At 63.2% G+C, this 56,838-nt stretch carries 52 protein-coding genes (2 of these 52 only partly in view); 25 read left to right on the forward strand and 27 right to left on the reverse strand.

All coding sequences use genetic code 11. From position 1 onward, the window contains the following. Positions 1–797, forward strand: partial view of a LysR family transcriptional regulator gene (locus GCN75_RS08375; RefSeq protein WP_070281784.1) — the 3' portion only. It extends 121 nt beyond the left edge of the window; only the last 797 of its 918 coding nucleotides appear in the window; its start codon lies off the left edge, out of view; it ends in the stop codon at positions 795–797. An 86-nt stretch (positions 798–883) separates the two neighbouring features. Here GCN75_RS08375 and rsmA read toward each other — a convergent pair whose 3' ends face one another. The 4 genes from rsmA to GCN75_RS08395 form a co-directional block, all read right to left on the reverse strand. After that, a complete protein-coding gene (gene rsmA, locus GCN75_RS08380; protein ID WP_152282144.1) occupies positions 884–1,663 on the reverse strand; it encodes a 16S rRNA (adenine(1518)-N(6)/adenine(1519)-N(6))-dimethyltransferase RsmA in 780 nt (259 codons plus the stop codon). Between the two features lie 49 nt (positions 1,664–1,712). Further along, positions 1,713–2,762 (reverse strand): 4-hydroxythreonine-4-phosphate dehydrogenase PdxA, encoded by a 1,050-nt coding sequence (gene pdxA, locus GCN75_RS08385; protein WP_152282145.1) that lies wholly within the window; start codon positions 2,760–2,762, stop codon positions 1,713–1,715. Between the two features lie 19 nt (positions 2,763–2,781). Then, complete coding sequence (locus GCN75_RS08390; RefSeq protein ID WP_152282146.1) at positions 2,782–4,194, reverse strand: peptidylprolyl isomerase; 1,413 nt, start codon at positions 4,192–4,194, stop codon at positions 2,782–2,784. An 88-nt stretch (positions 4,195–4,282) separates the two neighbouring features. Continuing rightward, positions 4,283–6,529 carry an LPS-assembly protein LptD gene (locus tag GCN75_RS08395; protein WP_152282147.1) on the reverse strand — a complete coding sequence of 749 codons (2,247 nt, stop codon included), beginning with the start codon at positions 6,527–6,529 and terminating at the stop codon, positions 4,283–4,285. A gap of 99 nt (positions 6,530–6,628) precedes the next feature. On the opposite strand from GCN75_RS08395, the gene GCN75_RS08400 reads away from it, so the two are divergent. The 5 genes from GCN75_RS08400 to GCN75_RS08420 all read left to right on the forward strand — a co-directional run bounded on the left by GCN75_RS08400 (position 6,629) and on the right by GCN75_RS08420 (position 12,036). After that, a complete protein-coding gene (locus tag GCN75_RS08400) occupies positions 6,629–7,696 on the forward strand; it encodes an aminoglycoside phosphotransferase family protein (RefSeq protein WP_152282148.1) in 1,068 nt (355 codons plus the stop codon). A gap of 74 nt (positions 7,697–7,770) precedes the next feature. After that, positions 7,771–8,493 (forward strand): N-acetylmuramate alpha-1-phosphate uridylyltransferase MurU, encoded by a 723-nt coding sequence (murU, locus tag GCN75_RS08405; protein ID WP_152282149.1) that lies wholly within the window; start codon positions 7,771–7,773, stop codon positions 8,491–8,493. Next, positions 8,493–9,815, forward strand: coding sequence for an aminopeptidase P N-terminal domain-containing protein (locus GCN75_RS08410; RefSeq protein ID WP_193317424.1), 1,323 nt, complete (start codon positions 8,493–8,495; stop codon positions 9,813–9,815). The genes murU and GCN75_RS08410 overlap by 1 nt, the downstream gene beginning before the upstream one ends. Positions 9,816–9,824: 9 nt before the next feature. Further along, on the forward strand, positions 9,825–10,967 hold the full coding sequence (locus GCN75_RS08415; RefSeq protein ID WP_152282151.1) for a UbiH/UbiF/VisC/COQ6 family ubiquinone biosynthesis hydroxylase: 1,143 nt from the start codon (positions 9,825–9,827) through the stop codon (positions 10,965–10,967). A 115-nt stretch (positions 10,968–11,082) separates the two neighbouring features. Beyond that, entirely contained in the window at positions 11,083–12,036 is a 954-nt protein-coding gene (locus GCN75_RS08420; RefSeq protein ID WP_152282152.1) for a GGDEF domain-containing protein, read from the forward strand. 49 nt (positions 12,037–12,085) lie between these two features. Here the strand turns inward: GCN75_RS08420 and GCN75_RS08425 are convergent, their stop codons facing one another. The 3 genes from GCN75_RS08425 to GCN75_RS08435 form a co-directional block, all read right to left on the reverse strand. Next, on the reverse strand, positions 12,086–13,540 hold the full coding sequence (locus GCN75_RS08425) for an NAD(P)(+) transhydrogenase (Re/Si-specific) subunit beta (protein ID WP_152282214.1): 1,455 nt from the start codon (positions 13,538–13,540) through the stop codon (positions 12,086–12,088). An 8-nt stretch (positions 13,541–13,548) separates the two neighbouring features. Next, the gene (locus GCN75_RS08430) at positions 13,549–13,863 is read right to left on the reverse strand and encodes an NAD(P) transhydrogenase subunit alpha (RefSeq protein ID WP_152254822.1); all 315 of its coding nucleotides are present in this window, start codon (positions 13,861–13,863) and stop codon (positions 13,549–13,551) included. Positions 13,864–13,927: 64 nt separating this feature from the next. Then, positions 13,928–15,040 carry a Re/Si-specific NAD(P)(+) transhydrogenase subunit alpha gene (locus tag GCN75_RS08435; RefSeq protein ID WP_152254821.1) on the reverse strand — a complete coding sequence of 371 codons (1,113 nt, stop codon included), beginning with the start codon at positions 15,038–15,040 and terminating at the stop codon, positions 13,928–13,930. A gap of 412 nt (positions 15,041–15,452) precedes the next feature. On the opposite strand from GCN75_RS08435, the gene GCN75_RS08440 reads away from it, so the two are divergent. Beyond that, the gene (locus GCN75_RS08440) at positions 15,453–15,932 is read left to right on the forward strand and encodes an NUDIX hydrolase (protein WP_152282153.1); all 480 of its coding nucleotides are present in this window, start codon (positions 15,453–15,455) and stop codon (positions 15,930–15,932) included. 31 nt (positions 15,933–15,963) lie between these two features. Continuing rightward, on the forward strand, positions 15,964–17,085 hold the full coding sequence (gene mnmA, locus GCN75_RS08445) for a tRNA 2-thiouridine(34) synthase MnmA (RefSeq protein WP_152282154.1): 1,122 nt from the start codon (positions 15,964–15,966) through the stop codon (positions 17,083–17,085). Here mnmA and GCN75_RS08450 read toward each other — a convergent pair. The 3 genes from GCN75_RS08450 to GCN75_RS08460 all read right to left on the reverse strand — a co-directional run bounded on the left by GCN75_RS08450 (position 17,082) and on the right by GCN75_RS08460 (position 19,051). After that, positions 17,082–17,489 (reverse strand): response regulator, encoded by a 408-nt coding sequence (locus tag GCN75_RS08450; RefSeq protein WP_034779039.1) that lies wholly within the window; start codon positions 17,487–17,489, stop codon positions 17,082–17,084. The two genes, mnmA and GCN75_RS08450, sit on opposite strands and share 4 nt — an antisense overlap. 45 nt (positions 17,490–17,534) lie before the next feature. After that, positions 17,535–18,308, reverse strand: a complete 774-nt coding sequence (locus GCN75_RS08455) for a 5'-3' exonuclease (RefSeq protein WP_034745632.1) — start codon at positions 18,306–18,308, stop codon at positions 17,535–17,537. A 71-nt stretch (positions 18,309–18,379) separates the two neighbouring features. Then, a complete protein-coding gene (locus GCN75_RS08460) occupies positions 18,380–19,051 on the reverse strand; it encodes a glutathione S-transferase (RefSeq protein ID WP_152282155.1) in 672 nt (223 codons plus the stop codon). A 165-nt stretch (positions 19,052–19,216) separates the two neighbouring features. Between GCN75_RS08460 and GCN75_RS08465 the strand changes: the two genes are divergently transcribed. The 4 genes from GCN75_RS08465 (at position 19,217) to nagZ (ending at position 24,722) form a co-directional block, all read left to right on the forward strand. Beyond that, positions 19,217–20,269: a YjgN family protein gene (locus GCN75_RS08465; RefSeq protein WP_226941200.1), complete on the forward strand. Its 1,053-nt coding sequence runs from the start codon at positions 19,217–19,219 to the stop codon at positions 20,267–20,269. Between the two features lies 1 nt (position 20,270). Continuing rightward, positions 20,271–21,284 (forward strand): M48 family metallopeptidase, encoded by a 1,014-nt coding sequence (locus tag GCN75_RS08470; protein WP_152282157.1) that lies wholly within the window; start codon positions 20,271–20,273, stop codon positions 21,282–21,284. A 104-nt stretch (positions 21,285–21,388) separates the two neighbouring features. Beyond that, complete coding sequence (locus GCN75_RS08475) at positions 21,389–22,999, forward strand: FMN-binding glutamate synthase family protein (protein ID WP_152282158.1); 1,611 nt, start codon at positions 21,389–21,391, stop codon at positions 22,997–22,999. Between the two features lie 181 nt (positions 23,000–23,180). Beyond that, positions 23,181–24,722, forward strand: coding sequence for a beta-N-acetylhexosaminidase (gene nagZ / locus GCN75_RS08480; protein WP_152282159.1), 1,542 nt, complete (start codon positions 23,181–23,183; stop codon positions 24,720–24,722). Positions 24,723–24,768: 46 nt separating this feature from the next. Here nagZ and GCN75_RS08485 read toward each other — a convergent pair whose 3' ends face one another. Further along, positions 24,769–25,758, reverse strand: a complete 990-nt coding sequence (locus tag GCN75_RS08485) for an oxidoreductase (RefSeq protein ID WP_152282160.1) — start codon at positions 25,756–25,758, stop codon at positions 24,769–24,771. A gap of 129 nt (positions 25,759–25,887) precedes the next feature. On the opposite strand from GCN75_RS08485, the gene GCN75_RS08490 reads away from it, so the two are divergent. Further along, a complete protein-coding gene (locus tag GCN75_RS08490) occupies positions 25,888–26,808 on the forward strand; it encodes an AraC family transcriptional regulator (RefSeq protein ID WP_152282161.1) in 921 nt (306 codons plus the stop codon). A gap of 35 nt (positions 26,809–26,843) precedes the next feature. Here GCN75_RS08490 and GCN75_RS29130 read toward each other — a convergent pair whose 3' ends face one another. The 4 genes from GCN75_RS29130 to GCN75_RS08505 form a co-directional block, all read right to left on the reverse strand. Continuing rightward, on the reverse strand, positions 26,844–27,005 hold the full coding sequence (locus GCN75_RS29130; protein ID WP_193317420.1) for a hypothetical protein: 162 nt from the start codon (positions 27,003–27,005) through the stop codon (positions 26,844–26,846). A 64-nt stretch (positions 27,006–27,069) separates the two neighbouring features. After that, entirely contained in the window at positions 27,070–27,351 is a 282-nt protein-coding gene (locus tag GCN75_RS08495) for a hypothetical protein (RefSeq protein ID WP_070220612.1), read from the reverse strand. A 9-nt stretch (positions 27,352–27,360) separates the two neighbouring features. Next, positions 27,361–29,262 (reverse strand): ferrous iron transporter B, encoded by a 1,902-nt coding sequence (gene feoB, locus GCN75_RS08500; RefSeq protein WP_152282162.1) that lies wholly within the window; start codon positions 29,260–29,262, stop codon positions 27,361–27,363. A 2-nt stretch (positions 29,263–29,264) separates the two neighbouring features. Next, the gene (locus GCN75_RS08505) at positions 29,265–29,549 is read right to left on the reverse strand and encodes a FeoA family protein (protein ID WP_152282163.1); all 285 of its coding nucleotides are present in this window, start codon (positions 29,547–29,549) and stop codon (positions 29,265–29,267) included. Positions 29,550–29,974: 425 nt separating this feature from the next. Here GCN75_RS08505 and GCN75_RS08510 point away from each other — a divergent pair, with 425 nt between their 5' ends. Together GCN75_RS08510 and GCN75_RS08515 are read left to right on the forward strand one after the other, a co-directional pair. Beyond that, positions 29,975–30,190: a (2Fe-2S)-binding protein gene (locus GCN75_RS08510; protein ID WP_152282164.1), complete on the forward strand. Its 216-nt coding sequence runs from the start codon at positions 29,975–29,977 to the stop codon at positions 30,188–30,190. A gap of 17 nt (positions 30,191–30,207) precedes the next feature. Further along, positions 30,208–30,909 carry an energy transducer TonB gene (locus GCN75_RS08515; protein WP_152282165.1) on the forward strand — a complete coding sequence of 234 codons (702 nt, stop codon included), beginning with the start codon at positions 30,208–30,210 and terminating at the stop codon, positions 30,907–30,909. A 222-nt stretch (positions 30,910–31,131) separates the two neighbouring features. Here the strand turns inward: GCN75_RS08515 and GCN75_RS08520 are convergent, their stop codons facing one another. Then, the gene (locus GCN75_RS08520; RefSeq protein ID WP_152282166.1) at positions 31,132–31,812 is read right to left on the reverse strand and encodes a Fe2+-dependent dioxygenase; all 681 of its coding nucleotides are present in this window, start codon (positions 31,810–31,812) and stop codon (positions 31,132–31,134) included. A gap of 422 nt (positions 31,813–32,234) precedes the next feature. Between GCN75_RS08520 and bfr the strand changes: the two genes are divergently transcribed. Next, entirely contained in the window at positions 32,235–32,711 is a 477-nt protein-coding gene (bfr, locus tag GCN75_RS08525) for a bacterioferritin (protein ID WP_092607216.1), read from the forward strand. A 58-nt stretch (positions 32,712–32,769) separates the two neighbouring features. Here bfr and GCN75_RS08530 read toward each other — a convergent pair whose 3' ends face one another. Next, the gene (locus GCN75_RS08530) at positions 32,770–33,384 is read right to left on the reverse strand and encodes a glutathione S-transferase N-terminal domain-containing protein (protein ID WP_152254807.1); all 615 of its coding nucleotides are present in this window, start codon (positions 33,382–33,384) and stop codon (positions 32,770–32,772) included. A gap of 277 nt (positions 33,385–33,661) precedes the next feature. On the opposite strand from GCN75_RS08530, the gene purB reads away from it, so the two are divergent. The 6 genes from purB (at position 33,662) to GCN75_RS08560 (ending at position 39,956) form a co-directional block, all read left to right on the forward strand. Then, complete coding sequence (gene purB / locus GCN75_RS08535; RefSeq protein ID WP_152282167.1) at positions 33,662–35,041, forward strand: adenylosuccinate lyase; 1,380 nt, start codon at positions 33,662–33,664, stop codon at positions 35,039–35,041. A 188-nt stretch (positions 35,042–35,229) separates the two neighbouring features. Further along, the gene (locus GCN75_RS08540) at positions 35,230–35,754 is read left to right on the forward strand and encodes a cytochrome b (RefSeq protein ID WP_070311507.1); all 525 of its coding nucleotides are present in this window, start codon (positions 35,230–35,232) and stop codon (positions 35,752–35,754) included. A 42-nt stretch (positions 35,755–35,796) separates the two neighbouring features. Next, on the forward strand, positions 35,797–36,351 hold the full coding sequence (locus GCN75_RS08545; protein WP_152282168.1) for a YceI family protein: 555 nt from the start codon (positions 35,797–35,799) through the stop codon (positions 36,349–36,351). 132 nt (positions 36,352–36,483) lie between these two features. Beyond that, the gene (locus tag GCN75_RS08550; RefSeq protein ID WP_152282169.1) at positions 36,484–37,059 is read left to right on the forward strand and encodes a YceI family protein; all 576 of its coding nucleotides are present in this window, start codon (positions 36,484–36,486) and stop codon (positions 37,057–37,059) included. Positions 37,060–37,225: 166 nt separating this feature from the next. Beyond that, positions 37,226–37,495 carry a GlsB/YeaQ/YmgE family stress response membrane protein gene (locus GCN75_RS08555; protein WP_071075198.1) on the forward strand — a complete coding sequence of 90 codons (270 nt, stop codon included), beginning with the start codon at positions 37,226–37,228 and terminating at the stop codon, positions 37,493–37,495. Between the two features lie 307 nt (positions 37,496–37,802). Continuing rightward, positions 37,803–39,956, forward strand: coding sequence for a S46 family peptidase (locus GCN75_RS08560; RefSeq protein ID WP_152282170.1), 2,154 nt, complete (start codon positions 37,803–37,805; stop codon positions 39,954–39,956). Between the two features lie 69 nt (positions 39,957–40,025). Here GCN75_RS08560 and GCN75_RS08565 read toward each other — a convergent pair whose 3' ends face one another. Continuing rightward, positions 40,026–40,595, reverse strand: a complete 570-nt coding sequence (locus GCN75_RS08565) for a hypothetical protein (protein WP_152282171.1) — start codon at positions 40,593–40,595, stop codon at positions 40,026–40,028. Positions 40,596–40,744: 149 nt separating this feature from the next. Here GCN75_RS08565 and GCN75_RS08570 point away from each other — a divergent pair, with 149 nt between their 5' ends. Both GCN75_RS08570 and GCN75_RS08575 read left to right on the forward strand, forming a co-directional pair. Next, positions 40,745–42,433: a M14 family zinc carboxypeptidase gene (locus GCN75_RS08570; RefSeq protein ID WP_152282172.1), complete on the forward strand. Its 1,689-nt coding sequence runs from the start codon at positions 40,745–40,747 to the stop codon at positions 42,431–42,433. Positions 42,434–42,523: 90 nt separating this feature from the next. After that, positions 42,524–44,677: an FUSC family protein gene (locus tag GCN75_RS08575; RefSeq protein ID WP_152282173.1), complete on the forward strand. Its 2,154-nt coding sequence runs from the start codon at positions 42,524–42,526 to the stop codon at positions 44,675–44,677. A 128-nt stretch (positions 44,678–44,805) separates the two neighbouring features. On the opposite strand, the gene GCN75_RS08580 is transcribed toward GCN75_RS08575, so the two are convergent. The 6 genes from GCN75_RS08580 to GCN75_RS08605 form a co-directional block, all read right to left on the reverse strand. Further along, positions 44,806–46,755 (reverse strand): S9 family peptidase, encoded by a 1,950-nt coding sequence (locus tag GCN75_RS08580; protein WP_226941201.1) that lies wholly within the window; start codon positions 46,753–46,755, stop codon positions 44,806–44,808. 67 nt (positions 46,756–46,822) lie between these two features. Next, the gene (locus GCN75_RS08585) at positions 46,823–48,295 is read right to left on the reverse strand and encodes an amino acid permease (protein WP_099666227.1); all 1,473 of its coding nucleotides are present in this window, start codon (positions 48,293–48,295) and stop codon (positions 46,823–46,825) included. 419 nt (positions 48,296–48,714) lie between these two features. Further along, the gene (locus GCN75_RS08590) at positions 48,715–50,145 is read right to left on the reverse strand and encodes an amino acid permease (protein ID WP_152282174.1); all 1,431 of its coding nucleotides are present in this window, start codon (positions 50,143–50,145) and stop codon (positions 48,715–48,717) included. A 116-nt stretch (positions 50,146–50,261) separates the two neighbouring features. Further along, entirely contained in the window at positions 50,262–50,720 is a 459-nt protein-coding gene (locus GCN75_RS08595; protein ID WP_070254760.1) for a RidA family protein, read from the reverse strand. 254 nt (positions 50,721–50,974) lie between these two features. Continuing rightward, positions 50,975–52,558, reverse strand: a complete 1,584-nt coding sequence (locus GCN75_RS08600) for an ABC-F family ATP-binding cassette domain-containing protein (protein ID WP_152282175.1) — start codon at positions 52,556–52,558, stop codon at positions 50,975–50,977. Positions 52,559–52,718: 160 nt separating this feature from the next. Then, positions 52,719–53,831, reverse strand: coding sequence for an NADH:flavin oxidoreductase/NADH oxidase (locus tag GCN75_RS08605; RefSeq protein WP_152282176.1), 1,113 nt, complete (start codon positions 53,829–53,831; stop codon positions 52,719–52,721). 174 nt (positions 53,832–54,005) lie between these two features. Here GCN75_RS08605 and GCN75_RS08610 point away from each other — a divergent pair, with 174 nt between their 5' ends. Continuing rightward, positions 54,006–54,569 (forward strand): glycine zipper 2TM domain-containing protein, encoded by a 564-nt coding sequence (locus GCN75_RS08610; protein ID WP_152282177.1) that lies wholly within the window; start codon positions 54,006–54,008, stop codon positions 54,567–54,569. Positions 54,570–54,677: 108 nt separating this feature from the next. On the opposite strand, the gene GCN75_RS08615 is transcribed toward GCN75_RS08610, so the two are convergent. From GCN75_RS08615 to GCN75_RS08625, 3 genes are all read right to left on the reverse strand, one after another. Then, entirely contained in the window at positions 54,678–55,187 is a 510-nt protein-coding gene (locus tag GCN75_RS08615) for a DUF1993 domain-containing protein (RefSeq protein ID WP_152282178.1), read from the reverse strand. A 109-nt stretch (positions 55,188–55,296) separates the two neighbouring features. Continuing rightward, positions 55,297–56,271, reverse strand: a complete 975-nt coding sequence (locus GCN75_RS08620) for a DUF2167 domain-containing protein (protein WP_152282179.1) — start codon at positions 56,269–56,271, stop codon at positions 55,297–55,299. A gap of 147 nt (positions 56,272–56,418) precedes the next feature. Continuing rightward, positions 56,419–56,838, reverse strand: partial view of a succinylglutamate desuccinylase gene (locus GCN75_RS08625; protein ID WP_152282180.1) — the 3' portion only. 606 nt of this gene lie beyond the right edge of the window; only the last 420 of its 1,026 coding nucleotides appear in the window; the start codon falls outside the window, past its right edge — the gene reads right to left on this strand; it ends in the stop codon at positions 56,419–56,421.

Below are 56,838 nucleotides of genomic sequence, written 5' to 3' on the forward strand. Positions count from 1 at the left end.
CGTCGATCAAGCTGCTGGAAAACCAACTGGGAAAAAAGTTGTTTAACCGCACAACCCACCAGCTGGAACTGACGCGCGAAGGCAAGCTGGCGCTCGACTACGCCACGCATTTATTGAATACGGCAAGCAACACCTTTGCCGATATCCAGCGCGCCATCGGCAGCGGACGCCACCGCATCCGCATCGGCGCCATCCCTTCGGCCATGGCCATGACGGCCGTGGTGGTGGCGCGCTACTGCGAGCAGCATGGCGATGAAGTGGAAATCGTCCTGTCGGACATGCCCAACGACGGCTTGCTGCATGCGCTGCATTCGGGCCAGCTGGATTTTTGCGTGGGCATCGAGGTGCCCGGTTCCGTGTCGCTGGAAAGCGTGGGCCTGTTCGAAGATGAACTGGTGCTGGTGACGGCGGGACGCCATGCGCTGGCGCCGCTGAAGGAAGTGCGCTGGGAGCAGCTGGCGGGGCAGGAAATCGTCGTGTTTACCAAGGGCAGCATCTGGGAGTTCGCCTCGAGCGCGCTGCGCCAGCATGGCTTGAGCCCGTCCAGCCTGTACCAGATGATCCACAGCGAGTCGCTGTATGGCGTGGTGCGCGCCGGCATCGCCGTGGGCATCATGCCCAGCCTGTACACGACCTTCCTCAACGACGAAGACCTGCACGTGGCGCCCCTGCGCCAGCCCACGTGCAAGCGCAAGATCGCCTTGATGCGGCGCAATGAAATCAGCCGCAACCACCATGTCGACGACTGCTTTTCAGCGTTGCGGCAGGATTTGCAGCAAGTCGACCAGTGGTTTTGATGGTCACTACCGGGGTCAGACCCCCACTCGCGTCGACGCCTGCTCAGGCGCTGCGGGTAGAGTGGGTCTGCCCCCAGCTCTTGCGATTACTGCGGCGCCTTCAGCAAGTTCGCCAAAGCAACATACTGTTCCAGGCCTACCGTTTCCGGACGCAGGGTCGGGTCGATGCCGGCCGCCTTGATCTGCTCTTCCGTAAACATGCCGGCCAGGCAGTTGCGGATCACCTTGCGGCGCTGCGAGAAGGCCTTCATGACCACCGCTTCCAGGGTGGCCTGGTCGCAGGCCAGGCGCTCGGCCACGGGGATCATGCGCACGATGGCCGATTCCACCTTCGGCGGCGGATCGAACGCCGTCGGCGGCACGATGAACAGCAGCGACATGTCATAGCGCCATTGCAGCATCACGGACAGGCGGCCATACGCCTTGCTGCCCGGTTCAGCCACCATGCGCTCGACGACTTCCTTTTGCAGCATGAAATGCTGGTCCTGCACCAGCGGCGCAAAGTCCGCCAGGTGGAACAGCAGGGGGCTGGATATGTTGTACGGCAAGTTGCCCACGATGCGCAGCTTCTGGCCGGCCGGCACGGGAATCTGCGCGAAATCGAACTTCAGGGCGTCGCCCGAATGGATCGTCAGCTTGGCGGGATTGAAGGCCTTTTCCAGGCGCACGATCAGGTCGCGGTCCAGCTCCACCACATGCATCTGTTTCAAATGGCGCAGCAGCTGCTCCGTCATGGCGCCCAGGCCGGGGCCGATCTCGACCATGGCGTCGTCCGCCTGCGGCGCGATGGCGGCCGTGATGTCGTCGAGGACGAAGCGGTCATGCAGGAAGTTCTGGCCAAAGCGTTTGCGGGCAACGTGTTTCATATTCTGTTTTTCTATTCTAGAGGCGGTGTAGCGGGGTAAAACGGGGGAATCAGGCGCGGGTGCTGGCGCGCAGCATGCCGAGCGCCGTTTGCAGGGCCTGCTCCATGCTGTGGCAATCAGCCAGCCCCAGCCCTTGCGCGGCCAGGTCCAGCGCCGTGCCGTGGTCGACCGAGGTGCGGATCAGCGGCAAGCCCAGGGTGACATTGATGCCGCGCCCGAAGGTCGCGTATTTCAGCACGGGCAAGCCCTGGTCGTGGTACATGGCCAGCACGCAATCGGCATCGGCCAGGTATTTGTGCTGGAACAGGGTGTCGGCCGGATACGGTCCGCGCGCATCGATGCCGCGCGCTTGCGCCGCGGCAATGGCCGGGGCGATGACATCGATTTCCTCGCGTCCAAGATACCCGCCCTCGCCCGCGTGCGGGTTCAGGCCGGTCACCAGGATGCGCGGCGCGGCGATGCCGAATTTCTGTTGCAGGTCCGCCGCGATGATATCGAGCGTGACGGCCAGGCTGTCCATCGTGATGGCGGCAGACACGTCCTTCAATGGCAGATGCGTGGTGGCCAGCGCCACGCGCAGGGTCGGTTCGCCATGGCCGGGTTCGCCGGCCAGCATCATGACCACTTGCGGCGTGCCGGTTTTTTCTGCCAGGTATTCCGTATGCCCGGAAAAAGCCACGCCCGCGTCGTTGATCGTGCTCTTTTGCAAGGGTGCCGTGACCATGGCGCCAAACCAGCCGGCCTGGATACCTTCCACGGCCGCGTCCAGGGTCGCGAGCACGGAGCGCCCGTTTTCCTTGTCCAGCACGCCAGGAATGACATTGTTTACAGTGGGAATATCGATCACGGCCAGGCGGCCCGGTCCGAACTGGGGCAGGCCGCTGTTGCGCACGGCTTGCAGCGACAGCGCCGCCAGGCGGATGTCCGGGTCGATCAGGCTGGCCGTCAGCGCCAGGAAGGCGGCGTCGCCCAGCAGGATGGCGTTGACTTCATGCCGCATGGCCCAGGCGGCGCGGATCGAAATTTCCGGGCCGACACCGGCCGGTTCGCCACAGGTGATGGCGATGGCCGGGCGGCGTGCAACAGGCAAGTTACTCATGCGCAAATAGTCGGCAACATTACTGGTCGTCCGGGCGGAATTCGACATAGGCACGGTCGCGCACTTCGCGCGCCCAATTTTCCGTCGCTTCTTCCTGCTTGCGTTCGCGCAAGGCGTTGCGCGCGGCGCTGCGTTGCTTCTCTTTCGAGACATCGTCGCTCTTGCGTTCCAGCACTTCGATCAGGTGGAAGCCAAAGCTCGACTCGATCGGCTCGCTCACCTCGCCCGGTTTCAGCGCATTCATCGCCGTTTCGAATTCCGGCACGGTGTCGCCCGGATACAGCCAGCCCAGGTCGCCGCCCTTGGCCGCCGAACCGTCGTTCGAGAACAAACGGGCCAGGTCTTCGAACTTGGCGGCCTTGTTATCGAGACGCTCTTTCAATTCCAGCAATTTGCGCTTGGCTTCGGCCGCCGACAGGGTCGGGGTTATTTTCAGCAAGATATGGCGCGCGTGCGTCTGCTGCACGGCAGCCACGGCTTGCGCCTCGGCCGCGCTGCGGCGGTCCACCAGCTTGAGGATGTGGAAACCCGTGTTGCTCTTGATGATAGGCGTGATCTGGCCCGGCTTCAGTTTCAGCAGCTGTTCCGTGAACAGGGGCGGCAAACGGTCGCTATTGCGCCAGCCGATATCGCCGCCGCTCAGCGCATCGCTGGCGTCGGAATAGCTGGCGGCCATCTTGGCGAAATCGGCGCCCGTGCGCAACTGGCGGCTGACTTCTTCGGCGCGCGCGCGGCGTGCGGCGATCTGTTCAGGGCTGGAGTTTTCCGGAATGCGCACGAGAATCTGCGCCAGGTTCAGCTCGACTTGCTCGCTGGCCGCCGCTTTTTCCGCTTCCAGGAAGTTATCCACTTCGGAATCGGAAATCTGGATCTTGGCGTCGACTTCATGCTCGCGCAGGCGCTGCATGATGATTTCATCACGAATTTCTTCGCGGAAGGTCGCAAACGGCGTGCCTTCTTTTTCCATCTGGTTGCGCAAGTCTTGCACCGTCATTTTTTGCTGTTCAGCAATACGGCCGATGGCGCGGTCCAGGGTCAGGTCATCCACGCGCACGCCCATTTCCTTGGCCAGCTGCATTTGCGCGCGCTCGACAATCATGCGCTCCAGCAATTGGCGGCGCAGGTCGGCAGGATCGGGCAAGGGCACGTTCTGCGCCTTCATGCGCTGCTCCACGCTCTTGATACGGGCCGCTACTTCATTGCGCGTAATCACATCGTCATTGACGACGACGGCGATGGAATCGATGGTCTGGCCACTGCTGGACGCCGGTGGCGTGAAGCCCTTGACCGGTGTGGCAGCGGGTGCAGCCGCGGGGGTGGCCGCAGGAGCTGGCGCAGCCTGTTGCGCCCAGACACTACTGGTCGTGGCGCCGGAAATGGCGCACAACAAAACCGTTGCAATTTTGAGTTGGTGCATACTGGCATTACGCATAATGTGTAGAGCGCTCATGAGTTCAGGTGAATAAAAAAACCGGTTTGTGCCAGCGCCGGGAACGCCGGCGGCGGCAACGGTGCCTATCTTAACGGAGTGGCTGGCTCAGTGCCTGATAACCAGGGATGGTTTTTGTAAATGTTTCCAGGCCATTCGCGCCCAGGCCCAGGCCATTCGACAGCCCCGTCAGTTCCAGCTGGAAGAAGATCGGCGTCGAGACCGTATTGGACGTCGTCACGAAACGCTGCGCCCCCATGCGGAAGACCCAGCAGTCGCCCTTGTATTCCAGGCCGACCAGGCTTTCCAGCATGCTGCGATTCTTCAAGGAATAACTGATGCGGCCCACGCCATACAGGCGGTCCGTCAGCGGCCATTGCGTCGATACTTCCGCATTGCGCCAACCAGCATCGCCACGCTGGAAACGGTTGCTGAAATTCAATACTTTCTTGGCACCAGGCTGATACTGCAAGGTGTAGTTGTAGTTCATCAACTGGCGATCGCTGGGATTGTACTGCACCAGGCTGTCGGCGGTCCAAGTCTCGGACACGCGGCCCGTCGCGGCCAGCAGGATATCCGAACGCGACTGGTTGACGGGCGTGGTCGAATTGAGCTGCACGCGCTGGTCGGCAAAGTAGAAACGCTGGCCGAAGGTCAGGCGCATGCGTTCCGTGCCATCTGCCTGCAGGAAACGCGAGACCAGGGCGGCCGTCACCTGGTTGGCGTCGCCGATGCGGTCGCTGCCGACAAACCGGTTTTCCGTGAAGATCTGCGTCAGGTTGAAGGTGCCGTCGGCCGTATCGAATTTCGGGAACTGCGACTGGTCGCGGTACGGCGTGTAGACGTAGAACAGGCGCGGTTCCAGGGTTTGCGTGCCGCCCTTGGCGCCAAACAGGTTCGTGTCGCGTTCAAACACCAGGCCGCTGTCGACCGAGAAGGTGGGCACGGCGCGCGTAAACGAGGTCGTATTGAACAGCAGCGCCTTGGTCCTGGCGTCGTTGTCGAGCTGATACGCGCTGGCATTGAGCATCAGCTTGGGCGTGACGAAGTAGCCGGGACGGACGATGGGGAAACTCACCTGCGGCACGGCCACGAGGCGCGACCCTTGCACCTGGGTCGGATGGGCAAAGCGCGTCGCTTCCGCATCGAAAGTCCAGTCGAAGCCGCCCCAGACGTCATATTTTCCAGCGTGGAAGTTCACCGCCGGCAAGCGGTCATACGGACGCGGCACGGTCACCGTGGGATCGGGATCCTGCAGCACCTGGTAATTCTGCACGCGCGCCGTCAGGCTCCAGTCTTCGGTGCGGTAATCGGTGCGCAATTCGCGCAGCAACTGGCGCTCGGTGGCGGAAGCGACGGTTTTCGAGAAATCGTTGGGGTAATTATTATCCGATGCGTCGCGCAGGTCCCAGCTATAGGTCCAGCCCTTGGCCAGCGCCTGCTCATGCTTGGACTTGATCAGGTAGCGGTTGGTCTTGGTTTGCTTGTCGTTAGGCAAGAACTCAAACGACGTTTCACCGCTGTACAGACCGGCATCCGTCTCGCCCATGTAGCGGCCCGCCGCACCGAGTTGGATGCCGCGCCGTTGTATGTAGCGGGGGAACAGGGTCAGGTCGCGGTTTGGCGCGATGTTCAGGTAATACGGCACCAGCAGCTCGAAACCGTTCTTCGAGGCAAAGCCCGGCGTGGGCGCCAGCCAGCCCGAGCGGCGCGCGCCCGACAGCGAAAACGAGATGCCGGGCGTGCCCAGGATAGGCACGTCCTTGAAATAGATGATGGTCTTGCTGCCCGTGCCCACGTCGCGGCCCGTATCGAGGTTCAAGGTGCTCGATTTCAGGTACCAGTCGGGATTCGGCCCTTCGCAGGTACTGTACGTGCCGTCGATGACGTTGGCTTCGTCGGGGTTGATGAAGTCGACGCGCTCGGCCTTGCCCTGGCCGCCGCCCACTTCGAAACGGTACGTCGGGTTGAGCAGGAAACCTTTGCCGGTCTCCATGTTCAGCTTCAGCACGTCGCCCGTGTAGTAATCGCCGAAACGCCACATCTTGATATGGCCCTCGGCATCGAACTGATCTTCAACTTGTTTGTAACAAGCTGTATCGGCCGTCATTTTTGTGGTTTTTCCGCGCTCAATCACGACATTTTTGTCGAGATTGATCTCCCTTTCCGGCCGTCCGTTCATGCTGTTCGCCGTCATGACGGTGGGCGCGTCGGGATCTTCCACATGCACGGGACGCGGTGCTTTCTGGGCGTGGACAGGCACCGTCGTGGCGGCGACGAGCGCGCTGATGGCGAAAGCCCAGCGCTGCGAAGGGGGGGAGGCCGAAAACCAGCTCATGAATTGGAAGGGGCAAGCACCATTGACAGGCGATTTTTTGATTTGAATCCCTTATTATATGGGAATCTGCACCATCAACCCGATTCCACAGGCCGCTTAATGTCATTCTCTTCCAATTCCTCCACCGCGCCGGCCCAGGCCGACGCTCGCCTGACCCTGTTGAAAGCCTGGTTGACCTCGCTTAACCTCGTCGCGCCCGATTCTGCCCGCCCCGCTTCCAGCGATGCCAGCTTCCGCCGCTACTACCGTCTCGACGTACTGCCAGGCAATACAACATTGCCAGGAAGTACATTAATTGCCATGGATGCGCCGCCCGAGCGCGAAAACGTGCCCGCCTTCGTCAAGGTGGCCGGCTTGCTGAAAGGCGCCGGCGTCTCCGTGCCCGAGATCATCGCGCAAGACCTGGACAATGGCTTCCTGCTGCTCTCCGACCTGGGCACGACCACCTATCTGGACGCGCTGAACCACGACAATGCCAGCGTGCTGTACGCCGAAGCGCTGGAATCCTTGATGAAAATCCAGCTGGCCAGCCAGCCCGACGTCTTGCCCGAATTCGACCGCGCCTTCATCCTGCGCGAAATGAATCTGTTCCCGGAATGGTTTATCGGCAAGCACCTGGGCGCCACCTTGACAGATGTGCAACAGACCCAGCTGGACAAGGTCTTCGAAGCCATCACGGCGAACATCTTGTCGCAGCAACAAGTCTTCATGCACCGCGACTACCATTCGCGCAATTTGATGCACATCAACGATGGTTCCATCCCCAATCCCGGCATCCTCGACTTCCAGGACGCCGTCTTCGGGCCCGTCACCTACGACATCGCCTCGCTGCTGCGCGACGCCTACATCCAGTGGGATGAAGAACTGGTACTCGACTGGGTGATCCGCTACTGGCAGCGCGCCAAGCAGCTGGGCTTGCCAGTGAATCCCGACATCGACGCCTTCTACCGCGATTTCGAATTCACGGCCCTGCAGCGCCACCTGAAAATCCTCGGCCTGTTCGCGCGCCTGAACTACCGCGACGGCAAGGACCTGTACATGGGCGACCTGCCGACCGTGCTCGACTACGTGCGCAAGACGGCCAACCGCTACACGGAACTCAAGCCGCTGGTGCGTTTGCTCGATGCCCTGGAAAACAAGACGCCGCAAGTCGGCTACACTTTTTGATCGGCGCACCTGACCCGTCCGCTGCGGGGCCACGGCCCCGCCTTTCACTTATTGCACAGAAAACGAGTTCCACCATGAAAGCCATGATCTTTGCCGCAGGCCGCGGTGAACGGATGCGTCCGCTCACCGATACCTGTCCCAAACCGCTGCTGAAAGTGCGCGGCCGTCCGCTGATCGTCTGGCATGTGCTGAACCTGGTGCGCGCCGGCATCACGGAGATCGTCATCAACCATTCCCACCTGGGCCACCTGATCGAGGAAACCCTGGGCGACGGCAGCGCGTACGGCGCGCGCATCGCGTATTCGTCGGAAAGCACGCCGCTGGAAACGGCGGGCGGCATCGCCCAGGCGCGCCACCTGCTGGGTGAGGAACCGTTCCTCGCCATTTCCGGCGACATCTATTGCCCCTATTTTGATTTCAAGCAAGTGCTCGACGTGCTGGCCGACAAGGATGTGCTGGGCACGCCGTATCCGGCCGACCAGCGCGACATCGCCTGGACCTACCTGGTGCCCAATCCCGACTTCCATCCGCAGGGCGACTTCGGCCTGACCTTGTTCGCGATCAACAATACGGACGAAACCAAGTGGACCTTCGCCAATATCGGCGTGTACCGTCCCGAGATGTTCGACGGCATCACGCCGGGCAGCCACGCCAAACTGGGCGATTTGCTGCGCCGCTACGCGGACCAGGGCCGCGTGGGCGGCGAAGTCTATCCGGGCGAGTGGACGAATGTGGGCACGCCGGCGCAGCTCGACGCCCTCAACGGCGTCGCCAGCCCGAAGGCGCCTGCGGCATGATGGCCAACTACGCGGCACGGCGCGCCGCACTGCTGGCGCAGATGCTGCCCGGCAGCGTCGCCATCCTCGCCACGGCGCCCGAAGTGCCGCGCAACAGCGATTGCGACTATCCGTACCGCCACGACAGCTCTTTCTATTACCTCAGCGGTTTTACGGAACCCGACAGCGCCGTGGCGCTGGTGGCCGCCAGCGCCACCGCGCCCGCGCGCGCCATCCTGTTTTGCCGCGCCAAGAACACGGAGCGCGAAATCTGGGACGGCTTTCGGCACGGCCCCGAGGCGGCGCGCCTCACCTTCGGTTTTGACAGCGCCTTCCCCATCGAGGAACTCGACGTGGAAATGGGCCGCCTGCTGGCCGACGCCCCCGCCATCTACTATGCGCTGGGCGGCAGCCTCGATGCGCAGGTGAAGGTCTGGCTGCACAATGTGCGGCAAAAAGCCCGCAGCGGCATCACGGCGCCGTCCATCGCGCATGACATCAGCGGCATGCTCGACGCCATGCGCCTGCTGAAAGACCCGCAAGAACAGGGCCTGATGCGCCGCGCGGCCGCCATTTCCAGCGCGGCCCACGTGCGCGCCATGCGCGCCACGCGGCCCGGCATGCACGAATATGCGCTGGAAGCGGAGCTGCTGTATGAATTCCGCCGCAGCGGCGCGCAATTTCCCGCGTATTCCTCCATCGTGGCCGGCGGCGACAATGCCTGCATCCTGCATTACAGCGCCAACAACGCGCTCCTGAAAGAGGGCGAACTGGTGCTGATCGACGCGGGCTGCGAACTCGATGGCTACGCCTCCGACATCACGCGCACCTGGCCCGTCAACGGCCGCTTCAGCCCCGCGCAGCGGGACCTGTATGAGCTGGTGCTGGCCGCGCAGCAGGCGGCGCTGGACATGGTGCGCCCCGGCTTGCCGCACAGCGCCATCCACGAGGCGGCCGTGCAGGTGCTGGCGCAGGGCATGCTGGATTTACAGCTGCTGGACCGGCAAAAGAACGGCGGCGTGCAGGACGTCATCGCCGACAAGGCCTACCTGCCTTTCTACATGCACGGCACCAGCCACTGGCTGGGCATGGATGTGCACGACGTGGGCGCCTACCGCGACACGGGCGCGCCCGGCAAGCCGTGGCGCGCACTGGAAGCAGGCATGGTGCTGACGGTGGAGCCGGGCATCTACGTGCGCCCCGGCGCGGGCGTGCCGGAACAGTTCTGGCACACCGGCATCCGCATCGAAGACGATGTGCTGGTCACGCCGCAAGGCCATGAAGTCTTCAGCACGGCGCCCAGGAGCGTCGCTGAAATCGAACAACTGATGTCACAGGATTAACGCCGCCGCATGCATACACCGTCCACTTTCGATCTCGCCATCTGCGGCGCCGGCCCCGTCGGCATGGCGCTGGCCGCCCTGCTGGTGCAGCGGGGCAGCCGCGCCGCCGGCATCGCCCTGCTCGACGCCAAGTCCATCGAACAGGCCAGGCGCGACCCGCGCACCATCGCGCTGTCGCACGGCAGCCGCCAGATTCTCGAGGAAGCGGGCGCCTGGCCCGTGGAAGCGACGCCCATCCACCAGATCCACGTCTCGCGCCGCGGCCAGTTCGGGCGCAGCCTGATGGACCGCAGCGAGCATGGCGTCGAGGCGCTCGGCTATGTAGCCCGTTACGGCGCCGTCGTCAGCGCGCTGGCCGACGTCTGCGAACGCCTGGGCGTGGCCAGCCTGCGCCCGGCGCTGGTCACGGGCAGCGTGGAGGACGCCGACGGCGTGAGCGTGCAGATCGAACAAGAAGGCGCCTCGTCAACCCTGCGCGCCAGCCTGCTGGTGCAGGCCGAGGGCGGCCTGTTCGGCCAGCAGCAGGAACGCGCCGTCAGCCGCGATTATGGCCAAAGCGCCATCATTGCCCATGTGCGCACAAGTAGCCCCATCGCCCACCGCGCGTACGAGCGCTTCACCGACGAAGGCCCGCTGGCCCTGCTGCCGCAGGACGACGGCTACGCGCTGGTGTGGTGCGTGCCGCCCACGCGCGCCGAGCAATTGCTGGCGCTCGACGACGCGGCCTTCCTGGCGCGCCTGGGCGCCGCCTTCGGCAGCCGCCTGGGACGCTTCACCCACACGACGGCGCGCCTGGCCTATCCGCTGGGCCTGAACGCGCAGGCGGGCGGCACGGCGCGCACGGTGGCCATCGGCAATGCGGCGCAAACCCTGCACCCGGTGGCGGGACAGGGCCTGAACCTGGGCTTGCGCGACGCCGCCGTGCTGGCCCGCGTGCTGGCGCAAGATGCCAGCCCCGCCGCGCTGGAACGCTACGCCAGCCTGCGCCAGGGCGACCGGGGACTGACCGTGCGCGTGACCGACACCATGGCGCGCATTTTCACGGGCAGCACCCCTGCGCAGGGCTTGCTGGGCCTGTCGCTGGGCCTGCTGGACGCCTTCCGCCCGGCCCGCAAAGGCCTGGCGGAACTGATGATGTACGGCCGCCGCTGATTCTTGACAATAAGGAAAGAGCACGGGCGAAAAAGAAACAGGCGGGATATCGGGCATGGAGTAAACGGCCCGCGGATGCGACAATGGCTGTCACCTGGCTTTTGGCGACCGTTCCATGACAGATGCATTGCCCGCAGCACCGCCTGCCGCTCTTCCCGAAGTCCTTTTTTCCCGCCTGCTGGAAGACGCCCTCGACGCCGTCATCATCATCGACGAGCAGTGCCGCATCCGCTATATCAATGGCGCCATGCAGGCCTTGTCGGGCTATGCCAGCGGAGAACTGCTGGGCCAGACCCTGAACGGCCTGCTGCCCGACGCCGTCAGCGCGCAGCACGACAACCACGTGATCAACTACATCCGCAGCTCGCGCACCTCCAGCGTGCTGGGCAAGATACGCGAATTCGCCATCCGCCACCGCGACACGCAAATGATCCCCATCGAGATGAAGGCGCTGGACCTGGGCGTGGTCGATGGCCTGCGCTATTTCGGCGCCTTCCTGCTCGACGTGCGCGAACGGCGCGAACTGGCGGCAAAAAACGCCAGCCTGCTGGCGCAGCTGGAACAGCAGGCGCTGCACGATGCGCTGACGTCGCTGCCCAACCGGCGCGCCTATGAAGCGCAGGCCGAGCAGGCGATGGCGCGCGCGGCGCGCAGCGGCGCCGCACTGACCGTGGGCGTGGCCGACCTCGACCATTTCAAGAAGATCAACGACCGCCATGGCCATGCCGTGGGCGACGCCGTGCTGCGCACGGTGGCGCAGGTGCTGCGCGACACGGGACGCATCACCGACGTGGCCGCGCGCCTGGGCGGCGAGGAATTCGGCCTGCTGTTCCCCGACGCGACCCTGCAGCAGGCACACCAGGTGGCCGAACGCATCCGCGCAGCCGTGGCCGCCGCCATCACCCCCCTGCCCGATGGCCGCCAGCTGCAGGTCACCATCAGCATCGGCGTGGCGTCCCTGATGGCCGGCGCCAGCCTGGACGCGGCCATGTCCGATGCCGACAAGGCCCTGTATGCGGCCAAGCACCAGGGCCGCAACCAGGTCATTGCGGCGCCGGCCGTCCCATAAAAAACGGCCCGCGCAAGGCGGGCCATCTTCGTTGACGCAAGGGAGGGCCTTACTCGACGGCCTTCAGCATATCCTCGATCACCTTCTTCGCATCGCCAAACACCATCATCGTGTTCGGCTGGTAGAACAGGTCGTTGTCCAGGCCCGCATAGCCGGACGCCATCGAGCGCTTGTTGACGATGATGCTCTTGGCTTTATACGCTTCCAGGATCGGCATGCCGGCGATCGGCGATTTCGGGTCCTTCGCCGCCGGGTTCACCACGTCATTCGCGCCCAGCACCAGCACCACGTCCGTCTGGCCGAATTCGCCGTTGATGTCTTCCATCTCGAAGACCTGGTCGTACGGCACTTCCGCCTCGGCCAGCAGCACGTTCATGTGGCCCGGCATGCGCCCCGCCACGGGGTGGATCGCATACTTGACGGTGACGCCCTTGTGCGTGAGCTTTTCCACCAGTTCCTTCAGCGAGTGCTGCGCGCGCGCCACGGCCAGGCCGTAGCCGGGCACGATGATGACGGTTTCCGCATTGCCCATGATGAAGGCGGCATCGTCGGCCGAACCCGATTTCACGGGACGCTGCTCCTGCGCGCCGGCCACGCCAGCCGCCGGCGTATCGCCGCCGAAGCCGCCGAGGATGACGTTGAAGAACGAGCGGTTCATCGCCTTGCACATGATGTACGACAGGATCGCGCCCGAGGAGCCGACGAGCGAGCCGGCGATGATCAGCATCGAGTTATTCAGCGAAAACCCGATGCCGGCCGCAGCCCAGCCCGAGTAGCTGTTGAGCATGGACACCACCACCGGCATGTCGGCGCCGCCGATGGGGATGATGATCAGCACGCCCAGCGCAAACGCGATGACGGCCATGACGATGAACGGCGTCCACGCCGGTTCCACCCCGTCGGCAAAGCAGAACACCAGGCCCAGGGCGATCATCACCAGCGCCAGCACCAGGTTGAGCATGTGCTGGCCCTTGAAGCTGACGGGCGCGCCCTGGAACAGGCGGAACTTGTATTTGCCCGACAGCTTGCCGAAGGCGATCACCGAACCGGAGAAGGTGATGGCGCCGACAAAGGTGCCGATGAACAGCTCGAAGCGGTTACCGATGGGCAGCGCCTCGCCGTGCTTGGCGATATTGAAGGCCCACGGCTCGGACACGGCCGCCACGGCAATGCAGACGGCCGCCAGGCCGATCAGCGAATGCATGGCCGCCACCAGTTCCGGCATCTTCGTCATTTCCACGGTTTTCGCCAGGTAGGCGCCGATGGCGCCGCCCGTGACGATGCCGATGACGACCAGGGTCAGGCCCATCCCGCCCGTCTGCTGCTCCTTCAGTTTCAGGATCAGCGCCACGGTGGTGACGGCGGCAATCGCCATGCCGCTCATGCCGAAGGCATTGCCGCGGCGCGCCGTCGACGGCGACGACAGCCCTTTCAAGGCCTGGATGAAGCACACCGAGGCGATCAGGTACATCATCGTCACCAGGTTCATGGTGACGAAGCTCATGGCATGACTCATTCTTTTGCTCCTTGCTTGGCCTTCGGTTCTTTTTTGCGGAACATCTCGAGCATGCGCTGCGTGACGAGGAAGCCGCCAAACACGTTGACGGCGGCCAGCGCCACGGCCAGGGTGCCGGCCGCCTGCGCCAGCGGGCCTTCCGTCAGGCCGGCCGCCAGCATGGCGCCGACGATGATGATGGCGGAAATGGCATTGGTAACGGCCATCAGCGGCGTGTGCAGCGCCGGCGTGACGGTCCAGACGACGTGGTAGCCGACATAAATGGCCAGCACGAAGATGATCAGGTTAATGATGGTGTGACTGATTTCCATGATGTGGTTCTCTCCCGGTGCCGCGTGATTTTCGTAGCTTGGTTGCGTAGCTTGGTGGCGTAACTTACTTGCGCAAGATCGCGCTGTCCGCGCACACCAGGCTGGCCTTGATGATTTCATCCTCGCGGTCGATCAGCAGCTGGTCGTCCTTGTCGATGATGAGCTTTAAAAAGTCCAGCACGTTGCGCGCGTACAGGGCCGAGGCATCGGCCGCCACCAGGGTCGCCAGGTTCGGCTCGCCCACGATATACACGCCATGCTTGAGCACCGTCTTGCCCAGTTCGGACAGGGGGCAGTTGCCGCCCTGCTCCACGGCCAGGTCGACGATGACGGAACCCGGCTTCATGGCCTTCACCGTTTCTTCGGAAATCAGCACGGGCGCGGCGCGGCCGGGAATCAGGGCGGTGGTGATGATGATGTCGGCCAGCTTCGCCCGTTCGTGCACCAGTTCGGCCTGGCGGCGCATCCAGTCGGCCGGCATGGCGCGCGCATAGCCGCCCGAGCCCTTGGCGATTTCCTTTTCTTCATCGGTCAGGAACGGCACGTCGAGAAACTTGGCGCCCAGGGATTCCACCTGTTCCTTGACGGGCGGGCGCACGTCGGACGCCTCGATGACGGCGCCCAGGCGCTTGGCCGTGGCGATCGCCTGCAAGCCTGCCACGCCCACGCCCATGATCAGCACGCGGGCCGCCTTCACGGTGCCGGCCGCCGTCATCAGCATGGGCATGAAGCGCTGGTAGGTATTGGCCGCCACCAGCACGGCCTTGTAGCCGGCGATGTTCGCCTGCGACGACAGCACGTCCATCGACTGGGCGCGCGTGATGCGCGGCACGGCTTCCAGGGCGAAGGCGGACAGCCCGGCCGTGGCCATGGCGGCGATATTGTCCGCGTCAAACGGGTTCAACATGCCGATCAGCACCGTGCCGCTGGCCATCAGGGCACGTTCACCGGCATCGGGCGCGCGCACCTTGAGCACGATGGCGCAGCCATAGGCTTCCTGGGCGCTACCGATCTGCGCGCCGGCGGCGGCATACGCATCGTCGGGAATCGAGGCCTGCAGGCCCGCTCCCGACTGCACGACGACTTGATGTTTGGCTGCCAGTTTCTTGACTGTCTCGGGCGTTGCTGCCACCCGTGTTTCACCAGGCCGTGTTTCGGCCGGTATGCCTATCCTCATGATGCCTCCGCTAATTGATAAACTGACTAGAATCTAACACGGAAAGCAGCGCGTTAAACGTTTGTGAACCAGCAACTTTTAGTCGTACGACACTAATTCCACCAGCATCCCCCGATTCGTTTCACCATGCGGCGCGGCGACCATATTGTGGGAAAGTTGTGTCAATCTCACCACAGTCGAGCGTGCGTGCGCGCTTGTTTTGACCACAGGGAAAGCCTATATTAGCGGGCGCTTCCTGCCATCTTGCCGCCAAAGCCCCCATGCTAGTGCGCTCCCCGGGAAAGACGTAAGTACCTCCCACCGCTATTTGCTAAAACGTTGTCATTTATCAATATGTCCGCGCAACAGAAGGCCGGGTTCAAACCGCGCGCGCAGAACAAGATAAAATGTCGGCTCTTTCAAGGATGGAATCATGCCGAGAATCTGGAAACCCTCTGTCACCGTTGCCGCCATCGTCGAGCGCGACGGCCTGTTTTTACTGATTGAAGAAGAGACCAGCGAAGGCATCAAGCTGAATCAGCCGGCCGGCCACCTCGACCCGTTCGAGTCGCTGGAGCAGGCGGTGATCCGCGAAACGCTGGAAGAAGCGGCCTACGATTTCATCCCCACGGCACTGGTCGGCATGTACATGTCGCGCTATCAGTCACTGCGCACGGGCGAGGACGTGACCTATTTGCGCTTCACCTTTTGCGGCACGGCCGGCGCCGAGCATGACCGCCCGCTGGACGAAGGCATCATCCGCACCCTGTGGATGACGCGCGACGAGCTGGCCGCGTGCCAGGAACGCCACCGCAGCCCCCTGGTGCTGCAGTGCGTGGACGAATACCTGGCTGGCCGGCGCGCGCCGCTGGCCCTGCTGCACACGCATGCGTCCGTTTTCAATAGCGTATAGCAATATTATCTAAAAGTAACTGGAAAGCAAGATGAGCAAGAAGAAAGTCGTTATCGGCATGTCGGGCGGGGTCGATTCCTCGGTCGCGGCATGGATGCTGAAGGAACAAGGCTATGAAGTCATCGGCCTGTTCATGAAAAACTGGGAAGATGACGACGATTCGGAATACTGCTCCACGCGCCAGGACTGGATCGACGCGGCCAGCGTGGCCGACGTCATCGGCGTCGATATCGAAGCCGTCAATTTCGCCTCCGAATACAAGGACCGCGTGTTCGCCGATTTCCTGCGCGAGTACCAGGCCGGCCGCACGCCGAACCCGGACGTGCTGTGCAACGCCGAAATCAAGTTCAAGGCCTTCCTCGACCACGCCATGACCCTGGGCGCCGACCTGATCGCCACCGGCCACTATGCGCGCGTGCGCCAGGCGCCGACGGACGCGGGCCGCTACGAATTGCTCAAGGCCGTCGACGCCAGCAAGGACCAGAGCTACTTCCTGCACCGTTTGAATCAGGCGCAGCTGTCGAAAACCCTGTTCCCGCTCGGTGAAATCCCGAAGACGCAAGTGCGCCAGATCGCCGAAAAACTGGGTTTGCCGAACGCGCAGAAGAAGGATTCGACGGGCATCTGCTTTATCGGCGAACGCCCGTTCCGCGAATTCCTGAACCGCTACCTGTCGTACAAGCCGGGTCCCATGAAAACGGCGGACGGCAAGACGGTGGGCGAACACGTGGGACTGAGTTTCTATACGCTGGGCCAGCGCAAGGGCATCGGCATCGGCGGCGTGAAGTCGTACCAGAATGCCGATGGCAGCAGCGACGCCTGGTATGTGGCGCGCAAGGATATCGCCAACAACACCTTGTGGGTGGTGCAGGGCCATGACCACCCGTGGCTGCTGTCGCCCGCCTTGAGCGCCGACCAGGCCAGCTGGGTGGCCGGTGTGGCGCCGCAGGCGGGCGCCTTGAGCGCCAAGACGCGCTACCGCCAGGCCGACGTGGCTTGCCAGTTGCTGCCGGATGGAAATGAACTGTTCAGCCTGGCCTTCGACCAGGCCCAATGGGCCGTCACCCCGGGCCAGTCGGCCGTGCTGTACGACGGCGACGTGTGCCTGGGCGGCGGCATCATCGCCAGCGCCACAGGTTTGGCCGGCAGCTAGGAGTTGCCCTGCGCAGCGGCGGCCAGGGCCTGCTGCTTGCGCACCATGGCAATGACGGTATTGCGCACGGTTTTCAGGACCGTGTCGGCCATGAAGGGTTTCACGATGAAGCCCGACACGCCCATCGCATGGGCCGCCTGCAGCGAGGCGGCGTCGATGCCGCCCGACACCATGAAGATCAGCGTCTTCGGATACTGGGCGCGGATGGTTTGCACCACGTTGCTGCCGTCTTCCACCTGCTCGCGCGCGATGCACACGAAATGCGGGTGGTGCTTGACCAGCAGCGCCAGCCCCAGCGCGCTGGTGTGCGTCTGCCCGCAGACATCGTAGCCGCCATCGGTCAGGACCGTGTTCAGCAGGCCGCGCGCCACGGCGCTGCTATCGATCAGGACTGTCTTTAACATCATGATTACTTTCCTTGCTTGATTATTCTTGTCTTGCGCCGGCGATCACTTTTCCCATACCAGCTTGTTCCAGGTAACACCCAGGGTCACGTCCGTCTTGAGTTCTACCAACTTTCTTGAAAGATACAGTATTTCCCGCTCTTTTCGCAGGCTTTCGCCCAGCGCGCCGGGCAAAATCCCCGCGCCCGCCATCACGGCGTCGATATTGCCGTAGGCGCGCAACAGTTTCGCGCCCGTCTTCAGGCCGATCTTCGACACGCCGGGAATGCTGTCGGTGACGTCGCCCATCAGCGCCAGCAGGTCGGGCAGCAGTTCCGGCGGCACGCCGAACTTTTTCTCGACCCAGGCGTGGTCGTGCCAGACGCCCTTGAAATGGTCCCACACGAGCGCGCCGTGGGCGATCAGGCCGTGCAGATCCTTGTCGGTGGTGGCGATGACGGCCGCGCCGCGCCCCTCGTGCAGCCAGCGCATGACGGCCGTGCCGATCACGTCGTCGGCCTCGACCTCGGGAATGCTGACCACATGCATGCCGAAGCTGGCCAGGGTGGCATAGAAGCCGGGCAAGGCGTCGCGCAGCACTTGCGGCATGGGCTGGCGCCCTTCGCGGTAGCCCGCATACAGGGCATGGCGCCAGGTGGGCCCGCCAAAATCAAAGGCCGGCAGGATGTGCGTCGGCTCGTGGTCGTTGATGAGGGTGCGAAACGACGACAGCGCATGGCGCAGCGCGATCTCCGCCTTCAGGTCGGAATCGGGTTCAGGACTGGCTTCGTAGACGCGGCGTACGATATTCAAGCCGTCGATAGCGAGGAGTCTGGCCATGCGGTAAGTGGATACTGGTTGAATCGGGCATTTTACCGTATGGTTCCCCGCACATCGGCCTTGAATGCCCCTTATTTGGCGAAATCGTAGGGCCCGCCCTTTTCCAACGCGCGCTGATACGCCGGGCGCGCATGGATGCGCTGCAGGAAGGCCGTCAGCTTGGGCTGGCGTTCGTCGAGTCCGCCGCGCATGGCCGCCGCTTCCAGCGGAAAGCTCATCTGGATGTCGGCCGCCGTGAATTCATTGCCGGCAAACCATTTGGCCTTCTCCAGTTCCGCTTCCATATAGGCCAGCTGGCTGTGGATATTGGGCAAGATGAAGCTGTGCTTGACCTTGCTGGCGATGCCGCGCGCGATCGGTTTCACGAAGAACGGCATGGGCGACGATTCGACCTTGTCGAATACCAGCTTCAGCAGCAGCGGCGGCATGGCCGAGCCTTCCGCGAAATGCAGCCAGTAGGTCCAGCGCAGCTTGTCCGGCGTACCCGCCGCCGGTATCAGGCGGCCATTGCCGTAGCGTTCGACCAGGTACTCGATGATGGCGCCCGATTCGGCGACGGTGTTGGCGCCATCCGTGATCACGGGCGACTTGCCCAGCGGATGGACGGCCTTCAAGGACGCAGGCGCCAGCATGGTTTTCGGGTCGCGCTGATAGCGCTTGACCTCGTAGTCGAGGCCCAGTTCCTCGAGCAGCCAGAGCACGCGCTGCGAGCGCGAATTGTTCAGATGGTGGACGACGATCATGGTTTTCCCGTTAGGCGATGGTTGAGTTCCAGTATAGCCGGGACGGCCGGATCGGGCAGCGCATGAAGATGCGCAAAAAGAAATTGCGAAAAACAGTATTTTCAATTGATAACTATTCCATATTCCCTTATCTTGTTTTGTTTCCAATAAGTAAGGATTTTCCCCGTGGATGTCGACGTCAACAACAACAGCGCCCAACGCGAAGCCATCACCTTCAGCGCCACCGGCAGCGAATACTTCCGGATCTGGATCGTCAACCTGCTGCTGAGCATTGTCACCCTGGGCATTTACTCTGCCTGGGCCAAGGTGCGCCGCAACCGCTATTTTTACTCGAGCACCCACCTGGCGGGCGGCAGCTTCGAATACCACGGCAACGCCGTCGCCATCCTGAAAGGCCGCATCGCGGCCGTGGTGCTGATCGCCGGCTACAACATCGCCTTCCAGGTCTCGCCCATCGTCGGCCTGATCATGCTGGTGCTGATGGCCGCCATCCTGCCCTGGCTGGTCTGGAAAAGCCTGCAATTCAAACTGTACAACACCAGCTACCGTGGCATCCGCTTCGGCTTTGGCGGCAGCGCCGGGGAAGCCTACAAGTACTTCCTGTGGCTGCCTATCCTGAATACCTTCACGGGCGGCTTGATGACGCCATTCCTGCACCAGCGCCTGAAGCGTTTCCAGCATACGCAAAGCCGTTTCGGCACCACCCATTTCAGCTTCGACGCCACGGTCGGCAGCTTCTACAAGACCTATCTGCTGTTCTTCGCGCTGCTGCTGGGCGGCCTGCTGGTGCTGATTTTCCTCGTCTTCGGCGGCGTGTTCGCCTCGTTTGCCGCCAATGCGAATGACAGCACCAAGGTAGGCAGCCTGCTGCTGGCCGTCGGCGCGCTGTACCTGTGGGCGTTCACCGTGCTGCCGCTGTTCCTGACCATGATCCAGAACCTGATCTGGAACCATACGCGCCTGCTGCAGCACCAGTTCCAGTCGCAGCTGACGTGGGGCCGCACCACCTTCGTCATGCTGAGCAATCTGCTGGGCATCGTCGTCACCCTGGGCCTGTTTACGCCATTCGCCCACGTGCGCTGGCTGAAGTACCGCCTGGAAGCGACATCCATGCTGGTGCATGGCAGCCTGGACGAGTTTGTCGCCGCCACGGGCCAGCAAGTGTCGGCCACGGGCGAAGGCATGGTCGACCTGCTGGACTTCGACCTGTCGCTGTAGCATGACGCCCGATCACCACGCGCCGGATGCGGCCCCCGTGCCCGCGCGCTATTTCGACGGCCAGACTTCGCGCCTGTACCACGTGACGCTCAGCGTGCGCGATGGCCAGGCCGTGCTGGCCGGCGACATCGAGCGCAGCTGCCCCCTGGGCGAGCTGCATGTGTCCGAACGCAGCAGCCACGCCGTGCGCAAGGTCAGCTTTGCCGACGGCGCCTACCTGGAAATCGCCGACCAGGCGGCCTTCAACAGCCTGCTGCACGACACGGGCCACCGCGACGGCTGGGTGGTGCGGCTGCAGCAAAGCTGGCGCGGCGCCCTGCTGGCCACGGCGGCCACCATCGTCGCCCTGTGGCTCAGCTATCAATACCTGCTGCCGCTGGCAGCCAAGGGCGTGGCGTATGCCCTGCCGCAGTCCGTCGAACGGCAGCTGGGCCAGGGCGTGCTCGACATGCTGGACCGCCATGTGTTCGCCCCCAGCAAGCTCGATGGCGCGCGCCAGCAAGCGTTGCGCGCCCAGTTCGCCCGCCTGGCCACGCCTGGCGACAGCATGCCCGAGCACCGCATCGTGTTCCGCAAGAGCAAGATCGGCCCGAACGCGTTTGCCCTGCCGTCCGGCGACATCGTGCTGACCGATGAAATGGTCGAACTGCTGCCGGACGACGAAGCCATCATGGGCGTGCTCGCGCATGAACTGGGCCATTTGCAGCAGCGCCACCTGACGCGGCGCATCATCCAGACTTCGGCCGTGGGCGCCGGCGCCGCACTGCTGTTCGGCGACGTCTCGACGGTGGTGGCGACCCTGCCGCCGTTGCTGCTGGACCTGAAGTATTCGCGCGACGTGGAACGCGACGCGGACGACTACGCGATTGCCATGCTGCGCCAGAACGGCATTCCCCTGGAACACCTGGCGCAAGTGTTTGTCGCGCTGGGCAAGCTCGATGGCGGCACGCCATACCTGTCGAGCCACCCGGCCAGCGCCGAACGCGTCGAGCGCATCCGCGCCGCACAGCGCTAAGTACCCACGCGGCGTCCACCGGGCGCCGCGTTCTTTCCAGCCAGCACGTTCCGCGAATCGAAGGTAGACTCATCAGTTATCAGTCTGACTTCCCCGGAGTGCCCATGCACCTAGTACCATTTCGCTACCTGACCTTCATTGCGACGGCAGCCATCTTTGTCCTGTCCCTGTTTTACTATGACCATTACTGGCTGCCCGTACTGGCCGGTGCGCTGACCCTGGTCGGCATCAGCGACCTGCTGCAAACCAAGCGCGCCCTGCGCCGCAACTACCCCATCCTCGCGCATTTCCGCTTTTTCTTCGAGAGCATCCGCCCCGAGATCCGCCAGTATTTCCTGGAAAGCGACAGCGAAGCGACACCGTTCTCGCGCAGCCAGCGCAGCATCGTCTACCAGCGCGCCAAGGAGCAGACGGACAAGCGCCCGTTCGGCACCCAGCTCGACGTGTATGAAGCGGGCTATGAGTGGATCAACCATTCCATCGCCCCCGCCAAGGTCACGGGCCACGATTTCCGCATCGAGATCGGCAACCATCCCGACTGCCCGCGCGAAAAACCGTATTCGGCCAGCGTCTTCAATATCTCCGCGATGAGCTTTGGCGCCCTGTCGGCCAACGCCATCCTGGCCCTGAACGGCGGCGCGCGCAGCGGCGGCTTCATGCACGACACGGGCGAAGGCAGCATCAGCCCGTATCACCGCGAAAACGGCGGCGACCTGGTATGGGAAATCGGCTCCGGCTATTTCGGCTGCCGCAACCAGGACGGCACGTTTTCGGAAGAACGCTTCATCGCCAACGCCAGCTCCGAGCAGGTGAAAATGATCGAGCTGAAAATGTCGCAGGGCGCCAAGCCGGGCCACGGCGGCGTGCTGCCCGGTCCGAAAGTGACGATTGAAATCGCCACCACGCGCGGCGTGATGGTGGGCGAGGATTGCGTCTCGCCGGCCGCGCACAGCGCCTTTTCCACGCCACTGGAAATGCTGCACTTTATCGACCGCCTGCGCAATCTGTCGGGCGGCAAGCCGACGGGCTTCAAGCTGGCCATCGGCCATCCGTGGGAGTTTTTCGCCATCGTCAAGGCCATGCTGGAAACGGGCATCACGCCCGACTTCATCGTCGTCGACGGCAGCGAAGGAGGCACGGGCGCCGCGCCCCTGGAATTCACGGACCATGTGGGCACGCCGCTGCAGGAAGCGCTGGTGCTCGTGCATAACACCCTGGTGGGCGCCAATCTGCGCGACAGGATCAAGATCGGCTGTTCGGGCAAGATCATCACGGCCTTCGACATCGCCCGCCTGCTGGCGCTGGGCGCCGACTGGTGCAATTCGGCGCGCGGCTTCATGTTCGCACTGGGTTGCATCCAGTCGCAAAGCTGCCACACGGACCGCTGCCCCACGGGCGTGGCCACGCAAGACCCGCAGCGCCAGCGTGCGCTGGTGGTGTCCGACAAGATCTCGCGCGTGGCGCACTTCCACCAGAACACCATGAAAGCGCTGGCCGAACTGATCGCCGCCGCCGGCCTGGCCCACCCGCAGGACCTGCGCCCGCATCACCTGGTGCGGCGCATCTCGCCGAACCAGGTGAAACTGGCTTCGGCCCTGCTGCCCTTCCTGGAAGCGGGCCAGTTGCTGGACCCGAGCCAGCTGCCGCAGCTGCCGCCCGTGTTTGGCCTGTACTGGCCCAAGGCCCAGGCGGCATCGTTCCAGCGCCTCGATTGAGTCCTGTGTTGCGCAAGCGAGGCAATACCACTTAATAACCACTTGCGCAAAAACCTGAATCCAATACAATACCAAAATAAGGTCAAAACCAAGGCAGCTTTCCGGTGAGCGCTCCATTGCGCCGCCGCGGGCCACAATACGGACTTGTCGTCATCAGAATGAATACCGGAGGAGTTGCAGCATGGAGCAGGGTTTGCGCGAAAAAGTAGGACAGTTGTTCATGGTGGGCTTCGACGCCCTGCAGGCGGACGAGCATATCAAGACCCTGATACGGCAAAAGAAGGTGGGCGGCGTGATCCTGTTCCGCCGCAACGTGCACACGCCCGCGCAAGTGTCGGCCCTGTGCCGCGAGCTGCAGGAAATCAACGCGGAAGTGTCCGACACCCCGCTGCTGATCTCCATCGACCAGGAAGGCGGCATGGTGATGCGCATCGAGCAGGGCGTCACGCCGGTTCCCGCGGCGATGGCCTTCCAGGCCGCCGGTTCCGTCGAAGACTGCGAACGCATGAACCAGATCAGCGGCGATGAAATGCGCCAGGTGGGCATCAACATGCTGCTCGCCCCCGTGCTGGACGTCAACAACAACCGCAACAACCCCGTCATCGGCGTGCGCGCCTATGGCGAAGATGCCGCCACCGTCATCGACTACGGCATGGCCGCCATGCGCGGCCAGCGCGCCAGCGGCCTGGCCGTGACCGCCAAACACTTCCCTGGCCACGGCGACACGGCCATCGACACGCATTACGCCATGGCCCTGGTGCCGCACGACAAGGAACGCCTGCGCGCCGTGGAACTGGCGCCGTTCCGCGCAGCCATTGCCGGCGGCGTGGATGCCATCATGACGGCGCACGTGGTCTTTCCCGCCTTCGAAGCCGACACCAGCGTGCCGGCCACCCTGTCGAAAGGCGTGCTGACGGACCTGCTGCGCGGCGAGATGAACTACCAGGGCGTCGTCATCACCGACTGCCTGGAAATGGCAGCCATCGCCGACGGCATCGGCATCCCCAAGGGCGCCATCGCCACCCTGCAGGCGGGCGCCGACATCGTCCTGATTTCGCACCGCGAAGCGCAGCAGACGGCGGCCATCGACGCCGTCATCGCCGCCGTGGAAAGGGGCGAGATTGCCATGGAGCGCATCGACGCGGCTTGTGCCCGCGTGGCTGAACTCAAGCGCAACCGCGCCGTGCGCGACTGGCGCGCCCGCCCGCTCAACCCACCGGCGCTGATGCAGCCGGCCGCCATGGCCCTGTCGCAGCTGCTGCAAAAAGCGGCGCTGCGCGTGCAGGGCGACTACCGCCCGCTCGACGCGGGCCTGCCCGTGACCCTGCTGACGGTGGAAGTGCGTTCGCGCAGCGAAATCGACGAAGTGGCGCTGGGTCGCAACAAGGAAGCGCGCAGCTCGATGCTGCCGGCGTTGCTCGACGCGGGCCTGGACGTGCGCGAGTACGCCCTGTCGGCCGAAGCGCTGGACGAGGAAGTGGACGCCGCCATCGCGTTTGCCCAGGGCGCGCAGCAGATCGTGCTGCAGACGTATAACGCCATGTTCGTCGACGGCCAGCGCCGCCTCGTCGACGCCCTGCCGCACGATAAGCTGTGGCTGGTGGCGGGCCGGCTGCCGTATGACCTGGACCTGGCGCCGATCGCGCAAGGCCGCCTGGCCGCCTTCGGCTGCCGCCCGGCCGCGCTGGCGCCCGTGGTGGAAAAACTGGCGGGCCAGGCATAAATCCACGCCGCCCTTCCTGCATATGCCGGGCGCCGCCCGGCATTTTTCATGCAGCGCCGGGATCGAAACGCACGCCCGTCATCTGTTCGCTCAGCGCCCATAGCCGGCGCGCCTGCGCAGGGTCGGCCGCCCAGCGCCGCACGCCCGGCCCCGTGCTGTCGTCCGCCACCAGGGCGGCAATATCGCAATCCTCGCAATACACGCCGCCAAGACCGTCCAGCTGCGCGCTGGTGGCACACCAGACGGCCGTGGCGGCCCCCTGCGCCACGTTCTTGAAACCCGATTGCGGCGGCGGATTTACCTGGCCCGCATCGTCAAGCGCGCCCACCCTGCGTAAATCATCCTGGTCCAGGTGGCGCACCAGCGGCGTCAGGATGGCGCCCGGGTGCAGCGAAAAGGCGCGTACCTCGTGCGCCGCACCGCGCCGGTCCAGCTCCACGGCAAACAGGGCGTTGGCGCTTTTCGACTGCGCATACGCGCGCCATTTGTCGTACGGCTGGCGCAGGAAATGCGGGTCGTCCAGGTCGACGCCCGCCTGCCGGTGGCCCAGCGACGACACGCACACCACGCGCGCCCCCCGCGCCTGCCGCAAGGCGGGCCACAGGCGCGCCGTCAGCTGGAAATGCCCCAGGTGATTCGTCGCGAACTGCGCCTCATAGCCGCGCGCATCGCGCAGCAAGGGCGAGGCCATGAGCCCGGCGCCGTTGACCAGCACGTGCAGGGCGCGGCCGGAGGCGAGGAAAGCGGCGGCAAAGGAGTCGATGGCTTGCGGATCGAGCAGGTCGAGCGCGGCGACTTCCACGCCGGCCAGACCGGTCAATGCCGCTTGCGCCTGGCGCCGGTCGCGCGCCGGCACCACCACGCGGGCGCCGGCGCCGGCCAGCACGCGCACCGTTTCCAGGCCCAGCCCTGAAGCGCCGCCCGTGACGATGGCCTGCATGCCGGACAGGGCGCGCCCGGCCAGCGCTTCGGTGGCGGTGGTGGCCGCGCCGAAGCCGGTGTGAAGAGGAGTCTGCCTGTAATCGCCGTATGTCATGTCTGCCTCTGCATGTGGGTGGCCAGCGCGGGATGGCTGGCGACATGCGTATTTTGCGCGGGCGGCTCTGGACTGTGAATGGCGTAAAATCCGCAATACTGTCGCTATCGTCCAGAACTGGAACCCGCCATGGATCTGCTTTCCGATGTACTGTCGCGGTTTGACACGCGCAGCTCCTATTTTGCCGGCCTGAAGGCGGGCGGCGCGTGGGCCATCGACTTTCCGCCGCCGGACGGCATCAAGTTCAACGCCGTGATCGAGGGCAGCTGCTGGCTGACGGTCGCGGGCATCGACGCTCCCGTGCCGCTGCGCACGGGCGACTGCTTCCTGCTGGCGCCGGGACGCGCGTTCACGCTGGCCAGCACGCCCGGCTTGCCGGCCACGCCGGCGCAGGAAGTGTACCGGCACGCGCAGCAGGGCGTGGCCCGCCACGGGGGGCCGGAACACGATTTCTTCCTCATCGGTGGACGTTTCAGCTTTGGCGACGAGGCGGCCATCCTGCTCGACTGCCTGCCGCCGCTGCTGCACGTGCGCGGCGACACGGACCAGGCCAGCGTGCTGCACTGGGCCTTGCAGCGCCTGGCGCAGGAACTGCAGGCGACGGCGCCTGGCGCGGCGCTGATGACGCGCTACCTGGGCCACATGATGCTGCTGCAGATGCTGCGCCAGTATCTTGAAGCGCAGGCGTCGCATCCCGTGGGCTGGCTGTTCGCGCTGGCCGATCCCCGGCTGCGCGCCGCCATCGAGGCCATGCATGCGCAGCCGGCGCAGCGCTGGACCTTGCTGCAGCTGGCCGCCGTCGCGGGACAGTCGCGCTCCGCCTTTGCCCTGCACTTCAGGAACCGGGTGGGCGTGACCCCGCTCGATTACCTGCTGCGCTGGCGCATGCGCCTGGCCACGCGGCGCCTGAAGGACAGTGCCGCGACAGTGACGTCGATCGCGCAGGCGCTGGGCTACGATTCGGACAGCGCCTTCAGCCATGCCTTCAAGCGCGTCATGGCATGCTCGCCGCGCCAGTACCGGCTGCGCCACGCAAACGCGCAGGCGTAAAAAAACCCGCGCTGGCGGGTTGTGGCAATACAGGGTCAGCGCGCTGGCACGGGCGGCAGGGCCGCCACCGCCAGCAAGGCAAACGGTCCGAGGAACAGGCCGATGCCGAACCACAGTCCCCCGTGGCGGCCGCGCCGGCTGGCCAGCAGCCAGGACGCCATCGCAAACAAAAACATGAAGATCAACAGTATCGCCATTGCCACTCCTTGCCATGCGGAAAGCCCAGTGTAGCCGACGGGCGGGCCCGTGGCTAGACGTAGATCAGTCCTGGCGCTGTACCTGCATCAGGATCACGCGCTTGCTGCTGCCGTCGGCCGGCGGCGTGGCGGACGGCGGCGGCGGGCTGTCGCAGGAACCGCAGGAACCGCAGCCGCTGCCGCAGCCCGGCGCCACCTTGAAGAAGGTCGACATCTTCGCTTCGTCGAGGCCGCAGCGCACGAGGCCGCGCACGATGGCACGGCGCACGCCCGCCGGCAGGTACTTGGTTGAAAAATGCAGCAGCGCGGCGGCAACGATCAGGGCGACGATAAGGGTTTGCCACATGGTGCTCTCCTATGCGCCAGCCAGCAGGGCGAGGCGGTACGTGATGAACGAGGCGGCGTAGGCCAGGGCGAACATGTAGCCGGCCATCAGCAGCGGATAGCGCCAGCCGCCCGTCTCGCGCTTCACCACGGAGAGGGTCGACAGGCACTGCGGCGCAAACACATACCAGGCCAGCAAGGACAGCGCCGTGGCCATCGACCACGAATGGGCGATCAGCGGCTCCAGGGTGGAGGCCAGCGCGTCGCCCGTCTGCGACAGCGCATACACGGTGCCCAGGGCGCCGACGGCCACTTCGCGCGCCGCCATGCCCGGCACCAGCGCGATGCAGATCTGCCAGTTGAAACCGATGGGCGCGAAGATCACTTCCAGGCCGCGCCCCAAGATGCCGGCCAGGCTGTAGTAGATCGGCGGGTGGACCGCGTTGTCCGGCGCACCGGGGAAGGTGCTGAGGAACCACAGGATGATCATCAGGCTCAGGATGATGGTACCGACGCGCGTCAGGAAGATCTTCGCGCGCTCCCACAGGCTGACGGCCAGGTTGCGCAAATGCGGCCAGTGATAGGCCGGCAGTTCCAGCATCAGCGGCTGGTTGCCGCGCACGCCCATGCTGCGCTTCATGACCCAGGCCACGGCCATGGCCGAGATGATGCCGGCAAAGTACAGCACGAACAGCACCAGGCCTTGCAGGCTCAGGTAACCCCACACCTGGCGTTCCGGGATGAAGGCGGCGATGATCAGCGCATACACGGGCAGGCGCGCCGAACACGTCATCAGCGGGGCGATCATGATGGTCACCAGGCGGTCGCGCGGGTTCTGGATGGTGCGTGCCGCCATCACGCCGGGAATGGCGCAGGCAAAGCTCGACAGCAGCGGAATGAAGGCGCGGCCCGACAGGCCCACGCCGCCCATCAGGCGGTCCAGCAGGAATGCGGCGCGCGGCAGGTAGCCGCAGTCTTCCAGCGCCAGGATGAAGAAGAACAGGATCAGGATCTGCGGCAGGAACACCAGCACGCTGCCGACGCCGCCGATGATGCCTTCCACCAGCAAGCTCTTCAGATGACCGTCGGGCATGTTCGCCGTCAGCACGGCGCCCAGGTGGCCCACGCCATCGGTGATCATTTCCATCGGCGTGGCGGCCCAGGCAAACACGGCCTGGAAAATCAGGAACATCAGCACGGCCAGGATCATGGGGCCGACGATGGGGTGCAGCACCACGTCGTCGATCTTTTCCGTCAGGTTGCCACGGTCGCTGGCGTCATTGCTGACGGCGGCCAGGATGCGGCGCACTTCGCGCTGGGTTTCCTCGACGGTGACGGCATCGATGGCCGCCAGCGGCTTGGCGTCCACGGCCGGCAGCGGCAGCATGGCGTCGATGGCGTCCAGCAGGGCTTTTTCGCCATCGTGCTGCACCGCCACGGTTTCCACCACGGGCATGCCCAGTTCCTGCGACAGTTTCACCGTGTCGATCAGCATGCCGCGCTTGCGCGCCACGTCCGTCATGTTCAGCGCCAGCAGCATGGGCAGGCCCAGGCGCTGGACTTCCAGCACCAGGCGCAAGTTCAGCCGCAGGTTGGTGGCGTCGACCACGCAGATGATGGCGTCCGGACGGGGATCGCCGCGGCGCAGGCCCCCCACCACGTCGCGCGTGATGGCTTCATCGGGCGTGGTGGCCGACAGGCTGTAGGCGCCCGGCAAGTCGAGCACGCGCACGGGCTTGCCCGCGGGCGACGTGAAATGGCCTTCCTTGCGTTCGATGGTCACGCCGGCGTAGTTCGCCACTTTCTGGCGCGCGCCCGTCAAACGGTTGAACAGGGCGGTCTTGCCGCAGTTCGGATTGCCCAGCAAGGCAATTTGCGGCTGATGCGGCGGCTTGTGCACGCCCGCGTCGACGATAGTTTCTACAGCACCCATGGTCATTCCGGTTGAGTCAACGGTTGAATCGCGATCAGCGCCGCTTCGAAGCGGCGCAGGGCGAACGTGGCATTGCCGACCTTGATGGCCAGCGGGTCGCCGCCAGGAATGCCGCGCTTGAGCATGCGGATGCGTTCGCCAGGAACGAATCCCAGCTCCATCAGGCGGCGGGGCAGGTCCACGCCGTCCTCCGTCTGTCCTGCCGCGAGGGGCGTGATATGCAACACCGTACCGCTCTGGCCGACTGCCAGCGCATCGAGCGTCATCAAGGGTGGAACTAGAGTCATGAGCAAAATCCGTTCAAATTAAGAACACCGGAGACAAGTTGCCGCGCCAGGCGCAGGGCATTTGCTGCCAGTGTTGTGAGGTAAAACGCAACTGTTGCGCATTACCGACAAGCGGCCTTTCATTATGTCCAGACGGCGACCGTCCGAGACAATACCAGCATTATAAACATGAATGCGAATAGTTTTTATTTAGCCCGGAGAGTGGCCCCCGTCAAGGGCTGTCTCATTCGCGCACACGGCATAGCGGCGCGGCCGCCGGCGTGCCGCGCCGGGCTGCCAACGGCCGCACACTTGATCAAAATCGCTTGCATTGTCCCCCGCTTTGCGCGACAATGAAACGTAATGATAATGATTCTCATTAAAACACTAGCAATAATGCTTCGCGGCACTAGTGCATTTTCATCATCCAGCCAGAAGGTGTATCAATGATTGTATGTGTCTGCAACAACATATCTGATCGTGAAATCCGTCAAGCCGTCGATCTTGGCCTGTCCAGCATGGCCGAACTGCGCCGCGACCTGGGCGTGGCAACCTGCTGCGGCAAATGCCACACGTGCGCACGGGAAGTGCTGAACGATCACCTGAGCGCTACCGTAGCGCTGCAAGAAACCGTATTGATGCGAGCTGTACTGACAAACTAAAGAAAGCGATGAACGCCATGACGATGATGCCCCCGCCCGTAACGGTGCAGGCCGTGCAACAATTTGCCGACTTCGACAAGAAGCGCAACAAGTTCGCGCCGCTGATGGCCATCGTCGTCCTGCACCTCGCCGGGTTCTATGCGATCCAGAGCGGCTTGCTGAGCAAAGTCGTCACGGCGGCCATGCCGACCATCACCACCATCAGCATCATCGCCCCGCCGGCGCCGCCCAAGCCGCCGACACCGTCCGTCCCCAAAACCGTGGAACTGAGCGCTCCCATGCCGCGCGCCGTGATCCCGCCGCTGCCGCTGATCGCCGTGGCACCCACGGAACCGACCATCACGCCGCCGCAGCCGACGCGCGCCGAAGCAGCGCCCGTGGCCACCGCCGCGCCGACCGCGCCATCGACACCGTCGCCCACGCCGCCGGCCCCGTCCACGCCGCGCACCGTCAGCAGCGTCGAATACATCAAGGCACCGCAACTGATCTACCCGAATCTGTCGCGCCGCCTGGGCGAGAGCGGCACCGTGGTCTTGCGCATCCTGATCAATGAAAAGGGCTTGCCCGAGCAAATCCTGATCCACAAATCGACCGGCTACGGCAACCTCGACGAAGCGGGCCGCCAGGCAGCGCAGCGCGCGCTGTTCAAGCCCATGATCGAAAACGGCAAGCCCGTGCCCGTGTACGTGCTCGTCCCGCTGACCTTCCAACTGAGCTAGCCTTCCGGCGGCCCTTGCGCCGCTGCCAGCCCGCAAGCATCGCACCGTGTGCCCTGCTTGCTTTTTTGCGCCCTGTTTTTAGTCAAGCGATTTGCTTGTTTCAGTCTGCCAGCCTACATCCCCGGGCCAGGCAGACTTTTTTTTGTCCGCAATGGGGGTCAGACCCTCAACACCGCCAACGCCAAGCTCAGCGCCAACGTCGCCGGGGGTCTGACCCCAGCCTCACATCTCCGCCCACATCCGCAGCAGGTTGTGATAATGCCCCGTCAAGCCCACGGTCGCCGGCGAATCGCCGTGCTCGCCGCGCACGCTCTGGATGTTCTGGTCGAGCTCGAACAGCATGCTGCGCTTCCAATCCTCGCGCACCATGCTTTGCGTCCACAGGAAAGAGCAGATGCGCTCGCCGCTGGTGACGGGCAGCACTTGATGCACGCTGCTCGACGGATACACGATCACGTCGCCCGCCGGCAGTTTCACTTCATGCGTGCCGTAGGAATCGACCACCACCAGCTCGCCGCCTTCGTATTCGTCCGGTTCGCTGAGGAACACGGTCGACGAGACGTCGGCGCGCATCGACTGCATGCCGTTTTTCGGCGTGCGGATGGCGCCGTCGATATGCAAGCCATAATGCTCGCCGCCCGCATAGCTGTTGAAGAACGGCGGCAGGATGCGCAGCGGCAGCACGGCCGAAAAGAACAGCGGATTGGCCATCAGCGCGCGGCTGACGATCTCGCCCAATTCCAGCGCCAGCGGCGAGCCCTCGGCCAGCTGGCGGTTGCGCTTGACCTGCGCCCCTTGCGCCCCGACGCTGGCGCGCCCATCGACCCAGTCCGTCTGCGCCAGGCGCTGGCGAAACTGCGTCACCTGTTCCGGCGTCAGCACGCCGGGTATATGCAGCATCATCTTGCTTTCCTTTATCGTGAAATTCCCCCGCTGATTATCGCATCGCCACCGGCGGCCAAGAATACATAAAGGCAAGAATGGCGCAAACATTGCGCGCCGTTTTCACACGACCATACCGGCGTGCCGGCCATCCCCACAAGACGGCATGAACGCGAATGAGAATGGCCTTCATTTTCCTTGACAAATAAAAAACGGAAAAATGTGGCAATCCATTTGAGAATGGGTTTTATTCGCACGATATTTACGTTAAAAAGACGGAAAAATGCCGTTTACCGCCCGAAATTGCCCATATTTTGCGCTATCATGCGGGCATAGCGAGACCGGCAACATGCGCGCCACCAGGCAGCCCTTCGCCACCCGGCCGTGGCCGCCAGCAGCCTCCGGTTTCATCATCGAACGCGACACAGAACAAAGGAAATCCCATGAAGGGCGATAAAGAAGTCATCCGCATGCTCAACGCACAGCTCACCAACGAACTGTCGGCCATCAACCAGTACTTCCTGCATGCACGCATGTACAAGCACTGGGGCCTGGAAAAGCTGGGCAAGAAGGAATACGAAGAATCGATCGGCGAAATGAAACACGCCGACAAGCTGATCGACCGCATCCTGATGCTCGACGGCCTGCCTAACCTGCAAGCGCTGCACAAGCTGCTGATCGGCGAGAACACGCCGGAAATGCTGGAATGCGACTTGAAGCTGGAACGCGCCGCGCACGCCACCGTCAAGGAAGGCATCGCCATCAGCGAAAAAGCGGGCGATTACGTCTCGCGCGACCTGTTCCTGATGATCCTGGAAGACACGGAAGAGCATATCGACTGGCTCGAAACGCAGATCGACCTGATCGCCAAGATCGGCATCCAGAACTACCTGCAGAGCCAGATGGCGATTGAAGAGTAATTTTTCTTCGATGCAGATAAAAAAACCGGCAATTGCCGGTTTTTTTACGTCCGTGCCTTTATTGCGGCACCGTGTCCTTGAACGATTGCCGCTCGGACAGCTTGTCGAACAGACGCGCGAGCGCGGGGTGATCGGCGCGCCAGTCGATTTCCGGGAAGCGGAAGCTGAGCCAGCCCAGGGTGCAGCCCACGGCCACGTCGGCCAGGGTGTAGTTCTTGCCGGCGCAATACGCGCTCTCGCCCAGGCGCGCTTCGAGCGCCGCCAGGCCCAGGGTGATCTTGTCGAGCTGGCGCGCGATCCAGGCGGCGCTTTGCTGCTCGGGCGGACGCTGCGTGCGCTCCAGGCGCACCAGCACGCCCGCATCGAGGATGCCGTCGGCCAACGCTTCCCAGTTCTTGATGTCGGCCCGCTCGCGGCCATTGCCGCCGGCCGGCAGCAGCTTGCACACGGGCGTGAGCGTGTCGAGGTATTCGACGATGACTTTCGAATCGATCAAGGTGCTGCCATCCTCCATCACCAGGCAGGGCACCTTGCCCAGCGGATTGGCCTGGGCGATGCGGGTTTCCGGCACCCACACGTTTTCCAGCTCGAAGACATAGTCGAGCTTTTTTTCCGCCAGCACGATACGGGCTTTGCGGACATACGGGCTGGCGAGGGAACCGATCAGTTTCATAGGTACTTTAAGGTAAAGGAGCAGCAAGCAGTATAGCATCGGCGGCAGCGGCATTTGGCAGCGCGCGCCCGGCGCCCGGCACGGTGTGGCAGGCACGCCGCATCGGGGCCCGATTCGGCCGGAATGGGGGCCATCAGCAGCCAACGGACGGCTAACCAGCGGCCAGCGGTGGTAAAATCGCCCTTTACTGTGGCGCCGTCAGTGTTGCTGTATTGCAATAGCCCTGCCCTCCCCGCGCGCCACACGCCAACCGTTTCTTTAACTTGCGTCCGCTCTCATGACTTCTACTACTCCGTATTCCACGCTGTCGGCCCTGTCTCCGCTCGATGGCCGCTACGCCAGCAAGACCGATCTGCTGCGCCCGATCCTGTCCGAAGCCGGTTTCATGCACCACCGCGTGAAAGTGGAAATCTCCTGGCTGCAAGCGCTGTCGCAAGCCGGTTTTGCTGAAATCAAGCCGTTCTCGGCCGAAGCGACCGCCCTGCTCGACAAGATGGCGGCCGACTTCTCGGAAGCCGACGCGGCCCGCATCAAGGCCATCGAAGCGGTCACCAACCACGACGTCAAGGCCGTCGAATACTGGCTGAAGGAACAAGTGGCGGACGTGCCGGAACTGGTGGCGGCGTCGGAATTCATCCATTTCGCCTGCACCTCGGAAGACATCAACAACACGTCGCACGGCATGATGCTGAAAGCGGCCCGCGATGGCGTGATGCTGCCGGCCTTGAACGGCCTGGTGGCCAAGCTGACGCAGATCGCGCACGACAATGCCGACGTGCCGATGCTGTCGCGCACGCACGGCCAGACGGCCAGCCCGACCACCCTGGGCAAGGAATTTGCCAACGTCGTGGCCCGCTTGCAGCGCGCCGTGAAACGCATCGCGCAAGTGGAAATCCTCGGCAAGATGAATGGCGCCGTCGGCAACTACAACGCCCACCTGTCCGCCTACCCTGGCTTCGACTGGCCCGCCTTCTCGCAAGCCGTCATCGAACAGCGCCTGGGCCTGGTGTTCAATCCGTACACCATCCAGATCGAGCCGCACGACTACATGGCCGAACTGTTCGACGCCTTCGCGCGCGCCAACACGATCCTGCTGGACCTGAACCGCGACATCTGGACGTATGTCTCGCTGGGCTACTTCAAGCAGAAGCTGAAAGCGGGCGAAATCGGTTCCTCGACCATGCCGCACAAGGTCAACCCGATCGACTTCGAAAACTCGGAAGGCAACCTGGGCCTGGCCAACGCTGTGCTGAAGCACCTGTCGGAAAAACTGCCCGTCTCGCGCATGCAGCGCGACCTGACCGATTCGACCGTGCTGCGCAACATCGGCGTGGGCCTGGGCTACACCCTGCTGGCCTATGACAGCTGCCTGCGCGGCCTGAACAAGCTGGAAGTGAACCACGCGCGCCTGGCGCAAGACCTGGACGCGACGTGGGAAGTGCTGGCCGAGCCCGTGCAAACCGTGATGCGCCGCTATGGCATCGAAAACCCGTACGAGCAGTTGAAAGAGCTGACGCGCGGCAAGGGCATCTCGAAAGAAGCACTGCAAACCTTCGTCAATGGCCTGGCCATTCCGCAGGATGCCAAGGACGTGCTGCTGACCATGACACCGGCTAACTACATCGGTATCGCGGCGCAGCTGGCCAAGGCCATCTAAGCGACCAGCACTCCCCGGATCACGCCGATCCGCTGCCGCGGGGCGGCCAGCACACAAATGCTGGCCGCCCCGCGGTTTTTCCGGCAGTCTTTCTTGTAGAATCTCCAGCACGCAGCGCAATTTGCTTTTCTTTGGTATATTAGGCCGAACTAGTCCTAATGCGTACTACTTTCAAGAAAGCCCCGCCGATGCAACGCTACACCACCACCGCCATCATCCTGCACTGGCTGACCGCCCTGCTGATCATCAGCGCCTTTGTCATGGGCCTGGTCATGACGGACATTCCCGGCCTGACGCCCACCAAGCTCAAATATTTCTCCTGGCACAAATGGCTGGGCGTGACCGTGCTGGCCATCGCCGCCATCCGCCTGCTGTGGCGCAAGGCCAACGTGCCCCCACCGCACCCGGCCAGCATGGTTGCCTGGCAAAAGAAGGCGGCCGACGCCATGCACGTGCTGCTGTACATCCTGATCTTCGCCGTACCCATCTCCGGCTACCTGTACACCCTGGCCGCCGGCGTGCCGGTGGTGTACCTGGGCCTGTTCCAGCTGCCCGTCATCATGGCGCCGAACCCGGAACTTAAGCCGCTTTTAAAAGAAATTCATTATGTTCTGAACATGACGATGGCCGCCGCCGTGGCCGCCCATGTGCTGGCGGCGCTGAAGCACCAGTTCATCGACCGCGACGGCGTGCTCAAGCGCATGCTGCCGTAACACCGACTTCCCCTTGCTCACTGAAACTCCAGGAAAAATAAGATGAAAACCACCCAACGCATCGTCCTCGCTTCCCTGCTGGGCCTGTCCGTGGCCGCCACCGCCGCCACCTTGCTGAAAGTCGATCCCGCCAAGACCAGCGTGTCGGCCGTGTTCAAGCAAATGAACGTGCCCGTGGAAGCGAAGTTCAAGAAATTCAATATCGCCATCGATTACAACCCGGCCACACCGGACGCCTCGAAAGCGTCGGTGGAAATCGAGACGGCCAGCATCGATATCGGCGACCCGGAATACAACAAGGAAGTGGCCAAGAAAGAATGGTTCAACGCGGCCCAGTTCCCGAAAGCCACGTTTGTCTCGAGCAGCATCAAGGCCGCCGGTGCGGGCAAGCTGACGGTATCGGGCAAGCTGAGCATCAAAGGCAAGACCACCGACGTGACCTTCCCCCTGACGGTGAAAGCCGATGGCGGCAAATATGCATTTGACGGCGCCCTGCCCATCAAGCGCCTGACCTACAACATCGGCGAAGGCGAGTGGAAGGACACGAGCATGGTTGCCGATGAGGTCACGATCAAGTTCCACGTTTCGGCTCAGTAACGCCTGAGAAAACGTCCTTGACTGCGTTGCTCTTGCCTCGTCGTACTATTCGTACTGCCTTCGGCAAGGCGCCTTGTCCTGAACGTTTTTCAGACGTTAGCAAAAACAACCCCACAACCCTTTAGGATCTGCATGAAATTTTCGCACTTGATGATCGCCGTGCTGGCAGCCGCCGGTGCCGGTTCGGCCATGGCCGCTACCGACACCTACAACCTCGACCCGACGCACACCTTCCCCAGCTTCGAAGCCGATCACATGGGCATGTCCGTGTGGCGTGGCAAGTTCAACAAGACCAAGGGCACGGTCTCCCTGGACCGCGCCGCCAAGACGGGCAGCCTGGACCTGGTCATCGATGCCGATTCGATCGACTTCGGCCTCGATGCCATGAACACGCACGCGAAAAAAGCGGACATGTTCAACGTCGAGAAATTCCCGCAAATCACCTACAAGAGCACATCGCTCAAGTTCAACGGTGAACAGCTGGTGGAAGTGGACGGCGAACTGACCCTGCTGGGCGTGACCAAGCCCGTCAAGCTGAACGTGAGCAAGTTCAAGTGCATCATGCACCCGCGCTACAAGCGCGAAGTGTGCGGCGCCGATGCCAGCGCGGAATTCAAGCGCAGCGACTTTGGCCTGAACTACGGCATGCCGGCGTTCTCGCCGGAAGTCAAGCTGGCCATCCAGGTGGAAGCGATCAAGGCCGATTAAACACCGTCTTGCCGCATGACAAGCCCGCCTCGCTGCCCGCAGCCAGGCGGGCTTTTGCATGCGCCGCGCGAATCCGCTGGACTTTTCTATCGTGCGGCATCAGTATCACCTGGCATGATGTTTTTCTAACATGGCACCCCTACTCACCCATCGCGCGGAGGACTACATGAATTTCATTATCTGGATCGTTATTGGCGGCGTCATCGGCTGGCTGGCCAGCATGGTCATGAAAACCGATGCGCAACAAGGCATCTTCCTCAATATCGTCGTCGGCATCGTGGGGGCCTTCCTGGGCGGCTGGCTGCTGGCGCCCCTGTTCGGCACGGGCACCATCAATAGCGACAACTTCAGCCTGTCCTCGCTGCTCGTTTCCTTCCTGGGCGCCGTGATCCTGCTGGGCATCGTGAATCTTTTGCGCCGCGGCAAAATACGCTAGACGGGCAAACGCCCTCCATCACGAAGTGGCCGGGCCGCGCCAGCGCCCGGCCATTTTTCATTTCCGCCAAGACAATTGTATGGACAATACCACAGCCGTTGCACGGAAAAATGGGGCCTGGCGGCCGGATTCTTCCCCTGCACCACTAAAAATTATGTCATTTAAGCAAGCAAGTGCAAACATGCTGCCCGGAAAATGTGATTGACTAGTGCGAGTTCGATACGGATACTCTAGGTCGCCCGCTGAGAAAAAACACTGGGTACACGTTGGTTCCGACTTCCCACCATGTAAAAAGACTAGAACTCGAATGAAAAAATCTTTAATCGCGCTCGCCATCCTGAGCAACTTCGCACACGCCGACGAAGGCATGTGGATGCCCCAACAGCTGCCACAAGTAGCCAAGGAATTGAAAGCCGCCGGCTTGAAACTGGACCCGACCACCCTGACCAAACTGACCGAGTTCCCGATGGGCGCCATCGTCAGCCTGGGCGGTTGCTCGGCGTCGTTCGTCTCGCCGCAAGGCCTGGTTGCCACCAACCACCACTGCGTCTACAACAGCGTGGCGGTCAATTCGACCAAAGAGCGCGATTTGCTGGCCAACGGTTTCCTGGCCAAGACCTTCGCTGAAGAATTGCCGGCCGCCCCAGGCAGCCGCATCTTCGTCACCTCGGCCGTGACCAATGTCAGCGACAAGATCATCACCGCCGACGTAGCCAAGCTGCAAGGCAAGGCACGCATCGACGCGATCGAGAAAAACCAGAAGAAACTGGTCGCCGAATGCGAAAAAGAAGCGGGCTTCCGCTGCACCGTGTCGAGCTACTACGGCGGCCTGGAGTTCTACCTGATCAAGCAACTGGAAATCCGCGACGTGCGCCTGGTGCACGCGCCTCCGGCCGGCGTGGGCAAGTTCGGCGGCGACACCGACAACTGGATGTGGCCGCGCCACACGGGCGACTACGGTTTCTACCGCGCCTATGTCAGCAAGGACGGCAAGGCTGCCGACTTCAGCAAGGACAACGTGCCCTACCAGCCAAAACACGTGCTGAAACTGGCCAAGGATGGCTTGAAAGAAGGCGATTTCGTCATGGCGCTGGGCTACCCTGGCCGCACCAACCGTCACCGCCTGCCATCGGAAGTGGCGTTCACGTTTGACTGGAACTACCCGGCCTTCGTGAAAGCGTCGGGCGAAACCCTGGCCATCATCGCGCGCGAAACCAAGGACAACAAGGATGTTGCCCTGAAATACGCGGGCCAGGTGGCTGGCGTGAACAACTACTACAAGAACCGCCAGGGCATGCTCGATTCGTACGCGGGCAGCGACTTCCTGGCACGCAAGACGGCAGAACATGAAGCCCTGAAAACCTGGGTCAACGCGAATGCAGCCCGCAAGGCGGAGTTTGCCGGCGACATCGAGCAAGTGGAAAAACTGATCGCCGAGCGCGATGCCGACACCAAGCGCGATTTCTTCCTGGGCTACGCACAGCCGCGCCTGCTGAACACGGCACGCAGCCTGTACCGCCTGTCCAACGAAAGCACCAAGGCCGATACGGAACGCAAGTCCGGCTACCAGTCGCGCGACTTGCCACGCCTGGAAGCGGGCATCACGTCGGTCGAACGCACCTACGATGAAAAAGTCGACAAGGCGCTGGTACTGAACAGCCTGGCCAAATACGCCGCGCAACCGGCAGCACAGCGCCGCGCCAGCTTCGACGCCGCCATCGGCATCAAGGACGGCATGTCGCAAGCCGACCTGTCCGCCGCCCTGGACAAACTGTATGCGGGAAGCAAACTGGCCGACAAGGCCGAGCGCGCAGCATGGCTGAAACGCACGCCTGCCGAATTCCAGGCCAGCAAGGACAGCTTCATCCAGGCAGCCGTTGCCATGTACCCGGATTCGCTGAAAAACGAAGCGGAAGACGAAGAACTGGCCGGCAAGATCCAGCAAGCCTACGCCAACTACATGAAAGCCAAGATCGCCTTCATGAAGAGCAAGGGCCAAGCCGTCTATCCGGACGCCAACAGCACCCTGCGCGTGACCTTCGGCCGCGTGGCCGGCCGTGACCATGGCGCCGATGGCACCACCTGGACCGCGTTCACCACCGTCAATGGCGTGGTGGCCAAAGCCACGGGCCAGGGCGAGTTCAATGCACCGGCCAATCAACTGGCCGCGATCAAAGCCAAGGACTTCGGCAAATTTGTCGATCCGAAGCTGAAAACCGTGCCGGTCGATTACCTGGCGACCCTGGACATCACCGGCGGCAACTCCGGTTCGGCTGCGCTGAACTCGAAAGGCGAATTCATCGGCCTGGCCTTCGATGGCACCCTGGACTCGATCATTTCCGATTGGGACTACAACAAGGCCAACACCCGTTCGATCCAGGTCGACCTGCGCTACATGCTGTGGAACATGAAACACGTCGACCACGCAGACAACCTGCTGAAAGAAATGGGCGCTGAATAACAAAAAGCAATAACCCGGTAACGGGCGCTTGTCACCTGAGCCACTCCTGCGGGAGTGGCTTTTTTTCGTCTAGCGCCGGACCTTTGAAAACCGGTAAGGCACGGCTTGCTCCGCGCCAAACACCTGCCCCCGGCCGCTTCCCAGCGGCAGCATCACGCGCCGCCCCTGCTGCTGCAGCAAGGCCAGGTCGGCGCCGGGAAAACGCTGCGCCAGCAAGGCATAAGCTTGCCGCTCGACGGGGGCGGCAAGGATCACGATGCGGTAGTCGCTATCGCCAAAGTCCAGCAGCAGCGCGGCAACCTCGTCCGGCCCCGGCAACGCCGTGATGCGCAGGCGCGCGCTGCCCTTGACGAGTTCGAAGGCTGACCACAGGGGCAAGGTGCGCTGCGTGGCGCCGATCTGCAGCAGCGGCGCGTGGTGCGCATACGCCGACGTCAGCACGATGTCAGGCCGCTCTTCCGGCACGGCCCCATCGACGGCCAGCAGCCAACCCCGGTAGCGTATCAGCGCGCCCTGCGCGGTAGCCGTGACGGACCCGCCCTGCGCCACGGGCGCCTTGCCCGCAGGCAAGCGCAACGGCGCCGCCTGTGCCGCCAGGCAAGCCCACCACACCAGCGCCGCCATCGCTGCCTTGCCCATGCCGCCTCCCTTGCGCGTGAAACGTATTCATAACACAAGTCCCGCACTTGCCTGCTGCGGCGCCTCAAGGCAGGAGCGCCGGTGCTACAATTGGCCCCTAGCGGGCGTACTTACCCAGCGCGCCTTCCCCCTCCCAGACTCAGACCGCTATGCCACCAGACTTGCGCACGACCTACGAACTCGGTAACCACAACCAGACCACGACCTGGCTGGAATGCATCACTTTCTACAAAGATCTCGCCGCACGCTATCCGCAAGTGCTGCATTTCGAACAGATCGGCCTGTCCGACTCGGGCGTGCCCATCCACGCTGGCGTCGTCAGCGCGGACGGCGTCTTCGACCGCGAGCAGATCAAGCGCGCGGGCCGCACCGTGTTCTTCAACAATAACGGCATCCACCCAGGCGAACCGGAAGGCATCGACGCCTGCATGGCCATCGTGCGCGACCTCTGCACGCAGCCCGAACGCCTGGCGGCGCTGGGCAGCACCGTGCTGCTGTTCATCCCGATCTACAACGTCGATGGCAGCCTGAACCGTGCCAACTCGTCGCGCGTGAACCAGGATGGCCCGGAGCAATTCGGTTTCCGCGGCAATAGCCGCCACCTGGACCTGAACCGCGATTTCATCAAGTGCGACAGCCTGAACGCGCAAGTGTTCAACCGCCTGCTGGCCAGCTGGGACCCGGACGTGATGGTCGACACGCACACGTCCAACGGCGCCGACTACCCGTATACGATGACCCTGATCCACACGCAGACGGATAAGCTGGGCAATGGCCTGGGTCCCTTCCTGCAAGACACCATGCTGCCGCACATCTTTGCGCAAATGGAACAGGCGGGCTGGCCCACCTGCCCGTACGTGAATCCCGTCAAGGACAGCCCCGACCACGGCATCGCCGAATTCCTCGAAGTGCCCCGTTTCTCGACGGGTTTTGCGGCCTTGCATCACGTCATCGGTTTCATGCCGGAAACGCACATGCTGAAACCGTTTGCCGACCGCTACGCCTCCATGCGCGCCCTGCTCGACATCACCATGGCGTTCACGGTCCAACATGGCGAACAGATCAAGCAGCTGCGCGCGCAAGCGAAAGCGGCAGGACGCACGCAAGCCGCATGGCCCATCCACTGGGCCATGAACGAAGAGCAACCGTCGACCTTCCCTTTCAAGGGCTATGCGGCCCAGTACACGCCAAGCATCCTCGGCAACTACCAGCGCCTGTCCTACGACCGCTCGCAGCCGTGGGAGCGCGACATCGCCTACTACAACCGCTTCGATGCGGACGTCACCGTGGACGCGCCGAAAGCCTATATCGTGCCGCAGGCATGGCGCGAAGTCATCGAGCGCCTGCGCTGGAATGGCGTGGAAATGCACCGCATCACCGCCGAACAGACCGTAACGGCGCGCTACTACCACATCCATAACGTGGGCACCCGCGCGACCGCCTACGAAGGCCACATGTTCCACGACACGGTGGACGTGGAAGCGCGCACGGGCCAGTTCACCGTGCAGGCGGGCGACTATGTGGTCAGCCTGGACCAGGACAATGCGCGCTACGCCGTGGAAACCCTGGAACCCGAGGCGCACGACAGCTTCTTCCGCTGGGGCTTCTTCAACAGCGTGCTGGAAAAGAAGGAAGCGTTTTCCGATTACGTGTTCGAAGACATGGCATCCGAACTGCTGCGCGACGAGCCGGCCCTGGCCGCCAAGTTTGCCGACTGGAAAGCGGCGAATCCGGCCTTGCTGAGCAATCAGGAAGCCGTGCTGAATTTCATCTTTGCACACTGCCAGCGCTTTGCCGAACCGGAATGGCGTCGATATCCCGTGATTGCCCTCATGTAACTCGGGGCTGTAGCGAATGCAACATCCTGGCGCCGCATCGGAGACCCCGGTGCGGCGCCTCTTTCTGTGCTCTACCCACAAGGTAATCCCATGCACTACGCACTGAACCTGCGCACCTTTATTTACAGCCATTATTTTTACCTGGGCTTGCGCGTGGCCATCGGTCTCGTCGGCCTGGCCTTGCTGACCCAGGAAATCAGCGACAGCAATACCGCCATGACGGTGTGCATCGGCGCCCTGTGCACGACCCTGATGGACATGCCCAGCCCCCTGCGCCACAAGTTCAACGAAATGCTGGCCTCCGTGCTGCTGTGCAGTGCCGTCACCCTGCTGATCAGCCTGTGCGGCCCCGTGCACTGGCTGCTGCTGACGGTACTCGTACTGGTCAGTTTCCTCGCCAGCATGATGGTGGTGTACGGCAAGAAATCGATGCCCTTGCAACTGGCCGCCCTGTTCATCATGACCATGTCGATGGAGCACCAGATGACGTGGCAGCAATCGTTTCACCACGCGGGCCTGTTCATGCTGGGGGGATTGATATATCTGGCCTATGCCATGGCCATCGCCTGGGTCTTGCGCCACCGCATCAAGCAGCAAGTGCTGGCCGAAGCCCTGTTCGAACTGGCCGCCTACATCGACATCAAGGCCGATTTCTACGACACGCGTTTTAACCTGACGGAGCAGTTCAACAAACTGGTGCGCCACCAAAGCATCCTGGCCGACCGCCAGCAGGCGTCGCGCGACTTGATCTTGCGCAGCCACAAGAACAGCAAGGATGCCATCGTCGTGCAGGTGCACGTATGCATGCTGGATCTGTATGAGCTGATCCTCTCCACGCACACGGATTACGCGCTGCTGCGCCAGCACCTGACCGACTCCGACGTGCTCAAATCCCTGCACGACCTCGCCTACAAGGCGGCGCGCGATATCGAATCCGTGGCGTATGCCGTCACGCGCAAGCGCGCCTCGTATGCGCAGATCAGCTACGACAAGGAATGGTCCGACATCGAGGGAGAAATTGCCCGCCTGCATGCGAAAGGCGACAGCGCGCAGGAAGCGCTGGCCACCTTGCGCGCGCAGCGCAACAAGATCCGCGCCATTTTGAAAATGATCGCGGACTTGCATCTGGCCAGCCAGAAAGTCTATGACAACGTGCCGTTCTGGAGCGGCGCGGACATGGCGCCCTTCCTGTCGCAGCAAAAATACGAGCTGAAGACCCTGCTGTCGAACCTGCGTCTGGAGTCGCCCGTGTTCCGCTTCGCCCTGCGCGTATCGATGGCCATTTCCGTGGGATTGGCCATCGGCCACTGGCTGCCGTATGCGGCGCACAGCTACTGGATCGTGCTGACCATCGTCATCATTTTGCGCCCCACGTTCAGCATGACGCGCCAGCGCCGCGCCGACCGCATCATCGGCACCATCATCGGCTGCGTCATCACGGCCATCGTGATCCGCTTCGTGCACAGCAATATCGTGCTGATGGCCATCCTGTTCCTGTCCATCGTGGCCACGCCCACCTTCATCTACTTGCGCTACCGCTACACGGCCATCGCCGTCAGCCTGATGATCCTGCTGCAAATGCACCTGGTGGCGCCCAGCAACCCAAACCTCGTCAGCGAGCGCCTGATCGATACCCTGATCGGCGCGGCAGTGGCGACCGTGTTCAGCTTCGTGCTGGCCAATTGGGAATACCAGAGCCTGCCACGGCTCGTACGCCAGGTGCTGAATGTGAACTTGAGCTATATGCAGGCCAGCTTCGAGCTGCTGCAGGGGAAATGTTTCGATGACTTCGCCTACCGCATCGAACGCAAGCGCCTGATGGACAGCCTGGCAGCGCTCAGCTCGGCACTGGTGCGCATGCTCGACGAACCGGCCAGCAAGCAGCGGGCCGTGGAAGACATCAACCTGTTCATCGTGCAAAATTACTTGCTGGTCGCCCACGTGGCGGCCCTGCGTTCGATCCTGGGGCGCCATGCCAGCCAGCTGCCTGTCGCCCCCGTCAACGCCTTGCTCAGCCACAGCCATACGCAAGTGTGTTTGACCCTGTCGCGCGCGCTGGAGCAGCTCGACAACAAGGCTGCCATCAGCGCGCCGCTGGCCGCCCCAGCCGCGCCGCCGGCCAGCGACGTGGCCTGGTCGGGCTGGCCGCTGGTCCAGAGACGCATCCGATTGTTGCAGGCCGATGCGGACAAGATCGTGATACATAGCGCGGCGATCGTACATATTGTGGCACCGCGCGCCTGACAAAAAGTCCATGGCGTTGTTGCCGCGCCTCGTCGTACATTCGTACTGCCTTCGGCACGGCGCCTAGCCCTGAACATTTTGTCAGCCGCGTTATCCAGGGTGGCCTGCCTGCGGCAGGCCACCAATGACTACTTCAGATACCGTTCAAACCAGCCGACGGTACGCTGCTGCAAGTCGCGCTGATGCTCGGGCTTGCGGAAGGAATGACCTTCGCCATCGTAGATGAACAGGCTGGACGGCACGCCCATGGCACGCAAGCCGTGCCAGAATTCCAGCGACTGGGCGGCCGGCGTTTCCACGTCGCGCTCACCCACGTAGATCAGGGTCGGCGTCTTTGCCGCCTTGATCGATTCGATGGGCGACGCCTTGCGGTAGACGGCCGGGTTGTCATACGCGGACGCGCCGAAGAACGGGATCATCCACTGGTTGATGCCGTTCTGGCCGTAATAGCTGATCCAGTTCGACACGCCCGCGCCCGCCACGGCCGCCTTGAAACGGTCGCTGTGCGTGACGCCCCACATGGTCATGAAACCGCCATACGAATGGCCGATCAGGCCCAGGCGCTGGCCGTCGACGGGCGCCACTTTTTCCACCGCATTGATGCCGGCCAGGATGTCGCGCCAGTCGCCGCCGCCAAAGTCGGCCATGTTGGCACGCGTAAATGCCTGGCCCTGGCCGAAGCTGCCGCGGGGATTGGGCAGGAAGACGAAATAGCCTTTTTGCGTCAATTCGCGGATCAGGGTGCTTGCCGCCACATAACGGGGCGAGGCCGCGGCGCCGGGCCCGCCATGCACGTTGACGATCATCGGGTAGCGCTTGCCGGCCTCCACCGACAACGGTCCCAGCAGCCAGCCTTGCACCTTGTATTGTTCGTTGTTCCAGCCCACGTTTTGCACCGTCAGCTGCGGCGCAAAACCGTCATTATCGCGCGTGATTTTTTTCAGCTGGCCCACCGGTCCCGCCACCAGGTAGCTGGCGTGCGTAAAGTCTTCCTGCGCGGCAGCGGCGTGCCGGCCATCGGCGCTGAATGACAAGCGGCCGTCGCTGCCGCTGCTGCTGAGCTCACCGAGCATCACCGGCTGGGCCGGACCGGCTTGCGCATCGACAGGCACCAGCGCCAGCTGGGAATCGATCAGTGCGGTCGCCAGCAAGCCGGCGCCGCGCCAGACGACGCCATTGAAGGTGCCGCGATAGTCTGGCGTGAGATTGCGCGGCGTGCCGCCGGCCAGGGGGACCGTGTACAGGTCGCCGCCGATGGAGCCGAAATCGCTCATCAGGCCGCCGATGAAGACCACCGTCTTGCCGTCCGGCGAGACCGAGGGCAGGTTCAGCTGCATGGCCGGCGACGCGATCACGCGCAGCGCGCCCGTGGCCCCATCAATATGGCTGAGCTTGGCAACCCACCAGTTGCTGTCGCCATTGCCCTGCGCGCTCGTGGCAACAAAGCCACGGCCATCGGGCGTCCAGTTGTATTCATACACATAGGTATCGCTGGGCGACAGCAGACGCGGCTCACCGCCGCTGACAGGCACGACGGCGATGCGCTGGGCATCGTCTTCGCTGCCCACTTCGCCCACCTGACGCGCGCCCGCCTCGACGGCGCCGGCCAGCTTGCGCGCGCCCACCGTCGCGAGCAGGGCCAGCTGCTTGCCATCGGGCGACCAGCGCGCCGTACTGGCCACACCTTTGATGCTCGTCAATATCTGGGCTTGCGCCTGTGTCATCGTGGCCAGGTACAGATGCGCCATGCCCGCCTTGGCATCGTAGCCAACAAAGGCCAGCTGCCTGCCGTCCGGCGACCAGCTGGGCTTGTCGTACGAGCACACGGCGCAAGGGTCGAATTGCTGGACGATGGCGCCGTTGGCAGCGTCGCGCACGACGATGGCCGCATGCGGGCGCTGCGGCTGTTCACCGGCCTTGCTCGACTCGATGGCGGCAATGCGCTGGCCATTGGCCGACAGGGCAACGGCGCGGTAGTCGCGCAACGCCGGCTCGGCTGCAGGAGCAGCGTGCGCCGTGGTGCCCAGAAGGCTGCTTGCCAGCAAGCCGCATGCGGCCAGATCAGTTATTTTCATCATGTAAATTCCAGTTAAGAATAAAAAAAACCGCCGGCAAGCGCGGCGGTTTCGGATGGAACAGACTGCATCAGCGGGCCTTCTTGCCCAAGTGCGAATGCCGCATGCTGTACAAGAAATAAATGGCCACGGTCACCGCCATCCACACGCTGAATACGACAAACGTCGTATGCGGCAAATCGCGCATGATGTACAGGCAAGCGAGCACGCTGAGGCCAGGAATCACATACGGCCCGAACGGCACGCTGAAGCCTTCGATGCGGTTGGCGCCCTGCTTGTGACGCAGCACGGGCACGGCAATCGACACCACCATGAACGCGGTCAGGGTGCCGATGCTGACCATGTCCCACAGGTAAGTGGCATCGACGGAGCCCGCCACCACGGCCACCACCAGGCAAACGATGATGGTATTGCTGACCGGCACCAGGGTGCGCGGATGAATCTTCTGGAACGACTTCGGGATCAGGCCGTCGCGGCTGACGGCAAACAGGATGCGCGTCTGGCCGTAGATCGTCACCAGGGTCACGCTGAAGACGGAAATGACGGCGCCAGCCGACAGCACCAGCGCGGGCCAGGTCTTGCCCGTGACGTTTTGCAGGATCACCGCCAGGCCCGCTTCCTGGCCTTCGAACAGCTTGGCCTGCTGCGCGCCCAGGGCGGCCACGGCCACCAGCAGGTAAAACACGGTGACGATCAGCAAGGCGCCGAGGATGCCGCGCGGCACATTGCGCGTGGGATTTTTCACTTCGTCGCCCGCCGTCGCCACCGTATCGAGGCCGATGAAGGAGAAGAAGACGGTGCCGGCCGCAGCCGTCACGCCCGTCATGCCGGCAAAGCCCTTGCTGTTGTCGGCATTAAAGAAGGGGAAGAAATTGTCGGCATTAAAACCGGAAAACGCGATGACGATGAAAAACACGAGGATCGCCAGCTTGATGATGACCATGATGGCGTTCATCAGGGCGGACTCCTTGGCGCCGCGCAGCAGCAGGAAGCCGCACATGCAGATCAGGAAGATGGGCGGCAGGTTGATGTGGCCGGCATGAAACTCCATGCCATGCGGGCCAGAAACGATCATCGGCGTGCGCAGCATCTCGGGAATATGCCAGCCAAAGGCATTTTCCAGGAAATTATTCAGGTAGGACGACCAGCCGATGGCCACGGCACTGCCCGCCAAGCCGTATTCGAGCAGCAGGCAGGCGGCCATGATGAAGGCCAGGAACTCGCCCACGGTGGCGTAGGCAAACGAATACGAGGAGCCGGAAGCGGGAATGCGGAACGACAATTCCGCATAGCACAAGGCCGTCAAACCGGCCGTGATGGCGGCGATCAAAAAGGACAGGACGACCGACGGGCCGGCCTTGGGCACGGCTTCGACCATGGTAAAGAAAATGCCCGTGCCGATGGTGGCACCGACGCCGATCATGGTGAGGGAAAACAGGCCGATGGACCGGCTCAAGCCACTGCTGCTGAGGCCTTCACCATATTCGACCGTGGTATCGATCGGCTTGGTGCGGCAAAGTTTCTGGACCAGGGTTTGGCTCACTAGCATTCCTTTATGAGGCATGCACTTGAACACCTGCCAAAACCTACTGCGCGTCGTGATTTGCGGCCTGCGATGCTCACTGTGCATTCGCACAGCTGCGCTTCTTAGCCACAACTCGCATCCGCTCGCTACGGTTTTGTCAGGTGTCGTTCGAAACATGACGGGTAAAAACACTTAAAAATGGCGCTCCGGCCCTACCTGGCAAAAAACCGGAAAGATCGCGTCCATTTTCAAAACTAAGCGATTATAGGGCTTTCATCGGCTCAGCTAAACAGAAGTTTGATGCAAGGAAACAACGCCAGGCGTGCGCCATCAAACGCGCACTGGCGCTAGCGCTGCATGGAATTGCCAATATGAAAGAAAAAGCGCGCCGCTGCAAGAGCAGGGGCGCGCTTTTGATTCAGCTCAACTACGCCGAATTACTTTTTACCGTGCGGCACATCGGCCGGCGGCCAGCCTGCTTCGTAGCCTTGCGGCACGTCGTCGCGGCGTTCTTTCGGCGCCAGGCCCAGCACGTAGTACAGCACCGTCAGCAGGATCAGCCAGGCAGGCCCCACCATCAGGGCGATGCGCGTATCGGGGAAATACGCCATCAAGCCGATCACCAGCGCCAGGAAAGCCAGCGAAATCCAGGAACCGTAGGGCGCGAACGGCATGCGGAAGGCCAGGTTCTTGATTTCCAGCGGCGTCAAGGTCTTGCGGAACTGGATCTGCGTGACGAGGATCACGCCCCAGGTCCAGACGGCGCCGAAGGTAGAAATCGAGGTGACCCAGATAAACACTTTTTCCGGCACCAGGTAGTTCAGCAGCACGCCCAGCAGCAGCGCAAACACGGACACCAGGATGGCGCGGCGCGGCACGCCGCTGGCCGTGGTTTCCGCAAACGCCTTCGGCGCCTGGCCTTGCTGCGCCAGGTTGTACAGCATGCGGCCCGTGCTGAAGATGCCGCCATTGCACGAGGACAAGGCTGCCGTCAGCACGACGAAGTTGATGATGCCCGCTGCCGTCTTGATGCCCAGGCGTTCGAACGTCATCACGAACGGGCTGCCCGAGGTACCGATTTCATTCCATGGATAGATCGACAGGATGACGAACAAGGCGCCGACATAGAAAATCAGGATGCGCCAGAACACGGAATTGATAGCGTCGGGAATCGATTTCTTCGGGTTCGCCGCTTCGCCGGCCGTCAGGCCGATCATTTCCACGCCCAGGTAGGCAAACATCACCATCTGCAAGGACATCAGCACGCCCTGCGCGCCGTTCGGGAAGAACCCGCCATGCGTCCACAGGTTCGAGATGCCGATGGCCACGCCGCCGTTGCCGAAACCGAAGATGATCATGCCCGTGCCGCCGACGATCATCAGGATGATGGTGACGACCTTGATCAGGGCAAACCAGAATTCGAACTCGCCATACGCTTTCACGGCCAGCAGATTGATCGCGCCCATGGAACCCAAGGCCGCCAGGGCCCAGATCCAGCGCGGCACGTCGGGGAACCAGATGCCCATGTAGATGGCGACGGCGGTAATTTCGGCCACGCATGTGACCAGCCACAGGAACCAGTAATTCCAGCCCGTCAGATAGCCTTGCAGCGGTCCCAAGTAATCCTGGGCGTAGCGGCTGAAGGAACCGGCCACGGGATTGTGCACGGCCATTTCACCCAGCGCGCGCATGATCATGAAGATGACCGCGCCACCGATGATGTAGGACAGCATGATGCCGGGACCGGCCATCTTGATGGCGTTGCCGGAACCCAGAAACAGGCCCACGCCAATCGCGGCGCCCAGCGCCATCAGGCGGATCTGCCGCTCGCCCAGGCCTCGGTGCAAGCCTTGTTCACTCGTTTTCATTACGTGTCTCCGTTTTTTTCTTGAATACACCGATCCCTCCACCCAATGGCGGTTCCGCTCTTGCTGGAAGGGAAGGAAACGGTGAGCCGGCGGCAATCGCCGGCATGCTCAGACGATCAGGCCAGTTCGGCGATCAGTTCGATCTCGACGCAAGCGCCCAGCGGGATTTGCGCCACGCCGAAGGCGGAGCGCGCATGCTTGCCGCTGTCGCCGAAGACTTCGACGAACAGTTCCGAGGCGCCATTGGTGACCAGGTGCTGTTCCGTGAATGTGGAGGTGGAATTGACCAGGCTCATGACCTTGACGATGCGCTTGACCTTGTTCAAGTCGCCGCCGCACGCGTCTTGCAGGGTAGCGATCAGTTCGATGGCGATGCCGCGCGCAGCGATCTTGCCTTCTTCCGTGGTGACGTCCTTGCCCAGCTGGCCGACCCAGACCTTGCCATCCTTCTTGGCCAGGTGGCCGGACAGGAAGACGGTATTGCCCGTGCGGGCATGCATCACATAAGCGGCAGCTGGCGCAGCAACGACTGGCAGTTCGATGTTGAGGGCTTTGAGTTTTTCGTAAAACGACATGCTATTTCTCCAAGAAAACAATATAAACGAAACCGAAATTCATGAGCGGCAGGGCAAGGACGGCGTCGCCCTGGCAGCGCGGCAGTGACCGACAACAGTGCCAGATTAAACGTCATCATATTGGTGAACCAGCAGTTTTAGTTCACAAATAGGCCCGGTTATTCAGTGGATTATACCGACAATCAAACAAAATTCAGCATCGGTTCATGAAGCATGCTCTCCAGGCATCGAGCGTGTATTTTTTCATTCAATTATCATTTATGCAATGTCAAGCCCTCCGGGTCAAGGTTTATCGCTTCCAGAAATAGCCGGTCATGCGAAACCACAAGTAACGCCCCCTGATATTGCAGCAGCATCTGCTCGAGCGCCTGCAGGCTGGCCAGGTCCAGGTGATTGTCCGGTTCGTCGAGCAGCAGCAACTGAGGCGGCGCCTGCGCATACAGTTCGGCCGCCAGCGCCACCTTCATGCGTTCGCCCCCGCTGAGCAAATGGCTGGGCATGGTGGCGCGCGCGCCGGCAATGCCCAGCAGCGCCAGCCGCGTGCGCAAGTCCCCTTCCGCCAGGATGCTATTGCGAGCCTGCAAGCGCTGCACGGCGCTGCGGTCTCCTTCGCGCGCGCCCGCATGCTGGTCCAGCCAGGCGATCCTGGCATGGCATTGCACGGTGCCGCCGGCGGGCGCCAGTTGCCCGGCGATCACGCGCAGCAGGGTCGACTTGCCGCTGCCATTGTCTCCCGTCACGGCCAGGCGGCGCGGCCCGCTCAGTACCAGGTTGAGGGCATGCGCCTGGCCATGCGGCAAGACCACGTCGCGCAATGCCAGGATCAACTTGCCGTTCGGCACAGCGCTGTCGGGCGCCAGCAGCAGCCGCTCGGCCTCGGGCGCGCAGCGGGCGCTGGCGTCCATTACCCGTTGCTGGCGCGCCTGCTGCGCTTCCTGCGCGCGCACGCGCAGCTTGCCCTGGCTATCCTGGCTTTTCTCCTTTTTCGCATCCAGCAAGAGCTTGCTTTGATTGCCTTCCCGGCCCTCGCGCTCGCCACGTCCCACGCGGCGCTGCTGGCGCTCGGCCTGCTGCTGCGCTTCGCGCTGTTCGCGTCGGGCGCCGGCCTTTTCCGCCTGCAAGGCAGCAGCGTAGCCGGCCTGCTCCAGCGCGCGCTGTTGGGCATACCAGGAATAATTGCCGCCATAGCTGCGCAAACCCTGCGGCGACAATTCGGCGACGGCATCGACGTGCTCCAGCAGCGCGCGGTCATGGCTGATCAGCAGCAAGCCGCCGGACCAGCGCGCCATCTGCGCCACCAAGCGGGCGCGCTGCTGCGCATCGAGATGGTTGCTCGGTTCATCGAGCACCAGCCAGTCCGCCTGCGACAGCCAGGCGCCCTGCAAGGCGATGCGCTGGCGTTCGCCGCCGCTGAGGCTAGCCGTGGGCGTGTCCGCGTCGACATGGCGCAGATCGAGCGCATCGAGCGCCTGGCGCAAACGGGCCGGGGCATCCCAGCGCTCGCCCACCAAGGCGTAGTCGGCTTCGTCGATGCTGCCGGCGGCGATGCGCGCCAGCGCAACCAGCAAGCCCTCCATGCCGGCGAGCGCCGCCACGGTAGGATAGTGTTGCGGATCGAGTTCCTGCGCCACGTAATGCACGCTGCCGTCGCAGCGCACGGCGCCGCCCGATGGCTGCTCCTGGCCCGCCAGCAGGCGCGCCAGCACGCTCTTGCCCACGCCGTTATCGCCGACGAGGCCGATACGTTGCGGGGCAAAGGAAAATTGCAAATCGGAAAACAGCACCCGGCCATCGGGCAAGGCATGGGACAGACGGTCGAGTTGTAGTAATGCGGGCATGGATACTCCTGGTACGTGCAGACAGGGCTGGCGAACCCGCGCGGCGCAAGGCGCCGTGGCGGGAAGGGCGAGGCCGTGCACAGCACGGCAGTATCAATGGCGCATGTCGAAGCGTCCTGGAGAAAGGGGAAGAAGCGTCAGTGTAGCAGAGACAGCCGGTTCAGCGCTGGCCCAGGCTCGTGTCGCCGAACAGGTTCTTGTACTCGCGCGGCTGCGAACGCCAGTACTGGGGCGGCGCCTGCACCTGTGCGCCCAGCTGGGCCGCCGCATGCCAGGGCCAGCGCGGGTCGAACAGGATGGCGCGCGCCAGCGCCACCATGTCGGACTGGCCGTTGGCAACGATGTCTTCCGCCTGCTGCGCTTCCGTGATCAAGCCCACGCTGATGGTGGGCAAGCCGCTGTCGCGCTTGATGCGTTCGGCAAACGCCACCTGGTAGCCAGGCCCCACGGGGATTTGCTGCTGAGGCGAAATGCCGCCGCTGGAGACGTGGATGAAGTCGGCGCCCAGCTGCTTGAGTTCCTGCGCGAAGCGCACGCTTTGCTCGATCTCCCATCCGCCGTCGACCCAGTCGGTGGCGGAAATGCGCACGCCCACGGCCACGCTGGCGGGCACGGCGGCGCGCACGGCTTCATATACTTCCAGCGGAAAACGCATGCGGTTTTCCAGGCTGCCGCCATACGCATCGGTGCGCTGATTCGACAGGGGCGACAGGAACTGGTGCAGCAGATAGCCGTGCGCCGCGTGCAGTTCGATGCCTTCGATACCGAGCGCATGCACGCGCTGGGCGGCCGCGACAAAGGCGCCCTTGATTTGCAACAAGCCCATCTCGTCGAGGGCGATCGGCACCGTTTCACCGGGCGCGTGGGCGATGGCCGACGGCGCCACCGTTTGCCAGCCGCCCTCGGCCAGATGCACGCAGGCACCGCCCTGCCAGGGCGCGCGGCTCGACGCCTTGCGTCCCGCATGGCCCAGCTGCACCACCAGCGGCATCGGGGCGTGGCGGCGGATCGCCTGCACCACCTTGCCCAGCGCCGCTTGATTCGCGTCCGACCACAGGCCCAGGTCCTCGGCCGAGATGCGTCCCTCGGGCGAGACGGCCGTCGCTTCCGTCATCAGCAGCCCCGCGCCGGACAGGGCCAGGTGGCCCAGGTGGATCATGTGCCAGTCCGTGGCGTTGCCATTGTCGGCCGAGTACTGGCACATGGGCGCGATGGCGATACGGTTGGCCACTTGCAGCGGCCCCAGTGCATACGGCGTGAATAGCTGGCTCATGGCGGACTCCGGAAAAGGGGAAGCACCGATTCTACTGTGCTTTGGAAAGCGCGGCTTACACCTGCTTACGTTTGATACAGCGCAGGGGCTAGCCTTGCGCAGGCGCGGCCGTTAATCTGGACACATCAACAACACAGCAACACCACCGCAACATATTGCCCCCCAGGAGAACACATGAACACGACGACTACCGCCAACCGCATCCACCCCTTGATGGCCGGCGCCGCCATTTCCGTCACGGTCCTGTGCCTGGTGGGCGCGGCGTCCATCGCCGGCATCCTGCCCAATTCGCGGGCCAACGTGCCTGCCACGCCGGCCATCCCTGCGGACGTGGCGGCGCTGACGCCAGCGAGCGCGGCAGCCCTGGCAGCGCCCGTAGCCGCCCCGCTCGCCGCTCCCGTCGTGGCGCAGGCCACTCCGGCACCGGCGCCGGCCCCCGTCGTGCACAAGCGCGTCGTGCACCACACGCAAGTGGCGCAAGCGCGCCCTGCCTACAACGATAACAACGATGGCTACCGCGACACGGCTTACCGCGAACCCGTGCGCCAGCAGCAGCCGGCACCGGCACCGGCCCAACCCAACTACGTGGGCATCGGCACGGGCGCCGTCATCGGCGGCTTGATCGGCAATCAGGTCGGTGGCGGCCGCGGCAAGGCGCTGGCGACCGTGGCCGGCGTGATCGGCGGCGGCATGCTGGGTAACGCGGTACAGAACCAGGTGCAGCAGCCGCAACGTTAACAAACCTGCTGCGCGTCGGCTTTGCGGCCTGCGATGCTCACTGGGCTTCAGCCCAGTTGGGCTTCTCGGCCGCCCATCATCGCCGCTCGCGACGGTTTTTCAGGCACATCAATCGTAAGGGCCAAGATAGTCGAGCTTGCCCACGGCCACGCCATTGTTTCGCAGGATGGCGTGGACCATGGAGACGTGAAAATAGAAATTGGGCAAGGCAAAACTGAGCAGGTAATCGTCGCCCGAGAATTTCGTGCCTGCATCGGTCCAGTTCAGCACCACTTCCTTCTGCGCGCTGCCCGCCATCTGTCCCGCATTCACGCTGTCGATGTAGGCGATGGTGTTGGCGATGCGCTCTTGCAGCTGCTCGAACGACGTTTCGTTATCGTCGAATTTCGGCGCCGGCACGCCGCTCAGGCGCTCGACCGACATCTTCGACGTGTCGCTGGCGCGCTGCACCTGCGCCGTCAGGTCCAGCATGTCGGGCGCCAGCTGCGCACCCAATAAAATCTCGGGCACAATGCCATCTTCCTCCACATGCGCCTGGCCCTTTTCCAGCAAGGCCGAGACGACTTTCAAGCCGCGGATGAAGACGGGGATGGTTGCCTGATACATGGACACGGACATGGCGCACTCCTGATAATGGACGATGCGCCAGTGTACCCGAGGCTTCGTGTTCCGGCAGCGCGCGCCATGCCGCTCCCGTGCGCCAGCGCACCGAGCGGCCCAATTGCCCTTACTTTTCCAGGTTGACCTTGCCATCCGGCGCATGGCCGGGCTGTTCTGCCGGTTCCGCTTGCGGCAGCGGCTGCGGTGCGGGCTGGTCCTTGCGCTTGCCGCCAAAGAACTTGACGATGGCCGCACCGGCGCCCACGACGGCCAGGATCAGTACTTTCTTGAAGGCCAGCAACAGCGCCAGCAGCTTGCCAAACAGGCCCAGCTTGCTGGCCACGCCGCCCGCCACCAGCGCCGCCAGGCCGTATTCGGCCACCTTGTCCGTCTTGCTGTCGAAATCCGTGTAGCGGTTACCCTCGGTAAATTCCGTGAACGCCGTCACTTGCTGCATTTCTTTCTTGATCGCCTCGATCTGCTGCATGCCGGCAATCGCGTTCAGGTTCAGCACGCCTTCGCGGCCCAGCACGCGCACGTTGTAGTTGAGCGAGTGCTCGCCGCCGTCGACCATCAGGTCCTTGGCCCAGTACAGCTTGTGCGTATCCTTGGCATAGCTGGGTTTTTCCGCCCAGCCCATCAAATGGATGCCGGGATAGCCCTGCTTCTTGCGCTCCGCGTTATGTTCGAGCACGGACGCCTGCATATCCTTGAGCAATTCGTCATATTTGATGCTGTCCGCATCGTCGTCCTTGATGTGCCCTTCCTTTTCATACGTGACGATGACGCCCCAGCTATCGCGCTCGAGTACACTGGTCTTGGCGGGCACGATCATGCCCAGCGACATCATGCCCGGTGGATTGCCCCAGGCATCGACCAGCACGCGCTCGGCGTCCGTCGGCGACAGATAACGGAAGTTGGCAGGCAAGTCCAGGGTGGCGATGCCGCCCGGCAAAGTGATCTTGCCGCGCTGCAAGTGCAACTGGGCGAGGAATTGCTCGGCTGTCATTTCCGGCGCGGAAGCCTTGTCGTCGGCAGGGGCGGCAGCCGTCAGGCCGGAGAGGGTCAGGCACAGCAGGGCTGTCAACAGGCGTTTCAACATGATCGGTCCAAAAAAATTGCAAAGGGTAAATATTTTATATCAATTGATTGCTTAATGGATAATTATTTCCATGCGGAATTTTTTTACAAAAAAAGCGCCAGGCGGGTTTCCCCGGCTGGCGCCTGACGTACGAACACCGTACAGCGATTAAGACACGCGCACCACCATCAGACCGGCGCGCAAGCCCACCCGCACGTCCGGGTTGGGGAACACCACCAGCTCTTCCGCGTGCTGCACCGTGTAGACGTGGTCGCCATCGCTGGCGATCACGGCGTGCTGCGGCAAGGACGTGAAATTCTGCGTGCTGCGATCAAACGCCATGCGGAATTCATCGCTGTGCTTGATGATTTCCTGCGCCACCTTGAACACGTGGGGCGCCGCCTTGACGGGCTGCGCAGGCTGGCCCCGCAACAAGCCGTCCAGCGCCCGCGACACGTCGTCGAACAGGGACAAGTCGTTCTGTCCCAGGGTGCCCACGCGGCCCAGCTCCACCGTGCTGGCGGCCGCGCCGAAGTGCTCGGCCGAATAATAGCTATACGTGCCGGCCGACTGCGGGTTCATGATGAT

The sequence above is a fragment of the Janthinobacterium violaceinigrum genome (assembly GCF_009208555.1).
Taxonomy (GTDB): Bacteria; Pseudomonadota; Gammaproteobacteria; order Burkholderiales; family Burkholderiaceae_D; genus Janthinobacterium; species Janthinobacterium violaceinigrum.

Bases quoted from the DNA above. Each gene is read 5' to 3' on its own strand.
- rsmA (WP_152282144.1), bottom strand. From the start codon at position 1,663: ATGAAACACGTTGCCCGCAAACGCTTTGGCCAGAACTTCCTGCATGAC.
- pdxA (WP_152282145.1), bottom strand. From the start codon at position 2,762: ATGAGTAACTTGCCTGTTGCACGCCGCCCGGCCATCGCCATCACCTGT.
- GCN75_RS08390 (WP_152282146.1), bottom strand. From the start codon at position 4,194: ATGCGTAATGCCAGTATGCACCAACTCAAAATTGCAACGGTTTTGTTG.
- GCN75_RS08395 (WP_152282147.1), bottom strand. From the start codon at position 6,529: ATGAGCTGGTTTTCGGCCTCCCCCCCTTCGCAGCGCTGGGCTTTCGCC.
- GCN75_RS08400 (WP_152282148.1), top strand. From the start codon at position 6,629: ATGTCATTCTCTTCCAATTCCTCCACCGCGCCGGCCCAGGCCGACGCT.
- murU (WP_152282149.1), top strand. From the start codon at position 7,771: ATGAAAGCCATGATCTTTGCCGCAGGCCGCGGTGAACGGATGCGTCCG.
- GCN75_RS08410 (WP_193317424.1), top strand. From the start codon at position 8,493: ATGGCCAACTACGCGGCACGGCGCGCCGCACTGCTGGCGCAGATGCTG.
- GCN75_RS08415 (WP_152282151.1), top strand. From the start codon at position 9,825: ATGCATACACCGTCCACTTTCGATCTCGCCATCTGCGGCGCCGGCCCC.
- GCN75_RS08420 (WP_152282152.1), top strand. From the start codon at position 11,083: ATGACAGATGCATTGCCCGCAGCACCGCCTGCCGCTCTTCCCGAAGTC.
- GCN75_RS08425 (WP_152282214.1), bottom strand. From the start codon at position 13,540: ATGAGCTTCGTCACCATGAACCTGGTGACGATGATGTACCTGATCGCC.
- GCN75_RS08430 (WP_152254822.1), bottom strand. From the start codon at position 13,863: ATGGAAATCAGTCACACCATCATTAACCTGATCATCTTCGTGCTGGCC.
- GCN75_RS08435 (WP_152254821.1), bottom strand. From the start codon at position 15,040: ATGAGGATAGGCATACCGGCCGAAACACGGCCTGGTGAAACACGGGTG.
- GCN75_RS08440 (WP_152282153.1), top strand. From the start codon at position 15,453: ATGCCGAGAATCTGGAAACCCTCTGTCACCGTTGCCGCCATCGTCGAG.
- mnmA (WP_152282154.1), top strand. From the start codon at position 15,964: ATGAGCAAGAAGAAAGTCGTTATCGGCATGTCGGGCGGGGTCGATTCC.
- GCN75_RS08450 (WP_034779039.1), bottom strand. From the start codon at position 17,489: ATGTTAAAGACAGTCCTGATCGATAGCAGCGCCGTGGCGCGCGGCCTG.
- GCN75_RS08455 (WP_034745632.1), bottom strand. From the start codon at position 18,308: ATGGCCAGACTCCTCGCTATCGACGGCTTGAATATCGTACGCCGCGTC.
- GCN75_RS08460 (WP_152282155.1), bottom strand. From the start codon at position 19,051: ATGATCGTCGTCCACCATCTGAACAATTCGCGCTCGCAGCGCGTGCTC.
- GCN75_RS08470 (WP_152282157.1), top strand. From the start codon at position 20,271: ATGACGCCCGATCACCACGCGCCGGATGCGGCCCCCGTGCCCGCGCGC.
- GCN75_RS08475 (WP_152282158.1), top strand. From the start codon at position 21,389: ATGCACCTAGTACCATTTCGCTACCTGACCTTCATTGCGACGGCAGCC.
- nagZ (WP_152282159.1), top strand. From the start codon at position 23,181: ATGGAGCAGGGTTTGCGCGAAAAAGTAGGACAGTTGTTCATGGTGGGC.
- GCN75_RS08485 (WP_152282160.1), bottom strand. From the start codon at position 25,758: ATGACATACGGCGATTACAGGCAGACTCCTCTTCACACCGGCTTCGGC.
- GCN75_RS08490 (WP_152282161.1), top strand. From the start codon at position 25,888: ATGGATCTGCTTTCCGATGTACTGTCGCGGTTTGACACGCGCAGCTCC.
- GCN75_RS29130 (WP_193317420.1), bottom strand. From the start codon at position 27,005: ATGGCGATACTGTTGATCTTCATGTTTTTGTTTGCGATGGCGTCCTGG.
- GCN75_RS08495 (WP_070220612.1), bottom strand. From the start codon at position 27,351: ATGTGGCAAACCCTTATCGTCGCCCTGATCGTTGCCGCCGCGCTGCTG.
- feoB (WP_152282162.1), bottom strand. From the start codon at position 29,262: ATGGGTGCTGTAGAAACTATCGTCGACGCGGGCGTGCACAAGCCGCCG.
- GCN75_RS08505 (WP_152282163.1), bottom strand. From the start codon at position 29,549: ATGACTCTAGTTCCACCCTTGATGACGCTCGATGCGCTGGCAGTCGGC.
- GCN75_RS08510 (WP_152282164.1), top strand. From the start codon at position 29,975: ATGATTGTATGTGTCTGCAACAACATATCTGATCGTGAAATCCGTCAA.
- GCN75_RS08515 (WP_152282165.1), top strand. From the start codon at position 30,208: ATGACGATGATGCCCCCGCCCGTAACGGTGCAGGCCGTGCAACAATTT.
- GCN75_RS08520 (WP_152282166.1), bottom strand. From the start codon at position 31,812: ATGATGCTGCATATACCCGGCGTGCTGACGCCGGAACAGGTGACGCAG.
- bfr (WP_092607216.1), top strand. From the start codon at position 32,235: ATGAAGGGCGATAAAGAAGTCATCCGCATGCTCAACGCACAGCTCACC.
- GCN75_RS08530 (WP_152254807.1), bottom strand. From the start codon at position 33,384: ATGAAACTGATCGGTTCCCTCGCCAGCCCGTATGTCCGCAAAGCCCGT.
- purB (WP_152282167.1), top strand. From the start codon at position 33,662: ATGACTTCTACTACTCCGTATTCCACGCTGTCGGCCCTGTCTCCGCTC.
- GCN75_RS08540 (WP_070311507.1), top strand. From the start codon at position 35,230: ATGCAACGCTACACCACCACCGCCATCATCCTGCACTGGCTGACCGCC.
- GCN75_RS08545 (WP_152282168.1), top strand. From the start codon at position 35,797: ATGAAAACCACCCAACGCATCGTCCTCGCTTCCCTGCTGGGCCTGTCC.
- GCN75_RS08550 (WP_152282169.1), top strand. From the start codon at position 36,484: ATGAAATTTTCGCACTTGATGATCGCCGTGCTGGCAGCCGCCGGTGCC.
- GCN75_RS08555 (WP_071075198.1), top strand. From the start codon at position 37,226: ATGAATTTCATTATCTGGATCGTTATTGGCGGCGTCATCGGCTGGCTG.
- GCN75_RS08560 (WP_152282170.1), top strand. From the start codon at position 37,803: ATGAAAAAATCTTTAATCGCGCTCGCCATCCTGAGCAACTTCGCACAC.
- GCN75_RS08565 (WP_152282171.1), bottom strand. From the start codon at position 40,595: ATGGGCAAGGCAGCGATGGCGGCGCTGGTGTGGTGGGCTTGCCTGGCG.
- GCN75_RS08570 (WP_152282172.1), top strand. From the start codon at position 40,745: ATGCCACCAGACTTGCGCACGACCTACGAACTCGGTAACCACAACCAG.
- GCN75_RS08575 (WP_152282173.1), top strand. From the start codon at position 42,524: ATGCACTACGCACTGAACCTGCGCACCTTTATTTACAGCCATTATTTT.
- GCN75_RS08580 (WP_226941201.1), bottom strand. From the start codon at position 46,755: ATGATGAAAATAACTGATCTGGCCGCATGCGGCTTGCTGGCAAGCAGC.
- GCN75_RS08590 (WP_152282174.1), bottom strand. From the start codon at position 50,145: ATGAAAACGAGTGAACAAGGCTTGCACCGAGGCCTGGGCGAGCGGCAG.
- GCN75_RS08595 (WP_070254760.1), bottom strand. From the start codon at position 50,720: ATGTCGTTTTACGAAAAACTCAAAGCCCTCAACATCGAACTGCCAGTC.
- GCN75_RS08600 (WP_152282175.1), bottom strand. From the start codon at position 52,558: ATGCCCGCATTACTACAACTCGACCGTCTGTCCCATGCCTTGCCCGAT.
- GCN75_RS08605 (WP_152282176.1), bottom strand. From the start codon at position 53,831: ATGAGCCAGCTATTCACGCCGTATGCACTGGGGCCGCTGCAAGTGGCC.
- GCN75_RS08610 (WP_152282177.1), top strand. From the start codon at position 54,006: ATGAACACGACGACTACCGCCAACCGCATCCACCCCTTGATGGCCGGC.
- GCN75_RS08615 (WP_152282178.1), bottom strand. From the start codon at position 55,187: ATGTCCGTGTCCATGTATCAGGCAACCATCCCCGTCTTCATCCGCGGC.
- GCN75_RS08620 (WP_152282179.1), bottom strand. From the start codon at position 56,271: ATGTTGAAACGCCTGTTGACAGCCCTGCTGTGCCTGACCCTCTCCGGC.